Origin of the sequence: Streptomyces sp. NPDC005962 (genome assembly GCF_040629205.1) — a bacterium.
GTDB lineage: Bacteria > Actinomycetota > Actinomycetes > Streptomycetales > Streptomycetaceae > Streptomyces.
In genome coordinates, this window is sequence record NZ_JBEXVE010000014.1 from 57672 (window position 1) to 115342 (window position 57671).

General features: G+C 73.8%; 25 protein-coding genes (2 of these 25 cut by a window edge). 9 read left to right on the forward strand and 16 right to left on the reverse strand.

Going from position 1 to position 57671, the window contains the following annotated elements; translation table 11 throughout:
- The 5 genes from ABZ370_RS23580 to ABZ370_RS23600 all read right to left on the reverse strand — a co-directional run.
- Positions 1-11437, reverse strand: partial view of a non-ribosomal peptide synthase/polyketide synthase gene (locus ABZ370_RS23580; protein WP_358624211.1) — the 5' portion only. It extends 8552 nt beyond the left edge of the window; 11437 of the gene's 19989 nt are visible here — the first part of the coding sequence; the start codon lies at positions 11435-11437; its stop codon lies beyond the left edge, outside the window.
- An 11-nt stretch (positions 11438-11448) separates the two neighbouring features.
- Positions 11449-30156 carry a non-ribosomal peptide synthase/polyketide synthase gene (locus tag ABZ370_RS23585; protein ID WP_358624214.1) on the reverse strand — a complete coding sequence of 6236 codons (18708 nt, stop codon included), beginning with the start codon at positions 30154-30156 and terminating at the stop codon, positions 11449-11451.
- A gap of 125 nt (positions 30157-30281) precedes the next feature.
- Positions 30282-31634, reverse strand: a complete 1353-nt coding sequence (locus ABZ370_RS23590; protein ID WP_358624217.1) for a serine hydrolase domain-containing protein — start codon at positions 31632-31634, stop codon at positions 30282-30284.
- Positions 31635-31719: 85 nt separating this feature from the next.
- Positions 31720-32919, reverse strand: coding sequence for a copper amine oxidase (locus tag ABZ370_RS23595; RefSeq protein ID WP_358624219.1), 1200 nt, complete (start codon positions 32917-32919; stop codon positions 31720-31722).
- Positions 32920-32933: 14 nt separating this feature from the next.
- Positions 32934-33749, reverse strand: a complete 816-nt coding sequence (locus ABZ370_RS23600) for a hypothetical protein (RefSeq protein WP_358624222.1) — start codon at positions 33747-33749, stop codon at positions 32934-32936.
- Positions 33750-34238: 489 nt separating this feature from the next.
- On the opposite strand from ABZ370_RS23600, the gene ABZ370_RS23605 reads away from it, so the two are divergent.
- The 3 genes from ABZ370_RS23605 to ABZ370_RS23615 all read left to right on the forward strand — a co-directional run bounded on the left by ABZ370_RS23605 (position 34239) and on the right by ABZ370_RS23615 (position 35669).
- On the forward strand, positions 34239-34556 hold the full coding sequence (locus ABZ370_RS23605; protein ID WP_358624515.1) for a helix-hairpin-helix domain-containing protein: 318 nt from the start codon (positions 34239-34241) through the stop codon (positions 34554-34556).
- A gap of 195 nt (positions 34557-34751) precedes the next feature.
- Positions 34752-35030: a hypothetical protein gene (locus ABZ370_RS23610; RefSeq protein ID WP_358624225.1), complete on the forward strand. Its 279-nt coding sequence runs from the start codon at positions 34752-34754 to the stop codon at positions 35028-35030.
- A 9-nt stretch (positions 35031-35039) separates the two neighbouring features.
- Positions 35040-35669: a YigZ family protein gene (locus tag ABZ370_RS23615; RefSeq protein WP_358624228.1), complete on the forward strand. Its 630-nt coding sequence runs from the start codon at positions 35040-35042 to the stop codon at positions 35667-35669.
- A 6-nt stretch (positions 35670-35675) separates the two neighbouring features.
- Here the strand turns inward: ABZ370_RS23615 and ABZ370_RS23620 are convergent, their stop codons facing one another.
- Positions 35676-37175, reverse strand: a complete 1500-nt coding sequence (locus tag ABZ370_RS23620) for a HAMP domain-containing sensor histidine kinase (RefSeq protein ID WP_358624230.1) — start codon at positions 37173-37175, stop codon at positions 35676-35678.
- A complete protein-coding gene (locus ABZ370_RS23625) occupies positions 37172-37966 on the reverse strand; it encodes a response regulator transcription factor (RefSeq protein WP_358624233.1) in 795 nt (264 codons plus the stop codon). The genes ABZ370_RS23620 and ABZ370_RS23625 overlap by 4 nt, the downstream gene beginning before the upstream one ends.
- Positions 37967-38141: 175 nt before the next feature.
- On the opposite strand from ABZ370_RS23625, the gene ABZ370_RS23630 reads away from it, so the two are divergent.
- The 4 genes from ABZ370_RS23630 to ABZ370_RS23645 all read left to right on the forward strand — a co-directional run bounded on the left by ABZ370_RS23630 (position 38142) and on the right by ABZ370_RS23645 (position 46018).
- On the forward strand, positions 38142-38744 hold the full coding sequence (locus ABZ370_RS23630; protein ID WP_358624236.1) for a carbonic anhydrase: 603 nt from the start codon (positions 38142-38144) through the stop codon (positions 38742-38744).
- A gap of 206 nt (positions 38745-38950) precedes the next feature.
- Complete coding sequence (locus ABZ370_RS23635; RefSeq protein ID WP_358624238.1) at positions 38951-40771, forward strand: SulP family inorganic anion transporter; 1821 nt, start codon at positions 38951-38953, stop codon at positions 40769-40771.
- A gap of 160 nt (positions 40772-40931) precedes the next feature.
- Complete coding sequence (locus tag ABZ370_RS23640) at positions 40932-42092, forward strand: exonuclease SbcCD subunit D (RefSeq protein ID WP_358624240.1); 1161 nt, start codon at positions 40932-40934, stop codon at positions 42090-42092.
- The gene (locus tag ABZ370_RS23645) at positions 42089-46018 is read left to right on the forward strand and encodes an AAA family ATPase (RefSeq protein WP_358624242.1); all 3930 of its coding nucleotides are present in this window, start codon (positions 42089-42091) and stop codon (positions 46016-46018) included. The genes ABZ370_RS23640 and ABZ370_RS23645 overlap by 4 nt, the downstream gene beginning before the upstream one ends.
- Positions 46019-46024: 6 nt before the next feature.
- On the opposite strand, the gene ABZ370_RS23650 is transcribed toward ABZ370_RS23645, so the two are convergent.
- The 8 genes from ABZ370_RS23650 to ABZ370_RS23685 all read right to left on the reverse strand — a co-directional run bounded on the left by ABZ370_RS23650 (position 46025) and on the right by ABZ370_RS23685 (position 54637).
- Positions 46025-46555 (reverse strand): GNAT family N-acetyltransferase, encoded by a 531-nt coding sequence (locus tag ABZ370_RS23650; protein WP_358624244.1) that lies wholly within the window; start codon positions 46553-46555, stop codon positions 46025-46027.
- A gap of 286 nt (positions 46556-46841) precedes the next feature.
- Positions 46842-48524 carry a DUF885 domain-containing protein gene (locus tag ABZ370_RS23655; RefSeq protein ID WP_358624247.1) on the reverse strand — a complete coding sequence of 561 codons (1683 nt, stop codon included), beginning with the start codon at positions 48522-48524 and terminating at the stop codon, positions 46842-46844.
- Positions 48525-48621: 97 nt separating this feature from the next.
- Complete coding sequence (locus tag ABZ370_RS23660) at positions 48622-49896, reverse strand: GNAT family N-acetyltransferase (protein WP_358624249.1); 1275 nt, start codon at positions 49894-49896, stop codon at positions 48622-48624.
- A 166-nt stretch (positions 49897-50062) separates the two neighbouring features.
- Complete coding sequence (locus ABZ370_RS23665; RefSeq protein ID WP_358624251.1) at positions 50063-50584, reverse strand: DUF1990 domain-containing protein; 522 nt, start codon at positions 50582-50584, stop codon at positions 50063-50065.
- 33 nt (positions 50585-50617) lie between these two features.
- Positions 50618-50971 carry a hypothetical protein gene (locus tag ABZ370_RS23670; protein ID WP_358624252.1) on the reverse strand — a complete coding sequence of 118 codons (354 nt, stop codon included), beginning with the start codon at positions 50969-50971 and terminating at the stop codon, positions 50618-50620.
- Positions 50972-51042: 71 nt separating this feature from the next.
- Positions 51043-52485 (reverse strand): CoA transferase, encoded by a 1443-nt coding sequence (locus ABZ370_RS23675; protein WP_358624254.1) that lies wholly within the window; start codon positions 52483-52485, stop codon positions 51043-51045.
- A gap of 107 nt (positions 52486-52592) precedes the next feature.
- Entirely contained in the window at positions 52593-53588 is a 996-nt protein-coding gene (locus ABZ370_RS23680) for an MDR family oxidoreductase (protein ID WP_358624257.1), read from the reverse strand.
- A gap of 197 nt (positions 53589-53785) precedes the next feature.
- The gene (locus ABZ370_RS23685) at positions 53786-54637 is read right to left on the reverse strand and encodes a LysR family transcriptional regulator (RefSeq protein WP_358624259.1); all 852 of its coding nucleotides are present in this window, start codon (positions 54635-54637) and stop codon (positions 53786-53788) included.
- Positions 54638-54853: 216 nt separating this feature from the next.
- Here ABZ370_RS23685 and ABZ370_RS23690 point away from each other — a divergent pair, with 216 nt between their 5' ends.
- Both ABZ370_RS23690 and ABZ370_RS23695 read left to right on the forward strand, forming a co-directional pair.
- On the forward strand, positions 54854-55951 hold the full coding sequence (locus ABZ370_RS23690; protein ID WP_358624518.1) for a YbfB/YjiJ family MFS transporter: 1098 nt from the start codon (positions 54854-54856) through the stop codon (positions 55949-55951).
- A gap of 22 nt (positions 55952-55973) precedes the next feature.
- A complete protein-coding gene (locus tag ABZ370_RS23695) occupies positions 55974-56540 on the forward strand; it encodes an acylphosphatase (RefSeq protein WP_358624262.1) in 567 nt (188 codons plus the stop codon).
- A 100-nt stretch (positions 56541-56640) separates the two neighbouring features.
- On the opposite strand, the gene ABZ370_RS23700 is transcribed toward ABZ370_RS23695, so the two are convergent.
- Positions 56641-57671, reverse strand: the 3' portion of a protein-coding gene (locus ABZ370_RS23700) for an alkaline phosphatase D family protein (RefSeq protein WP_358624264.1). Its footprint extends 553 nt past the window's final position; the window shows 1031 of its 1584 coding nt (coding positions 554-1584); the start codon falls outside the window, past its right edge — the gene reads right to left on this strand; it ends in the stop codon at positions 56641-56643.

Consider the following 57671-nt stretch of genomic DNA (forward strand, 5'->3'; position numbering starts at 1 on the left):
CCAGATGGTGCACGGTGATCAGCAACTCGGGCGCCTGCTGCGGACCGTGGGTGAACAGCAGCGCGCGCAGCACCGTGCCCTCGGCGATGTCCAGCCCGGTCTGGGCCGCCACCGTGGCCTCCCGTACGGCGCGCGACCGGGCCTCGTCGCCGAGCCCGGACAGATCGTGCCGTGCGAGCAGCGGTCCGGGCGCGGTGGCCAGGACCTCCTGCCGCCACTGACCGTCGATGACGAGGAACCGGGTGCGCAGCGCCGCGTGGTGCGCCACCAGCGCGTCCAGGGCCCGGCCGAGGGCGGCCTCGTCGAGGTCGTCGGCGAGCCGCAGCCGGTGGGTCATGGTGAAGTGGTGCGGATCGCCGGGCCGCCGCCCCTCCAGGTACCAGTGCTGGATCGGGGTCAGCGGCGCCGGGCCCGCCGGCGGACCGGCCGGGGTGTCGTCCGGCGCCGGGGCGGAGCCGACGCTCACCGAGAGTTCCGCGATGGTTTGGTGGCGGAAGATGTCCTTGGAGGTGATCCGCAGTCCGGCCTGCCGGGCGCGGGAGACGATCTGGATGCTGAGGATCGAGTCGCCGCCCAGGGCGAAGAAGTTGTCCTCCACCCCGATCCGCGGGGCGCCCAGCACCTCCGACCACACGCGCGCGAGCAGGGTTTCCGTCTCGGTGCGGGGTGCCAGATACGCGGTCTCGGCGTCCGGCTGCGCGGGCGGTGCGGGCAGGGCCCGCCGGTCGACCTTTCCGGCGTCCGTGCGAGGCACCCGGTCCAGCGTCACGAAGGCCGCCGGGACCATGTAGTCGGGCAGGGTCCGCTTGAGCCGGGCGCGCAGTTCCACCGCGCCGGGCGCCGCGTCCGCCCCCGTGGCCACGAGGTAGCACACCAGCCGCCGGTGGCCGGTGTCCTCCCGGGCCACCACCACGGCGTCCTCGACCGCCGGATGGTCCAGCAGGGCGGCCTCGATCTCACCGGGCTCGATGCGGAAGCCACGGATCTTGACCTGTTCGTCGGCGCGGCCGAGGAATTCGAGCGTCCCGTCCGCCGTCCAGCGGGCCCGGTCGCCGGTGCGGTACATCCGGGAGCCGGGCGGGCCGTACGGGTCGGCGGTGAAGTGGCGCGCGGTCAGCCCCGGCCTGCCGAGGTAGCCGCGCACCACCTGGGCACCGGCCAGATGCAGTTCGCCGGGCACCCCGGGCGGCACCGGCCGCAGCGCCTCGTCCAGGACGTACGCCCGCAGGTTGTGCCCGGGGCGCCCGATGAGCGGACGGTCCCCGAGGTCGGCGAGGCGCCCGTACACCGCGTCGACGGCGCATTCGGTGGGCCCGTAGAAGTTGTACGCCGCCACCCCGGGCACCGCGCGCAGCTCCCGCCACAGCGCCGACCCCAGCGCCTCGCCGCCCACCATGACGATCCGCGGCCGGTGCCCGCCGTTGAACATCCCCCCGCCGAACAGCCCCGCGGCCATCAGCTCGTGGAGATACGACGGGGTCAGGTCGAGGAAGTCCAGCTCCCGGGAGCGGACCAGCCCGACCAGGGCGTCGGGGTCGAGCCGTACCGCGTCGTCGATCAGATGCACCTCCTGGCCCGCGGCCAGGAACACGGCGCCCTCCCAGGAGGTATCGAAGGAGAACGCGGCGGTCAGCGCGGCGCGCAGCGGACGGCCCGCCTCGGCGGCGTGCGGCGCGATGAGCCCGGCCAGGTGGTCGTGGCAGAGGTTGACCAGCTGGCGGTGCTCGACGGCGACGCCCTTGGGGCGGCCGGTGGAACCCGAGGTGTAGTTGACGTAGGCCGTGTTCGCGGGGCGCAGCGGGGAGCGCCGGTCCCGGTCGGTCGGGTCGGTGGCGGGCAGGTCGCCGAGGGGTGCGTCGCGCAGCGCCTCGGGGGTGAGGACGGTCTCGGGGCCCGAGTCCGCCAGCAGGAACCGGACGCGCTCGGCGGGCAGTTCCGGATCGACGTACAGATAGGTGCCGCCCGCCTTGAGGACCGCGAGCTGGGCCACCATCAGCTCGGCGGTGCGCGGCAGCCTGACCGCGACCACCTTCTCGGGACCGGCCCCGAGGGCGATGAGGTGGTGGGCCAGCCGGTTGGCTCGGGCGTTCAGCTCCGCGAAGTCGTAACGGGTGTCCCCGGCCACCAGCGCCGTGGCGTGCGGGGTGCGGGCCGCCCGCTCCTCGAAGAGGCGCGGGAAGGTGGTGTCCGGCACCGGCAGCGCGGTGGCGTTCCACTCCTCCAGCACGGTGTGGCGCTCCCGCGCGGTCAGCAGCGGGAGTTCACCCACCGGACGGCCGGGGTCCTCCGTCACCGCCTCCAGCAGCAGCCGCAGCTGACGGGTCATCCGCCGCACGGTCTCCGCGTCGAACAGATCGGTGTTGTACTCCACGAAGCCCGTCAGCGCGCCCTGGTGTTCCACGAAGTCGAAGCCCAGGTCGAAGGCGGCGGTCCGGCTCGGAATGCGGACGGGCTCCACGGTGAGCCCGGGCAGGCTCGGCACCTCGCTGCCCAGATTGTGCAGCGCCACCGTCACCTGGAACAGCGGGGTGCGGCTGGTGTCCCGCTCCGGCTGGAGCGTGTCCACGATCCGCTCGAACGGCACGTCCTGGTGGGCGAAGGCGTCCAGGACGGTGTCGCGCACCTCCCGGAGCAGTTCGCCGAACGGGCGCTCCGCGCGCACCCGGCCGCGCAGCACGAGGGTGTTGACGAACATCCCGACCAGGCGCTCCAGCTCGGGCCGCTCCCGGCCGGAGGTCACGGTGCCCACCGCGATGTCCTCCTGCCCCGACCAGCGCGCCAGCAGCACCTGGCAGGTGGCGAGCAGAGTCATGAAGAGCGTGCCGTCGCCGCTCCGCCCCGTCTCCCGGAGCCGGTCCACCAGCTCCGCGTCCAGGGTGAAGTCCAGCAGCGCGCCGTTCTTGGTCTGCACGGCCGGGCGCGGCCGGTCGGTCGGCAGCTCCAGCGGGGCCAGGTCGGCCAGTGTCTTCCGCCAGTGGTCCAGCTGCGGTTCCACCGCGGCGGCGCCGCCGTCCGGATCGCGCTGCCAGGCCGCGTAGTCGGCGTAACCCAGCGGCAGCGGGGGCAGTTCGGGGCTCCGCCCGGCCACCGCCGCCGTGTACAGCTCACTCAGATCGTCGCTGATGACGGCAGTGGACCAGCCGTCCGTGACGATGTGATGCATCGTCAGCGTGAGGACGAGCTCCTCGTCGTCCAGCCGGATCAGGGACGCCCGCAGGAGGGGACCGGTGCTCAGATCGAAGGCGGTGGCACCCTCCCTTGCGAGCAGCCGCTCCAGCTCCCGTTCGCGCTCGGCGGCGGGGAACGCGGTGAGGTCGTGGCACGGCAGCTCGACCCGGTACGGGGCGTTGATCCGCTGCACCCCGCGGCCGTCCACCTCGGCGAATGTGGTGCGCAGCGGCTCGTGCCGGGCTACGAGTCCGTCGAGGGCGGTGTGCAGGGCGCCGGTGTCCAGCCGCCCGCGCAGCCGCAGCGCGAACGGGGTCACATACTCGGTGTCGCGGTCGTCGAAGCCGTCCAGGAACCACAGGCGCTGTTGGGCGTGCGACAGCGGCAGGTCCCCGCCCCGCTCCACGGCCGGGATCACCTCGCGCGGCGCGGCGCCGCTGTCCGGTGCGCTCAGCGCGGCGGCGAGGGCGGCGACGGTGGCATGGGTGAACAGGGACCGTGGCGAGACGTCCGTGCCGAAGGCGGTACGCAGCCGGGAGGCCACCCGGATGGCGAGGATCGAATCGCCGCCCAGGGCGAAGAAGTTGTCCTCCGCCCCGGCCTCCTCGACCCCCAGCACCTCGGCCCACACCCGGGCCACCGTGGCTTCCGCGTCGGTGCGCGGGGCGATCCGCTCGGCGCCCGTCGCGAAACCGTCCGCGCCCGGGGCGGGCAGCGCCGCCCGGTCCAGCTTGCCGTTGGCGGTCAGCGGCAGGGCGTCCAGAGCGACGTAGGCGGCCGGAACCATGTGCTCGGGCAGGGCGCGCCCGAGGAACTCCCGCAGCTCTGCGGCGGACGGCGGCGCGCCCTGACCGGTGGCCACCGTGCGCGTGGCCACGGTGTAGGCCACCAGCCGCCGCACCCCGGGCCGGTCCTCCCGCGCGGTCACCACGGCGTGTGCCACGCCCGGATGCGCGGTCAGGGCGGCCTCGATCTCACCTGGTTCGATCCGGAAACCGCGGATCTTCACCTGGTCGTCGGCGCGGCCCAGATACTCCAGCTCGCCGTCCGCGCTCCACCGGGCCCGGTCGCCGGTGCGGTACATCCGGCTGCCCGCCGTGCCGAACGGGTCGGCGACGAAACGGGACGCGGTCAGCCCCGGCCGTCGCAGATAGCCACGGGCCAGCCCCGCGCCCGCCACGTACAGCTCGCCCACCGCACCCGGCGGCACCGGCTGGAGAGCGGCGTCGAGGACGTAGATCCGCAGGTCGGGGATGCCGGTGCCGATGCCGCTGCCGGTGGCGCGGGCGGCGGTGGCGCGGTCGAGGGCGGTGTGGGTGACGTGCACGGTGGTCTCGGTGATCCCGTACATGTTGACCAGCACCGGCGCGGTGCCGGTGTTCGCGTGTTGCGCGTACCAGCTCTCCAGGCGGCGCGGATCGAGCGCCTCACCGCCGAAGACGACCCGGCGCAGCGAAAGCCGCGCCCCGGGATTCTCCTCATCGGCGCGCATCAGGGCGTAGAACGCCGACGGCGTCTGGTTGAGCACCGTCACCCGCTCGTCCGCCAGCAGCCGCAGGAACTCCTCCGGGGAGCGCGAGACCGCGTACGGGACGACCACGAGCCGACCGCCGTGCAGCAGCGGCCCCCAGATCTCCCACACGGAGAAGTCGAAGGCGTAGCTGTGGAACAGCGTCCACACATCGCTCTCGTCGAACGAGAACCACTGCCGGGTCTGCGAGAACAGCCGGACCACATTGGCGTGCGGGACGACCACGCCCTTGGGCAGACCGGTCGATCCCGAGGTGTAGATGGCGTAGGCCGGACTGTCCGGCAGCGGCCGGGCGGTGGCCGGTACGGAGGCCGGGCGCTGCCGCAGATCGGCGGCCACCGCCGGGTCGTCCAGGCACAGCCGGGGCACGGCGGCGTCGGCCGCGATCCGCTCGTCGACGGCGGTCGTGGTCAGCAGCAGCACGGGCTCGGTGTCGGCGAGCATATGGGCGATCCGCCCGGACGGCTGGTCCGGATCGATCGGCAGATACGCCGCCCCGGTCTTCAGCACGGCCACGATCGCCACGATCATGTCGAGCGAGCGGGGCAGGGCCAGCGCCACATACCGCTCCCGCGCCGCGCCCTGGGCGGCGAGCCGATGGGCCAACTGCCCCGCACGGCAGTCGAGTTCGGCGTACGACAGGGACTCCGCGCCGCAGGTGACGGCGGTCGCGTCCGGGGTGCGGGCGGCCTGCTCCTCGAACAGGTCCACCACGGTCCGCTCCGGCGACCCCTGGGCCGAGCCGTTCCACTCCACCAGGACGCGCTGCCGCTCCTCGTCCGTCATCCACGGCAGAGCCCGCAGCGGGCGGTCCGGGTCCGCCGCGATCCCCGTGAGCAACTGGCACAGCCGGTCGGCGAGGGCGGCCGCGGTCCCGGCGTCGAACAGCTCCGGGTCATAGCCGAGGTCGAAGCCGAGCCGGTCGGAGAGATGGGCCCGCAGGCTCAGCGGGAAGTTCGTGGCATCGGTCGACTCGACGTCGAGGATGCGCAGCCCCGCCTCGCGCGCCGAGGAGTCGTCGAAGGGGTAGTTCTCGAACGCCACCATGCTGTCGAAGAGCGGCGTACCGGCCGGGACCTCGCTCCAGGCCGCCAGCTGGGCCAGCGACACGGATTCGAAGCCCCGGGACCCCGCCTGCGCCATCTGGAGTTCCCGCAGCCACTCGGCGGTGTTCCGGGCGCCGTCGACCCGTACCCGGGTGGGCAGGGTGTTGATGAACATGCCCACCATGGACTCGACCCCGGCCAGCTCCGCCGGGCGGCCCGAGACGGTGGTGCCGAAGACCACGTCCGGCTCGCCGCTGTACCGGGACAGCAGCAGCGCCCAGGCGCCCTGCACGATCGTGTTGACGGTCAGGCCGCGGCGCCGGGCCGCCTCGCGCAGCTCCGCCGAGACCCCGGCCCCGAGCGCCACCGCCACGGTCGCCGACGACCCGGCCCGGTGCGACTCCAGGGGCTTGCGGTCGTACGGCAGCGGCGTGGGCGCGGTGACCCCCGCCAGCAGCGCCCGCCAGTGCTCCTCGGCCTCCCGCCCGTCCTGGCCCTCCAGCCAGTGCAGATAGTCGCGGAACGGCCGCCGGGCGGTCAGTGCCGGGCGGTCCCCCCGGGCCGCCGCGGCGTACCGCTCGCACACCTCGGTGAAGACCTGGGCCAGGCTCCAGCCGTCCAGGATCAGATGGTGCGAGGTCCAGATCAGCGCCACCTGGTCATCGGGGAGCCGTACGATCGTCAGCCGCATCAGCGGCGGCGCCGTCAGATCCAGGCCGAGTGCCAGATCCTCGGCGCGCAGCCGGTCCAGCTCGGCCGCCCGCCGCTCCTCCGGCAGTTCACGCCCGTCGACATGGGTGACGGGCACGGCGGCCCGGCGGCGTACGAACTGCACGGGCCGTTCGACGTCCTCCCACACCACGCCGCTGCGCAGCACGGGGGTGCGGTCGACCGTCTGCTGCCAGGCGAGGGCGAACGCGTGCGGATCGCCCACCCCGGCCAGCGTCAGGGTGGCCTGGTCCAGATACACGTCCTGCCCGTCGCCCACCAGACGGTGGAAGAGCATGCCCTCCTGGAGCGGGGTCAGCGGATAGACGTCCTCGGTCCCGCGCCCGTCCCCGACGAGGCGGTCCACACCCGCCTGGTCCAGCCGGGCGAGCGGGAAGTCCGACGGCGTACGGCCCCCGGCGTCCGGTTCGGCGCAGTGGCCGACGATCTCCCGCAGCGCCGCCAGCATCGCGTCCGCGAGCCGCCGGATGGTGGCCTCGTCGTGGACGCGGTCGGAGTAGAGCCAGCTCAGCTCCAGTTCACCGGCGGACACCACACCCGACACATCGAGCGGATAGGTCGAGGGCTCATCGGGGTCGAGATCCTGCCCCCACGTCTCGCCGGTGAGGGTGAACGCGTCGTCGCCCGGTACGGAGTCCCACTGGCCGTGGTAGTTGAAGCAGACGCCCGGCAGCGGGGCGTCGCGCAGTGCGCGGGCGGGGGCGCCCGGGGCGCTCAGGTGGGCCAGTGCCTCGTAGCTCAGGCCCCGGCGGGGCAGCGCCCGCAGCTGCTCCTTCACGGACTTCAGCACCGCGCCCCAGCCGCCGCCGGGCACGGTGAGCGCCACCGGGTACTGGGTGGTGAACCAGCCGACGGTCCGGGACAGTTCGACGGTGTCGTCGATCTCCTCCCGGCCGTGGCCCTCCATGGCCACCAGCACCCGGTCGGTGCGTGTCCAGTCGGCGAGCACCCGGCCGAGCGCGCTCATCAGCACGTCGTTGACCTGCGTCCGGTACACCCCCGGCACCCGGCGCAGCAGCGCGTCGGTGGTGTCCTGGTCGAGCCGTACCCGGACCGTGCGGGTGGTCCCGGCGGTGGCGCGGCCGGGGTGGTCGACGGGCAGCTCCGCGCCGCCCGTCCGTGCCACGTCCTCCCAGTACGGCAGGTCACCGTCCAGCTCCCCGGCCAGGACGTGTTCGCTCAGCCGGTGGGCCCAGTGGGTGAACGGGGTGGAGACCGGGTCGAGCCGCACCGGGTCCCCGGCCACGGCCTGCCGGTACCCGCTCTCCAGATCGCCGAGCAGGATGCGCCACGAGACGCTGTCCACGGCCAGGTGGTGCACGGTCAGGAACAGCCGCGGCCGGGCGCCCGCGCCGCGCAGGATCAGCGCGGCGCGCAGCAACACGCCCGTGGCGAGGTCGAGTTCGGCGCGGGCGGCCTCGGCGGCCGCCTCGGCGGCGGTGTGCGCGGCGTCCCCCTCGAGACCCGACAGGTCGTGGCGGCGGATCAGCGGGCCCGCCACCGGGCCGTCGGCGTGCTGGCGCCACTCTCCGTCGGCTTGGACGAACCGGGTCCGCAGCGCCGGGTGGTGGGCGGCCACCGCCTCCAGGGCGGTGTTCAGCGCGGACTCGTCCACGTCGTACGGCAGGTCCACGACCATCGACATGGTGAAGTGGCGCAGCGGGCCGTGGGTGGCGAAGAACCAGTGCTGGATCGGGGTCAGCGGCGCCGGGCCCGTCGGCGTCTCGGCGGCGGTGACGGTGCCGGTATCCGCACCGGGTGCGGTGCGCGGGGCGATGGCGGCGGCCAGGTCGGCGATGGTCTGGTGCAGGAAGATGTCCCGGGAGCTGAGCCGCAGTCCGGCCTGGCGCGCCCGGGAGACGGCCTGGATGCTGAGGATCGAGTCGCCGCCGAGTTCGAAGAAGTTGTCCGTCACCCCGACCTGTTCGGCGCCCAGCACCTCGGCCCAGATCCGCGCGAGCTCCTCCTCCGCCGGGGTGCGCGGAGCGGTGTAGGCGTTCTCGCGCCGGTCGGTGTCGGGCCGTGGGGCGGGCAGCGCCCGCCGGTCGAGCTTGCCGCTCGTGGTGAGCGGCATGGCGTCGAGGGCGAGGAAGGCACCCGGAATCATGTGGCCCGGCAGTGTGCGCCCGAGGGCCGCCCGCAGCTCCTGCGTGGTGGGCGGCGTGGCGGCCGCGGCCGGTACGTAGTAGGCGGCGAGCCGCGCGTGGTCCCGCTCGTCGGTCACGGCGACCACGGCCGCCTCGGCGACGGACGGCAGATCGAGCAGCACGGCCTCGATCTCGCCCGGTTCGACCCGGTGGCCCCGGATCTTCACCTGGTCGTCGGCGCGGCCGAGGTAGTCCAGCTCCCCGGCGGCGGTCCAGCGGGCCACGTCGCCGGTGCGGTACATCCGGGCTCCGGCGGGCCCGAACGGGTCGGCCACGAAGCGCGCGGCGGTGAGCCCGGGGCGGTGCGGATAGCCGCGCGCCAGCTGGTCCCCGGCGAGATACAGCTCGCCCGCCACCCCGGCGGGCACCGGCCGGAGCCGGGCGTCGAGTACGTAGGCGCGCAGATTGCCCAGCGGCCGCCCCACCACCGGACGCCCGGTGCCGCCGATCCGGGCGGCGAGCGCGTCGATGGTGCACTCGGTCGGACCGTAGAAGTTGTACGCCGTGGTGCCGGGGGCCTCCGCCAGCTGCCGCCACAGCGTCTGGCCGATGGCCTCGCCGCCCAGCATCAGCACCCGGGGGCGGTGCCGGGGGTCGGTGAGCAGCCCGGCCGGGAGGAGCTGCCGCAGATACGACGGGGTGAGGTCGAGGAAGTCGATCCGGTGCCCGGCGATGTGGTCGACGAGCGCGGCCGGGTCGAGCCGGGTGGTCTCGTCGATCAGGTGCAGCTCATGGCCGTCCGCCAGCAGCAGCAGCCCCTCCAGCGAGGTGTCGAAGGAGAACGACGCGGTCAGCGCGGCGCGCAGCGGACCGCCGCCCGCCTCGGCCACGAAGCCGTGACGGTGGCCCACCAGCAGGTTCACCATGGCCCGGTGGGTCACGGCCACGCCCTTGGGGCGGCCGGTGGAGCCGGAGGTGTAGATGACATACGCCGCGCCGTCCGGGTGCAGCGCGCCGGTCCGGTCGGCGTCGGTGGGATCGGACGCGGGCAGCGTGGCGTGGACGGCACGCAGCGCCGCCTCGTCCAGCACCAGCATCGGCCGGGCGTCGGACAGCAGGAACGCGACGCGCTCCTCGGGGAGTTCGGGGTCGATCGGCAGATACACGCCGCCCGCCTTGAGCACGGCGAGGATCGCCACGACCATGTCGGCGGTGCGCGGCAGCTTCACCCCGACGGTCCGTTCGGGGCCGACGCCCTGCCCGATCAGCCGGTGCGCCAGCCGGTTGGCGGCCGCGTTGAGCGAGGCGAAGTCGTATACCTCCGCCCCGGCGACCAGCGCGGTCGCCGCCGGAGTACGGGCCGCCTGCGCCTCGAACACGGCGGGGAACGTCATCGCCGGGGCGGCCAGCGCGGGACCCCGCTCCCACTCCGTCACCCGCCGCCGCTCGTCCGCCGTCAGCAGCGGAAGCTCCCGCACCGGCCGGTCCGGCGCGGCGCTGGCCCCCTCCAGCAGCACCAGCAGATGCCCCGCCATGCGCTCGGCGGTCTCCGCGTCGAACAGCTCGGTGCTGTACTCCAGCAGCCCCCGCAGCTCATCTTCCTCTTCGACGAATTCCACGCTGAGGTCGAAGGTGGACGACTGCCGGGGCACATCGACGGTCTCGGCCGTCAGCCCGGCCGGCCGGGGCGCGCCCTTCGGGTTGCTGTGGAGCAGCACCATCACGTCGAACAGCGGGTTGCGCCCGGCGTCCCGGCGCGCCCCCACGGCCTCCACCAGCCGCTCGAACGGCGTCTCGTCGTGCGCGAAGGCGTCGAGGACCGTCGTACCGGCCTCGTCGATCAGCTCGCGGTACGAACGCGCGACGTCGACCCCGGAGCGCAGCACCACGGTGTTCACGAAGAACCCCACCGCGCGCTCCAGCTCGGTGCGGCCACGGCCGGAGGTGACGGTGCCCAGCGCGATGTCGTCCTGCCCCGACCAGCGGGCGAACAGCCCCTGGCACGCGGCGACCAGCACGGTGAACAGGGTGGTGCGCCGCTCCGCCGCCAGCTCCCGCAGCCGCGCCGCGACATCCCGGTCCACGGTGAACTCGTGGACCGCGCCCGCCGAGGTGCGCACCGCGGGCCGGGGCCGGTCGGTGGGCAGCTCCAGCGGGACGGTGTCCGCGAGCCGGTCCTTCCAGTGGTCGAGCTGCTTGTCCAGGGCGGCCCCCGAGAGCCGGTCGCGCTGCCACACCGCGAAGTCCGGATACTGCACCGGCACCGGCGGCAGCGGGCCCTTCTCGCCGGTGGCGGGCCCGGCGCCGTACAGCGCGCACAGCTCGTCCAGCAGGATGCCCATGGACCAGCCGTCGGTGACGATGTGGTGGGCGGTGAGGAGGAGGACGTGCTCCTCGTCGCCCAGCCGTACCAGCAGCGCCCGCAGCAGGGGCCCGGTCCGCAGGTCGAACGGGCGGGAGTACTCGGCGAGCAGCGTGTCGTCCAGCGCCCCCGGATCGCCGGTCAGGCCGGTGACCGGCAGCGGAACCGCGGTGGCCTCGCGCACCACCTGCGACGGCTGTCCGTCATCGTCCGCGAAGACGGTCCGCAGCGCCTCGTGCCGCTCCACCAGGGCATCGAGCGCCCGGGAGAGCGCGGCCACGTCCAGGGCGCCGGTCAGCCGCAGGGCGACGGCGCTGTTGTAGCCCGCCTCGTCCGGCTGGAGGGTGTGCAGGAACCACAGCCGCTGCTGGGCGAAGGACAGCGGCAGGGTCTGGGTGCGGTCCGCGCGGGGGATCGCCGCGGTGCGTTTGGCCTTGCCCGCGAGACGGCGGCGCAGGGCTTCGCGCATTTCTTCGGGCAGGGCGGAGGCGCGGCTGTTCCTCGAAGACGTCATGTTGTCTGTCCTCACCGTTCGTCGTGGTCGCTGCCGCCCGAAGCGGCGTCTTCGAGTTCGCGCAGGATGTATTCCTCGACCAGATCGGCGAGGGCGGAGACCGTGTGGGCGGTCATGATGTCCCGCGGCGTCAGATCGAGGCCGAACGCCTCACCCGCCCGGGAGGCGATCAGCAGGCTGCGGACGGAGTCGCCGCCCAGGGCGAAGAAGTCGTCCTCGGCGCCGACCGGCACCACCCCGAGCACCTCGGACCAGATCTCCGCGACGACCTCCTCGGTGGGGGTCCGCGGTGCGACATGGCCCGCGGCCGGGGCCGCGGTGGCGGGTCCTGGCGCGGGCAGCGCCGCGCGGTCCGTCTTGCCGTTCTCGGTGAGCGGGAGGCGGTCCAGGACGGCGAACGCCGACGGCACCATGTAGCCGGGCAGCGTACGGCCCAGCTCGGCGCGGAGCTCGGCGTCGGCCGGGGCGGCGGCGCCGGGGGCGGGCACGAGGTGGGCCACCAGCCTGCGGACGCCGGGCTCGTCCTCCCGGACCGTCACCACGGCCTCCGCTACCGAGGGGTGGCCGACCAGGGCGGTCTCCACCTCACCGGCCTCGATGCGGTAGCCGTGCAGCTTGATCTGGTGGTCGGTGCGGCCCAGATGGTGGATGCGGCCCTCGGCGTCGTAGCGGGCGAGGTCGCCGGTGCGGTACATCCGGCTGCCCGCGGGCCCGAAGGGGTCCGCGAGGAAGCGGGACGCGGTCAGCCCCGGGCGGCCCAGATAGCCGCGGGCCAGCGACGGGCCGCTGATCCACAGCTCGCCGGGCACCCCGGGGGGCACCGGGCGCAGCCGCGCGTCGAGCAGCCGGACCCGGGTGTTCGGCAGGGGCCGCCCGATCGGCGGCGGGGCGCCGTCCGCGACCAGCGGACCGGACCAGGTGGCTACCACGGTGGCCTCGGTCGGCCCGTATGAGTTGATCATGCGGTGGTGGGGTGCCCACCGGGTCGTCAGCTCCGGACCGCAGGCGTCCCCGCCCACGATCAGCGTGCGCAGCTCGGGCAGCTCCTTCTCGGTTCCGGCGGGCAGCGTGGCCAGCGCGGCGGGCGGGATGAGGGTGTGGGTGACGCGCTGCTCGCGCAGGACGCGCGCCAGGTGCTCGCCCAGCAGCGGCCCGGGTTCCGGCACCACCAGCGCGGCACCGTGCGGCAGCGCCATGCACAGCTCCAGGACGGAGGCGTCGAAGCTGGGCGAGGCGAACTGCAGGACCCGGTCGCCCTCCCGCACCTCGTAGTGCTCGGCCTCGGCGGCGGCGAAGTCGCCGATCCCTCGGTGGGTGACGACCACGCCCTTGGGGGTGCCGGTGGACCCGGAGGTGTAGATGACATAGGCCGGGTCGTCGGGGTCGACGGGACGAGGCCGGTCCCGGTCGGCGGGCCGGTGCGCCGCACCTTCCGCCCTGTTGAGGTCGTCCAGGCTGTCGAGGGTGAGGTGCGGCGCGGCGTCCTCCAGCATCCAGGCGATGCGCCCGGCGGGATAGCCGGGGTCGACGGGCAGATGGGCGCCGCCTGCCTTGGCCACCGCGAGCTGGGCGACGACGATCTCCACCGAACGGGGCAGCACCAGCGCGACGATCCGCCCGGGACCCACGCCCCGGGCGATGAGCCGGTGGGCGAGCCGGTTGGCCCGGGCATCCAGCTCCGCGTAGGAGAGCCGGACATCGGGGGACAGGACCGCGGGCGCGTCGGGGTGACGGTCCGCGGCGGCCTCGAACAGCTCCGCCAGGGTCGTCCGCACGGCGGGCCGGGCGGTGTCGTTCCAGTCCACCAGGAGCCGCTCGCGCATCGCGGCGGGCAGGGTGTCGATCCGGTCCAGCGGCGACTCGTCGGGTGCCGAGGCGAGGGCGCCGAGGACGTGCGTCAGCTGGGCGGCCAGCCCCTGTGCGGTGGCCTCCTCGAAGAGCCGGGGGTCGTAGCCGAGTTCGACGGACAGCTCGGAGCCGGGCGAGACGACCACGGTCAGCGGGTAGTTGGTGCTCTCCAGGGCCTGGAGTTCGCGCACCCGCAGCCCGTGTTCGGCGGCGGCGGAGCTGTTGATCGGGTAGTTCTCGAACACCACCAGGCTCTCGAAGAGGTCCGCCCCGCCCGGCACCTCGCTCCAGCCCTGGAGCCGGGCGAGCGGGACATGGCCGAAGCCGCGCGCGTCCGCCTGGTCGGCCTGGAGTCCGCGCAGCCAGTCGACGGTGGCGGCGGCGCCGGGCACGGCGAGCCGCACCGGCAGGGTGTTGATGAAGATGCCGGTGATGCTGTCGGCGCCGGGCAGTTCGGTCGGCCGTCCCGAGACGGTCGCCCCGAAGCAGACGTCCGACTCTCCGCTCAAGCGAGATACGAGCAATCCCCAAGCGCCCTGGACGATCGTATTGAGAGTGAGCCGGTGCCGCCGGGCGAAGTCCTCCAGGGCGGCGGTCTCCTGCTCACCGAGCCGCTGCGACAGCCACTCCGAGGACCGGGTGGCGGCCTCCGCCGTCGGCTTGCGGTCGTAGGGGAGGGGAGTGGGTGCGGTGAACCCGGCAAGTGTGCGGCGCCAGTGCGCTTCGGCCTGCGCGCGGTCCTGTCGGCCGAGCCAGGCGACATAGTCCGCGAACGGCCTGCGGGCCTGAAGCTGAGGCTGTTCGCCCGAGGCCAGGGCCGCGTGGGCCGCGAAGACGTCCGTCAGGACCTGGAAGACGCTCCAGCCGTCGAGCAGCACATGGTGGAAGGTCCACAGCACCTGCACCTCGGTCGCCGAGAGCCGCGCCAGGGTGACGCGGAGCAGCGGTGCCGTGGCGAGGTCGAGCCCCCGGGCGCGGTCCTGGTCGAGCAGTCGCTCCAGCGCGGTCCGGCGCCCGTCCTCCGTGAGATCGCTCCAGTCCAGCTCCTCGACGGGTACGGCCACGCTGCGGCGCACGATCTGCAGGGGCTCGGACACCTCCCGCATCACCACCTCGCTGCGCAGCACCGGGGTGCGGTCGACGACGTGCTGCCAGGCGGCGGCGAGGACCCGGGAGTCCCCGACCCCGTCCAGGATGAAGCTCGCCTGCTCCACATAGAGCCCCTGGCCGCGCTGGGCCAGCCCGTGGAAGACCAGACCGTTCTGGGTGGGCGTCAGCGGATAGATGTCGGCCACGTCGCGGCCGTCGCCCGCCAGCCGGTCGACGGTCGCCTGGTCCAGGGCGGCCAGCGGGAAGTCCGAGGGCGTGCGTCCGCCCGCCTCCGGCTCCGTGCACAGCCGCATGATGGCGCGCAGCTCGTCGAGGGTCTCCTCGGCGAGCCGGGCCACCGTGGCGTGCTGGTGCCGGTCCCGGGAGTAGGACCAGGTGAGTTCGAGCGTCTTGCGCTCCACCCGGCCGACCACGTCGAGGAGATGCGGCCGGGGCGCGTCCGGGCTCATATCGCCCTCCAGGCCGCTGCGCAGGGAGTGCAGCAGTCCGTCACCGGGCAGGTCCCAGTCGAGCTGGCCGAGGTAGTTGAAGCTGATCTGCGGCTCCGCCGTGTCCGCGAGCGGGGAGCCCGGGGCCAGATGGCGCAGCGCCCCGTAGCCCAGCCCGTTCCCGGGGATCGCCCGCAGCCCCTCCTTGACGGTCTTCAGCACCTCCTCGAGACCGGTTCCGGCTCGGCCGTCCAGGGCGACGGGGTACATGCTGGTGAACCAGCCGACGGTACGGGAGAGATCGACACCGTCGAAGATCTCCTCGCGGCCGTGCCCCTCCAGGGCGACCAGCACCCGGTCCCGGCCGGTCCAGCGGCCCAGCACCCGGCCCAGCGCGCACAGCAGCACGTCGTTGATCCGGGTCAGATAGGCGCCGGGCACCTCCTGGAGCAGGACCCGGGTCTCCTCGGCGTCGAGCCGGACCGTCACCGTCTCCTCGGTGGCGGCGGTGTTCGGTCCCTCGCCGTCCGTGGGGAGGTCCGGGCAGCCGTCCGCTTCCGTCCAGTGGCCGCGCTCCGCGTCGAAGCCCCCGGCCACGGTGTGCTCGCTCAACTGCCGCGACCACGCACGGAACGAGGTGGTCTTCCGGCCGAGGCGCCCCGGCCGCCCGTCGCCGATCAGCCGGTAGGCGGTGTCCAGATCCTCCAGCAGGATGCGCCAGGAGACCGCGTCCACCACCAGATGGTGGGCGATCAGACTGAGGACCGGGCGCTCCCCGTCGCCGAGGACGAACAGCGCGGCCTTGAACAACGGCCCCTGGCCCAGGTCGAATCCGGCACGTATCCGCGCGCCCGCCTCCCGCATCGCCTCCTCCCGCAGCGCGGGGTCGGTGGCGGACAGATCGTGGACGTCGAGCACCCGCCCGGTGCCGCCCGGCGGGACGCTGTGCTGGTGCCACCGGCCGTGCTCGGTGGGCCCGGTGTGCCCGGGGGACTCGTAGCGCAGCCGCAGCGCGTCGTGGTGGTCGACCAGGGTGTCCAGGGCGGCGCGCAGCGCGGGCTCGTCCACCGGCCCGGTCAGCTCGGCGGACACCGACTGGGTGAAGTGGCCGGGGCTGTCCGGGAGGGTGTCGAACAGCCAGTGCTGGACCGGGGTGAGCGGCACCTCGCCGACGACCGGCCCCTGTTCGGCCGCGACCGCCGTGGCCGGGACGTCCCGCGCGGCGGCGGCCAGGTCCGCGACGGTCTGGTGGACGAACAGATGGCGCGGGGTCAGCTCGATCCCCGCCCGGCGGGCCGAGGAGACGATCTGGATGCTGAGGATGGAGTCGCCGCCGAGGGTGAAGTAGTTGTCGTCGACGCCGACCCGCTCCACCCCCAGGACTTCGGCCCAGATCCCGGCGAGGGCCTTCTCGGCCTCCGTACGGGGCGGGACGTGACCGGTGGCCGGGGCGGCCCAGTCCGGGGCGGGCAGCGCCCGCCGGTCGAGCTTGCCGCTGGGGTTCAGCGGCAGCCGCTCCAGGGTGACGACGGCCGCGGGCACCATATGGTCCGGCACGCTGGTGGCGAGGAACGCGCGCATCGCGGCGGGGTCGAGCCTCCCCGTCCCGGTGGCCGGGACGACATAGCCGACCAGCCGCTTGTGGCCCGAGGTCTCGACGACGGCCGCGGCCGCCTCGGCGACCTCGGGGTGGCGTGCGAGCGCCGCTTCGACCTCGCCCAGCTCGATGCGGAATCCGCGCACCTTGACCTGGTCGTCGGTCCTGCCGAGGTACTCCAGCTGCCCGTCCGCGTCCCAGCGCACCAGGTCGCCGGTGCGGTACATCCGGCTGCCCGCGGGGCCGAAGGGATCGGCGGTGAAGCGGTCAGCGGTCAGCCCGGGGCGGCCGAAGTACCCCCGGGCCAGGCCCGGTCCGGCCAGGTACAGCTCTCCGGGCACCCCGACCGGCACCGGCCGCAGCCGCGCGTCCAGCGCGTAGGCCCGGGTGGCGGCGATGGGGGAGCCGATCGGCGGGGTGCGGCCGGGGTCGGCGGGGTCGCACGTCCAGGCGGTGGCGTAGACGGTGGCCTCGGTGGGGCCGTAGATGTTGGCCACCCGGCAGCCCGGGATGGCCGTACGGACCTCCTGCACGGTACGGGCCGCGAGACCCTCGCCCGCCAGCACCACGGCGTCGGCCGTGACGGACACGCCGCCCTTGCCGAGCACCTGCCCGAGGGCCGAGGGCACGGCGCTGATCAGGGACGCGGTCCACGGCTCGGCACGCTCGGCCAGGGTGAGCAGATCGCGGACGATCTCCAGGGAACCGCCCGCCAGCAGCGGGCAGATGATCTCGAAGACCGACACATCGAAGTTGAGCGAGGTGGACGCCACGACATGGGAGAGCCCCGCCGCGCCGAACTCCTCCGCCGCCCAAGCGGCCAGCGCGGCCACCCCCTGGTGCGTGGCCACGACACCCTTGGGCGTGCCCGTAGATCCGGAGGTGTGGATGACATACGCCGGATGGCCGGAAACCAGCGGCGCGGTGCGCTCGGCGTCGACGACGTCATGCGCGCCCAGATCGGACAGCGCCCGGCCGGACAGTGCCCGGCCGGACTCCGCGTCGTCCAGCAGGATGTGGTGGCCCGGTCCGGCCGGGATGCGGGGAGCCGTCTCCCGGGTGGTCAGGACGATGTCCGGGGCGATGTCGGCGATCAGATACGCGATGCGCTCCGCCGGGTACGCGGGGTCGACCGGAAGATATCCGGCGCCGCTCTTGAGCACCGCCAGCACGGCCACCACCAGCTCCGGCGTACGCGGCAGCGAGAGCGCCACGAAGCGCTCGGGACCGGCTCCCGCGCCGATCAGCAGCCGGGCCAGCCGGTTGGCGCGCTCGTTCAGCTCCCGGTAGGTCAGCCGCGTCTCCGCTCCCCGCACCGCCACCGCGTCCGGGGTCCGGGCCGCCTGCGCCTCGAACAGCTCCGGCAGGACCGCGCGCGGCGCCGGGGAGATGGGACCGCTGAACTCGTCCAGGATGCGGCGGGTGTCCGCCTCCCCGATCAGCGGCAGCTCCTCCAGCCGCCGGTCCGGATCGGCGGCCATCTGGGCCAGCAGCCCGTGCAGGCACCCGCCCAGCCGCTCGACCGTGGCGGCGTCGAACGCGGCGGGGTCGTAGTCCAGCGAGATCGACAGCCGCTCCTCGGGCGCCACCACGACGCTGAGCGCGTAGTTCGTCGGTTCGAGATCCCGCTCCTGATGGATACGGAGGCCGTGCGCCGCGATCGCCTCGCTGTCGAAGGGGTAGTTCTCGAAGACCACGATGCTGTCGAAGAGGCCGACCCCGCCGGGCACCTCGCTCCAGCTCTGCAACTGCGCCAGGGAGACGAACTCGAAGCGCCGGGACTCCGACTGCGCCGTCTGGAGCTCCCGCAGCCAGCTCATCAGCGGGCTCCGGCCGTCCACCCGGACCCGGGTGGGGATGGTGTTGATGAACACCCCGACCATCGCCTCGACCCCCGGCAGCGCGGCCGGGCGGCCCGAGACGGTGGTCCCGAACGCCACGTCGTCCGTTCCGCTGTAGCGGGACAGCAGCAGCCCCCAGGCGCCCTGCACCACCGTGTTCATGGTCAGCCCGTTGCGCTGGGCGACCATACGGAGCCGGGCGGATTCCTCGGCGCCCAGGGCGACCCGGTGCGTGCCCGAGGACGCGGTGCGGTGCGCCTCGGCCGCGGGCCGGTCGCGGGGCAGTTCGGTCGGGGCGGTGAAGCCCGCCAGCGCCCCGCGCCAGAACCGCTCGGCCTCCGCCGTGTCCTGCTCGCCGAGCCAGCCCAGGTACTCCCGGAACGGACGCCGGCCGGGCACGACGGCACCGCGCCCGGTGGTGAGCGCCGCGTACCGCTCGCAGACCTCGTCGAAGACCTGCGCCGCGCTCCAGCCGTCTAGCAGCACATGGTGGAACGTCCAGATCAGCCGCACCTCGTCCGGCGACAGCCGGATCAGGGCCAGCCGGGTCAGCGGTGCGCTGCCCAGGTCGATGCCCTCGGCCCGGTCGTCGGCGAGCAGCCTGCTCAGTTCGGCCTCGCGCCACCCCTCGGACCGTCCGGTCCAGTCGTGGTGGGCGATCCGCAGGGTGGCCCGCCGCCGTACGACCTGGAGGGGTTCGGGGGTGTCCGCCCAGACCAGGTGGGTGCGCAGGATCGGGTTGGCGTCCGCGGTCCGCTGCCACGCCGTGGCCAGCGCCCGCGGGTCGCTCACCCCGGTGAGCCGCAACTGCACCTGGTTGAAGTAGGCGTCGGACGCCGGGTCCACGAGGCTGTGGAACAGCATCCCCGCCTGCATCGGGGTCAGCGGGTAGAGGTCCTCCACCGACCGCCCGTCGGCGGCCACCCGGTCCACCGCGGCCTGGTCCAGCCGGGCCAGCGGGAAGTCCGACGGGGTACGGCCGCCCGCGCCGGGTGCGGCGCAGTGGGCGACGATGTCCTCCAGGGCGCGCAGCATCTCCCCGGCCAGCCGGGAGACCGTCTCCTCGGAGTGGGTCCCGGAGCCGTAGTACCAGGTGATCTCCAGGCACCGCCGCTCGACCCGGCCCACGATGTCGAGCAGATGCGCCCGGGGCGAGTCCGGCGCGGCGTCTCCGCCCAGGCCGCCCCGCACGGTGCGGACCAGGGCGTCGTCGCCGGTGGTCCCGCCCGTGTCCGACCAGTCGAACTGGCCGAGGTAGTTGAAGCTGATCCGTGGCTCGGCGGCGTCCGCGAGCGGCGAATCGGCGGCCAGATGACGCAGCGCGCCGTAGCCGATGCCCTGGGCGGGCACCGCCCGCAGCTGCTCCTTGACGGACTTGAGCGTCTCGCCCCAGCCGCCACCGGGAACGTCGCCGGGGATGTTCAGGGCGACCGGGAACATGGTGGTGAACCAGCCGACGGTACGGGACAGGTCCACGCCGTCGAGGAGGTGTTCCTCGCGGCCGTGCCCCTCCAGGTCGACGGCGATCCGCCGCCGCCCGGTCCACTCGGCCAGCACCCGGCCCAGCGCCGAGAGCAGTACGTCGTCCACGCGGGTGCGGTAGACCTCGGGCACCTGCTGGAGCAGGGCGGTGGTCCGCTCCCGGTCCAGCGTGACGGTGACCGACCGCATGGCCGCGACGGTGTTGCCGCCCTCGCTGTCCACCGGAATCCCGGCGGCGCAGTCGGCGGCCACCGCCTGCCAGTGGGGGAGTTCGGCGTCGAAGCCACCGGCCGTGGTGTGCTCGGCCAGCCGCCGGGACCAGTCCCGTACGGAGGTGGTGCGCGCGCCGAGGTCGGCGGGGTCGCCGCCGAGCACCTGGCGGTAGGCGGTTTCCAGGTCCTCCAGCAGCACGCGCCAGGAGACACCGTCGACCACCAGGTGGTGCACGGTCAGGAAGAGCGACGGCCGCGACTCGGGGCCCGGGTGCAGCAGCCGGGCGGCCAGCAGCGGCCCGCGGTCCAGGACGAAACCGGCGTTCGCCTCGGCGATGGCCGCCTCCTCGGCGGCCTGCCGCTCGTCCTCCCCGAGCCCCGACAGGTCCACCTCCCGCAGCGGGTCCGGGCCGCTCTCGTCCGGCGGCGGGCAGTACTGCCGTACCGTGCCGTCCGCCCGGCGCGTGAAGCGCGTCCGGAGCGCGTCGTGGTGGACCAGCAGCGCCCGCAGGGCCGCGCGCAGCGCCCGGGGGTCGGGGTCGCGGTCGAGTTCGACCAGGACGGACTGGTTGAAGTGCTCGGGCCGGGGGCTGTCCGTGCCGAGGAACCAGTGCTGGATCGGGGTGAGCGGCAGCTCGCCGCTGACCGGCCCCGCGTCGGCGGCGGGCCGGGCGGTGGCGGTGGCCGTGGCGACGGCGGCGAGCGCGGCGATGGTGGGGTGCTTGAAGAGTTCCCTGGGCGTCACCGACAGGCCCGCCTGCCGGGCGCGCGAGGCGACCTGGATGCTGAGGATCGAGTCGCCGCCGAGCATGAAGAAGTTGTCCTCGACGCCGACCCGCTCCCGGCCCAGCAGCGGGCCCATGATCTCCGCGAGGACGCGCTCGGCGTCGGTGCGGGGCGCCACGTACTCCGCGCCCGCCGTGGCCGCCGCCCAGTCGGGCTCGGGCAGCCGTCGGCGGTCCACCTTGCCGTTGCCGGTGAGCGGAAGCTCGTCCAGGGCGAGGAAGACCGCGGGCACCATGTAGTCGGGCAGCGCCTGGCCCAGCAGGGACCGCAGCTCCTCCGGCTCCGGCACCGCGGCGCCGTGCACCGGGACCAGATAGGCGGCCAGGAGCTTGCGCTCCCCGTCCCGCGCGAGCGCCACGACCGCCTCGGCGATCTCCGGGTGGCGGGTGAGCGCGGCCTCGATCTCGCCCGGTTCGATGCGGAAGCCCCGCACCTTCATCTGGTCGTCCGACCGGCCCACGAAGGCGAGTTCGCCGTCGGCGGTCCAGGACACCAGGTCCCCGGTGCGGTACATCCGGGAGCCGGGCGGACCGAACGGGTCGGCGACATAGCGCTCGGCCGTCGGGCCGGGCCGGTCGCGGTAGCCACGGGCGAGCCCGGCGCCCGCCACGTACAACTCGCCAGGAATGCCCGGCGGTTGCGGCTGGAGCGCGCCGTCCAGGACGTAGACGCGGGTGTTGTCCATCGGCCGTCCGATGGGCAGCGTCCCGGGCAGCTCCTCACCGGCGCGGAAGGGGCGCCGGGTGGCGAAGGTCGTGGTCTCGGTGGGCCCGTAGCCGTCGACCACCGTCAGGTCCGGGCAGGCGTCGAGCACCCGGCGGACCGCCGCGGGCGGCACCGCCTCGCCGCCGGTCCACACCTCCCGGGCGCCGCGCAGGCAGTCCGGCGCCTCCTGCGCCAGCAGCCGGAACAGACCGGCGGTCAGCCACAGGCAGCTCACCCCGTGGCCGGTGATCGCGTGGCGCACGGTGTCCGCGTCCACGTCGCCGACCGGCGCCAGGACGGCCGTACCGCCGCGCAGCAGCGGCACCCACACCTCGTAGGTGGAGGCGTCGAACGCCTGCGGGGAGTGCACCAGCACCCGGTCGTGTCCGGCGAAGATCCGGTCGTGGGCGAGGGCGGTCACATCGCGGTGCCGGACCGCGACGCCCTTGGGCCGCCCGGTGGAGCCCGAAGTGAACATCAGATACGCCGTGTTGTCGGCGAAGATCTCCACCGCGGGCGGTCCCGGCGGCCCGTCACCACTTGCGGCGCCGGGCTCCAGCAGCAGCGTCCGCCCGCCGTGCCCGAGGTCCGCCGCGGTCCGCTCCCAGGCGCGGTCGGTCAGCAGGACGTCCGCCGCCGCCTCGGCCAGCACCACCCGGAGCCGGTCCTCGGGCGCCCGGGTGTCCAGCGGTACGTACACCCCGCCCGCCTTGACGATCGCCAGCTGGGCGACCACCAGTTCCACGGACCGGTCCATCAGCACGGCCACCGGCCGCTCCGGCCCGACTCCGAGCCCGGCGAGCCGGTGGGCCAGCCGGTTGGCGCGCGCGTCCAGCTCCCGGTAGGTCACCGGGCCGCCGTCGCCGTCCAGCGCGGGCGCGTCCGGCGTACGACGCACCTGTTCGGCGAAGAGACCGGCCACCGAGCCCTCGGGCAGCGGGGCCGTGGTGTCGTTCCACTCCCCGAGCACCTGGGCGCGCCGGGCGTCGCTGAGCACCGGGAGGCGTGCGGGCGCCCGGTCCGGGCCGGTGGCCATGTTCGTCAGCAGCACCGACAGGTACTCGGCCATGCGCTCAACCGTCGCGGCGTCGAACAGGGCCGGGTCGTAGCCGAGCCGCAGCGCCATCTCCTCGCCGGGGTAGACGACCAGGCTCAGCGGGTAGTTCGTCGTCTCGACGCCTTCGAGGTCCCGCAGGGCCAGCCCGTGGGCGGCGGCGAGGTCCCCGCCGACGGGATAGTTCTCGAACACCACGATGCTGTCGAAGAGGTTCACCCGCTCGGCGAGCCCGGTCATGGACCGCAGCCGGGTGAGCGGTACGAAGTCGAACCGCCGGTCATCGGTCTGCCGCTCCTGCACCTCCCGCAGCCACGACAGCAGGGTCCCGTCGGTGGGCACCTCCAGCCGGGTCGGCACGGTGGTGATGAAGAGACCGGTCATGGCTTCGACACCCGGCAGCTCCGGCGGACGGCCCGACACCGTGGTCCCGAAGACGACGTCCGGGCGGCCGGTGTAGCGGGCGAGCAGCAGCGTCCAGGCGCCCTGGAGCAGGGTGTTCATGGTGAGCCCCGCGCCCCTGGCCAGCTCCGCCAGACGGCCGGACGCGGCCGCGGGCAGCGTGACCCGCACCTCGCCGGTGGACTCCGCGTGATGGGTCTCGGTGGGCTCCCGGTCGAAGGGCAGCGGGGTGGGCTCCGCCAGATCGCCGAGCCGGGAGCGCCAGTGCTCCTCGGCCTCCGCCCAGTCGCGGTCCCGCAGCCAGGCCACATAGTCGCGGAACGGGCGGCGGCTGGGCAGCGCGGCCCCCGCCCCGGCCGCATGGCAGGCGAAGACGTCGGACAGCACCTGGAACAGGCTCCAGCCGTCCAGGATCAGATGGTGGAACGTCCACACCACCTGGACCTCGGTGTCCGACAGCCGGGCCAGCGCCAGCCGCATCAGCGGCGCGGCGGCCAGGTCGAGACCCCGCTCCCGGTCCTCGGCGAGGAACCGCCGCGACTCCTCCCGGCGCTCGGACGCGGACAGAGCGCGCCAGTCGAGATGGATCACCGGCACCCGCACCCCGCGCTCCACCACCTGCAGCGGCTCGGGCACCCCGTCCCACTCGGCGCGGCTGCGCAGCACCGGCGTACGGTCGGCGACCCGCTGCCAGGCCGCGGCGAGCCGCCGCGGGTCGGACACCCCGTCGAGGACGAACGTGAGCTGCTGGAAGTAGGCGCGCCGGTCGTCCTGGGACAGCCCGTGGAACAGCATGCCCGCCTGGGTGGGGGTCAGCGGGTAGATCTCCTCCACCCCGCTGCCGTCGCCCACCAGCCGGTCCACCGTGCCCTGGTCGAGGGAGACGAGCGGGAAGTCGGAGGGGGTGCGGCCGCCCGCGCCGGGCGTGGCGGCGTGCCGGGCGATGGCGCGCAGCGCCCGCTGGAACTCCCCGGCCAGCCGCCCGACGGTCTCCTCCGTGTGCAGATTCGCGGAGTAGAACCAGGTGAACGCGAGCCGCTGGTCCTCGACCAGGCCGACGACCTCCAGCGGATGCGGCCGCAGCGCCTCCGTGTCGGCGTCCAGGGCCAGTTCGCGGTGGAGGCCGCGGAAGAGCCCGTCGCCGTCGCCCGGCAGCTCGAACTGGCCGAGGTAGTTGAAGCTGATCCCGGCCGCGGGACCGGCCGGAATCCCCTCGGTACGGGCGAGATGGGCGAGCGCCCCGTAGCCCAGGCCGCGCTGCGGCACGGCCCGCAGCTGCTCCTTGACGGACTTGAGGACGTCCCCCCAGTCACCTTCGGGAAGGTCGAGCGCGACGGGGAAGCGGGTGGTGAACCAGCCGACCGTACGGGAGAGATCCACCTCCTCGAAGATCTCCTCGCGGCCGTGGCCCTCCAGGTCCACCGGCACGCTCCGGCGCCCGGTCCACCGGCCCAGTACCTGGGCCAGCGCGCTCAGCAGCACATCGTTGACCTGCGTCCGGTAGACCTCGGGCAGTGTCTGGAGCAGGGCGGTGGTCTCGTCCCGGTCGAGCGTGACGGTGACCGACCGGGCCGAGGCGTAGGTGTTCGCCCCGGCCGTCCCCGCCAGGTCCAGCGGCAGCGACGGATCGCTGTCCCGGACCAGGCGCGTCCAGTACGCGGCCTCGGCGTCGAAACCCCCGGCCCGCGCGTGGTCGTTCAGCCGACGGGCCCAGCGGCGCAGCGGGGAGGACGGGGCGGGCAGCTCGGCCGCCGCGCCCCGGGCCAGTGCGCGGTAGGCGGTGTCCAGGTCCTCCAGCAGGATGCGCCATGAGACCCCGTCCACCACGGCGTGGTGCACGGTGAGGTGGAGCACCGGCCGCCGCTGGGGGCCGGCGTCCTCCTCCAGCACCGCGCGCAGCAGCGGTCCGGCCGTCACGTCGAAGGAGCCGAGGTGGGGCTCGCCGCCACCGGTGTGGCGGTGCGGGAGGTCGCTCAGGTCCGCCGCCGCGTCGTCGATCCGCTGGTAGCGGCCGTCGCCGCCGTCCTTCTGGGGGAAGCGGGAGCGCAGGGCGTCGTGGTGGCGCACGACGGCCTCCAGGGCGCCGCGCAGCGCGTCCTCGTCCACCTCTTCGGGCAGGACGAGGGAGATCGTCTGGTTGAAGTGTCCGGCCCGCTCGGGGTCGGCCTCGAACAGCCAGTGCTGGATGGGCGTCAGCGGCAGCTCCCCGGTGGCCGTCTCCGCGACGGCGCCGGGCTTCGGCTGGGCGGCCGCGGAGTCCAGGTGCAGGGCGAGGGCGGCGATCGTCTGGTGGCGGTAGACATCGCGCGAGGTGACAGAGAGCCCGGCCTGCCGTGCCTGGGAGACGACCTGGATGCTGAGGATCGAATCGCCGCCGAGGGAGAAGAAGTTGTCCTCCACCCCGATGCGTTCCACATGGAGGATCTGGGCCCAGACCGCCGCGAGGGTCCGCTCGGTCGCGGTGCGCGGCGCCACATAGCCGGGCGCCGCCGCCTGCCCCCAGTCCGGATCGGGGAGGCGGCTGCGGTCCAGCTTGCCGTTGGGGTTGAGCGGCATCCGCTCCATGACCAGGACCGACGCGGGCACCATGTAGTCGGGCAGGCTGCCCTGGAGGAACGTGCGCAGCGCGGCCGGGTCCGGCGCGGCGCCCGGCGCGGGCACGACATAGGCGACGAGCCGCTTGTGGCCGCCGGCCTCCTTCGCGACGGCGGCGGCCTCGGCGACGCCGGGGTGGCGCAGCAACGCCGTCTCGACCTCGCCGAGTTCGATGCGGAAGCCGCGGATCTTCACCTGGTCGTCGGCGCGGCCCATGTACTCCAGCTGGCCGTCGCCGCCCCAGCGCACCAGGTCGCCGGTGCGGTACATCCGGTCGCCCGGCGTCCCGAAGGGGTCGGCGAGAAAGCGGTCGGCGGTCAGCGAGGGCCGGTTGAGGTAGCCCCGGGCGAGGCCCCGGCCGCCGAGGTACAGCTCGCCGGTCACCCCGGGCGGCACCAGCCGCAGCGTCCGGTCCAGGACATAGGCGCGGGTGTCGGCGACGGGCCTGCCGATCGGCGGCGCCTCCCGGGGGGTGCCGCCCGAGGAGAACCAGGCGGTGGCGTACACGGTCGCCTCGGTCGGCCCGTACATGTTGACGATGCGGCAGGAGGGCAACGCTGCCCGGATGTCCCGTACGGTCTGCGCGGGAAGCGCCTCGCCCGCCAGGACGACGGTCGCCGCGTCGATGCGTCCGGCCTCGATGTATCCGGCGTCGGTCTGCCCCGCGTCCCCGCTCAGCAGCCGGGCGAACACCGACGGGACGCCGCTGATCAGCCCGGTCGCGCGCGGCCGGTTGGCGGGGTCGGCGAGGGCCAGCAGATCCTGGACGATCTCGATGCTGCCCCCGGCCAGCAGCGGGCACAGGATCTCGAACACGGACACGTCGAAGTTGAGCGAGGTGGAGGCCACCACCCCGGTCAGCCGCTCCCGTCCCAGCTCGGCCCCGGCCCAGGCGGCCAGGCCCGCCACGCTCTGGTGGGTGACCACCACGCCCTTGGGCGTGCCGGTGGACCCGGAGGTGTAGATGACGTAGGCGGGGTGGGCCCGGTCCAGCGGTCCGGTGCGCTCGTCGTCGGCGATGTCGCCGTCCGCCCGCCGGGCCAGCTCGGCGCCCACCCCGGCGTCGTCCAGCACCAGCGGTTCGACGCCCGCGGGCAGGCAGCCCGCGGTGTCGGTGGTGGCGAGGACGGTGGAGGGCGCGGCGTCGTCCAGCATGAACGCGATGCGCTCGGCGGGATAGCCGGGGTCCACCGGCAGATATCCGGCGCCCGCCTTGAGGACCGCCAGCAGGACGACGACGAGGTCGGCCGAGCGCGGCAGCGCCAGCGCCACCAGCCGCTCGGGGCCGACGCCCCGGTCGATCAGCAGCCGGGCGAGCCGGTTGGCGCGCCGGTTCACCTCGTCGTAGGAGAGCCGGACGTCCCCGCAGGTCACGGCGGTCGCCCGCGGCTGCCGTGCCGCCTGCGCGGCGAAGAGTTCGGGCAGTGTCGCGTCGGTGGCGGCCTGGCCCGGACCGTTCCAGGAGTCGAGCAGCTTGTGCCACTCGGCGTCGCTCAGCATCTGCAGCTCGATCAGGGTGCTGCCGGGGTCGGCCACCATCCGGGTCAGCAGCCGGTACAGATGCCCGGCCATCTGTTCCATCGTCCGGGCGTCGAAGAGATCGGAGTTGTATTCGACGGTGAGCCCCAGCGAGCCGTCGTCCCGGGGCAGGAACTCCAGCACCAGGTCGAACCGCGCGGCGGGGCGGGGCAGGGAGTGTTCGGCGATCGTCATGCCCCCGGCCTCCCGGGCGGGGACCATGGCGTTCTGCTGGACGACCAGCGCCTGCACCAGCGGGTTGCGGCTGGCGTCGCGCTTGACGGCCAGCTCCTCGACGACCCGCTCGAACGGCAGCCGGTCGTGGCTGAACGCGTCGAGCACGGTCTCACGCATCGCGTCCACGAACTGCTCGACGGTGCTGTCCCCGTCGACGTCGGCGCGCAGCACCAGCGTATTGACGAAGAACCCGGCGACCGACTCCAGCTCCTTGCGGTGGCGTCCGCTGGTGACGGTGCCGAAGACGACGTCCCGCTGGCCCGAGTAGCGGGAGAACAGGACCGCGACGGACGACGCGAGGAGGGTGAACAGCGTGGTGTTCCGCTCCCGGCCGAGCCTGCCGAGCGCGGCCACCAGATCGGCGGGCAGCTCGCGCCGGTGCACCGCCCCGGCGGTGGTGCGCACCGGGGGGCGGGGGCGGTCGGTGGGCAGCTCCAGGGTCTGCATCCCGGCGAGCTTGGTCCGCCAGTACTTCAGGTCCGTCTCCTGCCCGGGCGGGGCGGGGCGGTTCTCCTCCCAGACGGCGAAGTCCGGGTATTGCAGCGTGGGCCGGGGCAGTGCGGGGTCGGTGCCGGTGACCTCCGCCTCGTACAGGGCGGCCAGTTCGCGGACCAGGACGCCGACCGACCAGCCGTCGGTGACGATGTGGTGCTGGGCCAGCAGCAGGACATGGTCGTCGTCGGCGAGCCGGATGAGCAGCGCTCTGGTCAGCGGGCCCTCGGCGAGGTCGTAGGGGCGGTTCAGCTCGTCGGTCAGCAGCCGTTCGACGGCCGCGTCCCGCTCGGCGGCGGGCCGTACCTCCAGGTCGGCGTGGTCCAGCGGTACGGTCCCCTGCCCGGCGATCCGCTGCACGCCGTGTCCGTCCACGGTGACGAAGGTCGTGCGCAGCGCGTCGTGCCGGGCGGCCAGGGTGCCGAGCGCGCGGCGCAGGGCGCCGGTGTCGAGCGGGCCGCTCAGCCGCAGCCCGGCCCCGGTGTTGTACTCGGTGCCGCCGGAGGTCAGGTCGTCCAGGAACCACAGCCGCCGCTGGGCGGCCGACAGCGGCAGCGGCCGGTCGCGCGGGGCGGGCGGGATCGGCGCCTCCGGCGCGCCGGCGGGCTCCTCCGGCAGCCGGGCGGCCAGCCGGGCCACGGTCCGGGCGTCGAGCAGCTCCCGGAGCGTCAGTTCCACGCCCAGCTCCGCCCGGAGCCGGGACAGCAGCCGGACGCCGAGGATGGAGTCGCCGCCCAGCCCCAGGAAGTCGTCCTCGACGCCCACGGTGTCCACCGGGAGCACCTCGGTCCAGACGCGGACGAGGGCGGCCTCGGCGGGGGTGCGCGGGGCGATGTGGCGGGAGTGCCCTTCCGCGGTGGCGGCCGGGGCGGGCAGCGCCTGCCGGTCGATCTTGCGGTGCGGGGTGAGCGGGAACGCGTCCAGCACGACGTAGGCGGACGGCACCATGTGGGCGGGCAGCAGCCGGCCCGCCGCGGCCCGCAGCTCCGGGCCCTGCGGGCGCTTCTCGCCGCCGGCGGGCACCACATAGGCGACCAGCCGCTTGAGCCCGGGCTCGTCCTCCCGCACGGTGACGACGGCGGCCTGGACGCCGGGGTGGCGGGCGAGCGCGGCCTCCACCTCGCCCAGTTCGATGCGGAAGCCGCGCACCTTGACCTGGTGGTCGGTCCGGCCGAGGAACTCCACCTCACCGTCGGTGTTCCAGCGGGCCAGGTCACCGGTGCGGTACATCCGGGCGCCGGGCGGCCCGAACGGGACCGCGACGAAGCGCTCCGCGGTCAGCCCCGGCCGGTCGAGATAGCCCCGGGCCACTCCCGCGCCGCTGATGTACAGCTCCCCGGTGGCGCCCACCGGCACCGGCCGCATCGACTCGTCCAGCACGAACACCCGGGTATTGGGCAGCGGGCGGCCGATCGGCGGGTTGCCGGAGCCCGCCTCCAGGGCGTCCGTCCAGGTGGCGACGACGGTGGCCTCGGTCGGGCCGTAGGAGTTGACCATCCGCCGGCCCGGTGCCCACAGGTCCACCAGACCGGCGGGGCACGCCTCCGCGCCCACGATCAGGGTGCGGAACTCGGGCAGGCCCTCGCGGACCTCCTCTACAGGCACCGTCGCCAGCGCCGCCGGGGGGATCAGGGCGTGGGTCACCCGGTGTTCCCGCAGCACGGCGGCGAGTTCGGCGCCGAGCAGCGGCCCCTCCGGGGGCACCACCAGCGAGGCCCCGGCGAGCAGCGAGGAGCACAGCTCCAGTACGGAGGCGTCGAAGCTCGGCGAGGAGAACTGCAGCACCCGGTCGCCCGGCCGGACGCGGTAGTGGTCGGCGGTCGCGGCCGAGAAGTTGCCCAGCCCGGCGTGCGGCACCATCACGCCCTTGGGCACACCGGTGGAGCCGGAGGTGTAGATGACGTACGCCGGGTGCTCCGGCAGCAGTGGGGTGAGCAGATCGGCGTCGCCGGGCGTGTGCTCGGGGCCGGTCACGGCCCGGATGTGCTCCGGATCGTCGAGCACCACCACCGGCCGGGCGTCGGCCAGCATCATGGCCCGGCGCTCCTCGGGGTGCGCGGGGTCCACCGGCAGGAACGCGGCCCCGGCCTTGGCGACCGCCAGCTCGGCCACCACCAGTTCCGCCGAGCGCGGCAGGACCAGTGCCACCACGCGCTCGGGCCCCACACCGCGCCCGATGAGGTGGTGGGCCAGCCGGTTCGCCCAGGCGTCGACCTCACCGAACGACCACGTCCGGTCCCCGGCCACCAGCGCCGCGGCCCCGGGGGTACGGGCCGCCCAGGACGCGAACAGCTCACCCAGCGGTGCGCGGGAGACGGCGCGGGACGTGGCGTTCCACGCCGCGGGAGGCAGGCCCGGGGGGTCCTGGGGTGCGGACGCCGAACCAGATGCGTTGTCGTAGTGGTCCATCATGTCGGTGCGGCCCTTCAGAGCGGTTGAAAGGGTGGAACACGGGTGATGAGGCGCCGCACACGGCCGTGGCATTGGGGGAGACGGCCGTGGTGGGGAGTGCGGTGGGGAACCTCGGACCTCGAACCTCAGACGAGGGCGCTCTTACGGGCCATCCGGCCCGAGAGCTGAATGCGGTCGACCGCGCCGGTGTGCGGGTCGCGTACGAAACGGCCACCGGGAATCCGGCGCCCCGAGGACGGGTCCACCAGGTCGCAGGTCAGATCCTCGTGGCAGACCAGTGGCGCGGGGACGTCACCGTCCACGGACAGGGCGAGGGTGCCGCTGTCGCTCATCGTCACCTCGTACTCGACATCGCCGTTGAGATAGGTCCCGGTGCACTGTGCCGTCGACGCCATGGGGGTGGCCGCCGGTCGTGGCCGGGCCGGGGCACCGGGTACCCGGATTCCGGTCAACTCCTCCAGTTCGCCCGAGAGTTCGTGCCACATGTCGGCGCCGCTGTTGGAGTTGCTGGTGAAGGCGACCACGGTGCCGGTACCCGGATCGGCCCGCAGATAGCAGGAGGTGCCCTGGGCGTTGCCGTCGTGGCCGAACCAGGTGTTCCCGTCCCGCCCGAAGAGCGCGAAGCCCAGCCCCCAGCCGTCGGCGAGGACACCGGGGTCGGCGCCGGGCACCGGCCGCCGCATCTCCTCGGCCAGCTCCGGCGGCAGCAACCCGTCCGAACTGCCGGGGACATGGGCCAGGGCCAGCGCCACCAAATCCAGGGCGCTTCCCCTCAGGGCACCGGCCGCGGCCTCCGCCGGGGCGAGGTTCTGCCGGACCGGCCGGGTCCGGCCCGACGCCTTGTTGGCCGAGTGGCCGCGGGCGGCCTGCCGCCCCGGCGCACCGGGCGCGCCGATGAACGACGGCACGGTGCCCAGCGGGTCCAGGAGGATGGACCGTACGGCGTCCTGCCAGTTCATCCCGGTGACCGTCTCGATCAGCCGGCCCGCCGCGACATAGCCCGCGTTGGAGTAGGAGAAGTCGGTTCCCGGCTCCATCACCAGCTGGCGGCCGTTGCAGTGGGCCTGCAGATAGCGCGCGGTGGTCAGCGCGGCCACATGGTCGGAGTCGGGCCCGGACGCGAGTCCGGCGGTGTGGCTGAGCACCTGCCGTACCGTGCACGGCGGCCCGGCCCGGCGCAGCTCCGGCACATGGTCGCCGAGCTGGTCGTCCAGCTCCACATCGCCGTCGGCGACCAGGAGCATGACGACGGTGGCGGTGTAGCACTTGGTGAGGGAGCCGATGGGCACCGCCGTATCGGCGGTGAACGGCTCCCCGGTTATGGAGTCCAGCACCCCGGTGTGCAGGGCGCGGGTGGTTCCGCCGCTGTGGACGGCGAGCTGGGCCCCGGGCACCTGATGGGCACGCGCCAGGGCGTGGAGGCGGTCCTCGAGGCGGTGGCGCGCCGTGGGGCGCCGCTCGTCTCGGGACGTAACCATGGGCCGGTGTAACACTGTGCACTCCTTGCCGCGGATGGAAGGGAAGAAAGGGCGGGAACGAGGGCGACGCGACCGCCCGGTCCGGTCACGGCAGCCGGCTCATGGCCGTGACGTCCCGGGGGACGATCCGGAAGCTCTGCCAGTGCGTGGGCATCGGGTCCTCGTCCTCGTCCCGGGGCACGTGGTGGTAGTCGACGCTGACCCAGGCGACCGGGTCCGTGACCTTCTCTCCGTTGGTGTACTTGTCCACCGAGGCGGCGCAGTCCGGCGCGGTGTTGCCGTACGCCAGCTGCTCGCACTCCCGGTACTGCGAGAAGTACACGTCGTGCTGCGTGAACTTCTCGGTGTCGGCCGGGCCCCGGTACTGGTCGCTGTCGCCGTTGTCGATCTCCCAGGACATGGGGTGGCCGTCGTCGTTCTCGGCGGCCGGGTTCATCACCCGCCAGAAGCGGGCGGGCGCCAGATCCGCCCCCGTCTCCTTGGACAGCACCGTGCGCTTCGTACTGCGCTTGGCCGTGCCGTTGCCTTCGAAGTCGTACTGCTCGACGACGTTCTGCGACTGGCCGTTCACATCGAAGTCCAGCCGCCAGAAGATGTTGTGCGAGTGGTTCTCGCTGAACCGGGTGGAGCCCACGCCCGTCGGCCAGCCGCTGGTGGTGTCGGAGAACGCGAACGGCGAGAGGGAACCGGTCGCGCCCGAGCGCGGGGTGATGGCACCGTCGTCGGAGAAGTGCCACTCCATGATGTAGTCGTACCAGCCGATCTCGGACACCGAGAACACGGTCAGATCGGTCCCGTGCCGCACGGACTTCTCCACCGCGCTCTTGTACGCGAACGGCCGCGGCTGCTCCTGACTGCACATCACGGGCGCCTTCTGGTAGTTCCAGAGCTTGCCGGTGGGACAGTCGTCCTTGGAGAGCTTGGTGAGGGTTCCCTCGCCGAGGTCGCCGAGGCCGATGGACGACACGTCGTAGAAGCGCGGCTGGCCGCTGTCGTAGGGCACATGCACCTCCGCGATCGACGCGCTCTTCAGGACACGGGTCGGGGTACCACGGTTGGGGGTGTACGTCACATCGCTCAGCACCACACCGGTCTGGCGGTCGATGTTCCAGCACATCTGCCAGCGGGCGCCGTTCTTGAGCGTCTGGTCGATGCGGTCGGCCTCGGGGCAGGACGGCTCCGCCGCGGCCTTACGGGGAGCGGCGGACGCCGGGCCCGGCACCCACAGCGTCAGCAGACCCACCACGGCCATCAGCACACGGGCACGCCGAAACGAACTGAACACGAGCTGAGCTCCCCTCACAGGCCGATGACGGCGGTGCGCCCGGCCGAGAGATCGATGACGATCCTGCTGGTGTCGATCCACTTGCCGCCCGGAATGCGTACGAAGAGCTGTACGCACCGGTGGGCGCCGCACTGCGACACCTGCTCGGCGCCCTTGACGCCCTCGGCACGGGACCCGAGGAACGACATGCCCTGGATCAGCAGCTGGGAGGGCGAGGTCAGCGGCTTCTTCGTCTCCGCCTTGTAGGAGGCGCGCATCCCCTCGCCGAGACGGCGGTCGGCCAGGATGACCTTCACCGCCTGCCGGGCCTCGGCCAGCGTGGGCGGCGGCTGGACCTCGTGCTGACGGGCCGAGCGGAGGACCTTCCCGGAGCGCAGGTCGACGAGCCGGGTGATCAGGCTGTCGGACGCGTAGTCGTAGAGCTGGACCTCGGCCTCACTGTCCGGGACGGAGACGGCGGCCGACTTGGCGCGCGGCGGACGGCGGGTGTCCAGCACCTCGGCGCCGGAGCCGCCCGCGGCGTTCTTCTCGGCCTTGTTGTCCTTGGTGTTCTGCTTCTCGCCCTGGGGGGTGGGCCGTTGCCCGGTGGCGGTGCCGGTGGCGATCCGGGACGCCTCCCGGGTCTCCTCCGACGTCAGCGGCCCGGTGTGCGAGGCGATGTTCGCCGCCGGTTCCGAGCCGCCGGGCGCGGGTGATCCGGTGGCCTGCAGCGCCACCAGCCCCCCGCCGGTCAGCACCGCCGCCAGGCCCACGGCCGCGGATATGCGCCATCCCCGTTTCCGAGGGCCTTCGTCGTCGGCCGTACCGTCCCCACTGGCGTTGATCGTCATCACCCAGCCGTTCCCGTTGTCGGTCAAGTGAGCCCGGGGCAGGGCTCCGTGACAGCACCCGGCAGGCATCAAGGGGTGTGACCGCTGGGGCGTGCCGCCGACTCATCGGCGTGAATCGAGACGCTTCTTCTCTTCACACGTCTACGCCCAGCGCGCGCATCCCCCCGAACTCTGCGCTGTCCACTGTGGGCTCACGTTTTCACCCCTCCGGGCGCTGTAACAGTCGCATTTGTAATGAAGACACCGTGAGAAATGCATGTGCCGGTGTGCAGCATTTCGCCGAGTACCACGGTTTCAGGGGTGCGACGCACTGCTTCCAGGGAATGCTGTGGGGGTCCGGGAGGCTGCAAAGTGACCACGTGCAAAGCCGGTTGGCGGCGGGTCTGCCATCATGCTCACATGAGCCATTTGATCACCATTCGATGTGACATCTGTGGCGCCACTTGTACATCCGACGCGGCCGACAGCGTGAGCGCGGCACGCGCGGCGATGGTCCCGCTGAGCTGGGCCAGGAGACTCCGGGATGGCCAGGTGATCGATGTGTGCTCCGCATGCCGGGTAGGGGGAAAAGGGCCGGGAACGCCGGACCGGGAGGCCGGTTGCTCATGTGAGGGCGGCGAACTCTTCGACGTTCTGGGACACGACAGATTCGGGCATCGGCTGGCCAACACGTTGCTGCGGGCCGGTGTCGACAGTGTCGAACGGTTGTCCAGTCTTTCCGCCCGGCAGCTGCGCGATCTGGAGGGAATCGGAGCCGAGAGCGCGCGGCGCGCCCTCAGTTGTCTCCGCTCGGAACCGGGCGGTTAGCGACTCCCTCGAACATTTCATCGGAACTGGAGTTCGGGGAGTGAGAAATCGGCCAAACGATCGATCCATGCCCGTACCCATGGCCCGTACACCGATGGCCCGTACACCCATGACTCGTACACCAATGACCCGTACACCGACTGCCGAGAGGTGAACGTGAACCCCTTACCCGCCACCGCACCCTCCAGTACCCCCATGTACACCAGCCGCCGGCACCGCGCCCTCTGGGTCGTGGGCGTGGTGTTCTCCGCCGGGCTGCTGGCGCCCCTGCTGTTCCTCGGTGCCGCCAGGAAGGGGATCGTGCGGAACGCCGTCCCCGTCATATACGCGGCGGTCATCTACCCGGTCGCGCTGGGCAGGCAGTGGCTGCCCAACCCGGGCGACTGGATCTCCTGGGTGCTCGCCGCGGTGGTGCTCACCGCGGCGGCCCACGCCGCACTCCTCGCCACCGCTCGCGAAGGAGCCGCGGCGTAGGGTGGCCGGATGCAGGAGCAGTACCGGACGGTCGCGCGCGAGGGCGTGCACGAGGTCGAGATCAACAAGTCCCGCTTCCTCTGCACGCTCGCGCCCGCCGCGACCGAGCGGGAGGCCCAGGAGGTCATTCAGCGAGTCCGCAAGGAACACCCCACCGCCAACCACAACTGCTTCGCCTACGTCATCGGCGCCGACGGCGACGTACAGAAGGCGGGCGACGACGGGGAGCCGGGCGGCACCGCGGGCGCGCCGATGCTGCAGATGCTGCTGCGCCGGGAGACCCGGTACGTGGTGGCGGTGGTCACCCGCTACTTCGGCGGCGTGAAGCTCGGCGCGGGCGGGCTGATCCGCGCGTACGGCGGCGCGGTCGGGGAGGCGCTGGACGCGCTGGGCACCGTCACCCGCCGCCGGTTCCGGCTGGCCACCGTCACCGTCGACCACCAGCGGGCCGGGAAGCTGGAGAACGATCTGCGCGCGACCGGCCGGGTGGTACGGGACGTCCGGTACACGGAGGCGGTGACCATCGAGGTGGGGCTGCCCGAGGCCGACGTGGAGGCCTTCCGCGGCTGGCTGGCGGACGCCACCGCCGGGTCGGCCGGACTGGAACTCGGCGGCGAGGCATACGAAGAGGCCCCCTGACGGAGGCTAGACCGGGGCCCGGGCGGTGGGCTCCGGCTCCGGGACGGGTTTGCGGCGCAAGTGCATTCTGGCCGGGCGTCCCGGGCCGCCGGACTTGACCGGGGACCGCAGCCGGACCGTGGCGTCCAGCCCGCTGCCGGGGGCCGCGTTCAGCGTGGCCTCGCCGCCGCTGGCGTGGGCCAGCCGCTGGACCAGCGAGAGACCCAGGCCGGTGCCGCCCTTGGGGGAGTCGGGGGCCCGCCAGAAGCGGTCGAAGGCGCGGCGGCGCTGTTCGGCGGTCATGCCGGGGCCCTGGTCGATGACGTGGACCTCGATCCAGGTGGGGCGGCCGTCCCGGTGCAGATGACGGCGGTCCGGCGCGGGGTGGCGCAGAGCCAGGGTGACGGTGCCGCCCAGCGGCGACGAACGCAGCGCGTTGGAGAGCAGGTTGTCCAGGATCTGCTCGACGGCCCCGGGCACCGCGAGGGCCCGGCCGACCGGGGCGCCGCGCAGGACGAGCCGGGCATGGTGCTTCTCGAACAGCGGGGTCCAGGTGTGCAGCCGCTCCGTGCACAGCTCGTCCAGGTCGACCAGCTCCGGCGTCACGGCGCCCTCCTCCATCCGGGCCATCGCCAGCAGCCCCCCGACCATCCGGGCCAGCCGCTCCGTCTCGGTCGTCGCGGCGGTGAGCTGGGGGCGGGCGTGCTCGGGGAGATCGGGTTCCAGATTGTCCAGGCGCAGCCGCAGCGCCGCGAGCGGCGTCTTCAGCTGGTGGGACGCCTCGGCCGCGAACGCGCGCTGCGCCTCCAGCAGATGGGCCAGCCGCGCGGCGGTCTGGTTGAAGGTGGCGGCCAGACTGCGCACCTCCGGCGGCCCGGAGGTCACGGGGGCGGGCGTGGGGGCCTTGCCGTCGGCCAGCCGGTGCGCGAAGCGCTCCAGCTCCACGATGGGAGCGCTGGTCCAGCGGGCGAAGATCAGCGCCACCACGGCGGCCCCGGTCAGGATCGCGAGCCCCGCCAGGGCCAGCAGCAGCCACGCCCGGTGCACCTTGGAGTGCACCGCGTCGGTGGGGACGATGAGCCGGACCGCGCCCTGGAGCTGGTTTCCGTGGGTGACGGGAAGGGCGACGGAGAGATAGCTGACCCCGCCGATGGTGGAGGTCCGTACGTCGATCGCGTCATGGCCCCCCAGCGCCGCGGCGATCTCGGGCCGGGACGTGATGTCCCGCGCCTGGTCCGCGGGGAGCGGATGGGAGGCGGCGAGCACACCGCCGCCCGCGCCCACGATGAGCACCTCGCCGCCGATGCGCTCGGCGCAGTGCAGGACCCGCGCCGGAAGTTCGCGCTCCTCGCGGCCCGCCATGATGGACAGGGAGGCGAACGCGGACACCGACTCGGCCTCGTCCTCGGCCGCGGAGATGACCCGCTCCTTCTCGGAACGGCTGTAGACGTAGCCGAGCGGGATCTCGAAACACAGCAGTACCAGGACGGCGAGGCTCAGATAGCCGAGCAGCAGACGACGGGTCACGGCCGGGCGGCCTCCGGAACTCCGGTGTGCACGGCGAGACGGAAGCCGACGCCGCGCAGGGTCTGTATCCACGCCGGATCGCCGAGTTTGCGGCGCAGGGTGGCGACGTGCACGTCGAGGGTCTTGGTCGGGCCGTGGAAGTGCGGGTCCCACACCCGGTCGAGGATCTGCTGACGCGAGTACACCGCCCCGGGGTCCTCGGTGAGCAGGGCCAGCAGCTCGAACTCCTTGGGCGTGAGGGCGACCGGGGTGCCGCCCACCCACACCTGCCGGGTCCTGCGGTCCACGATCAGCGGCTCCTGGCCCTCCAGCGTCTGGTGCTGGACCGGCGCGGGTGCCGGAGCCCGGGCGGGGGCCGGTTCCGGTTCGAAGAACGGCGGGGGAGGAGCGGTGGTGTGCGGGACGGCCGCGGGCATGGCGGACGCGGCCTCGGTGCGCTGGGTGCGGCGGGTCACGGCGCGGATGCGGGCGATCAGCTCACGCATGCTGAATGGTTTCGCCAAGTAGTCGTCCGCCCCCAGTTCCAGCCCGAGTACCCGGTCGGCCTCCTCACCGCGCGCGGTGAGCATGATGATGGGTACGTCGGAGACCTGGCGGATGCCGCGGCATACATCGATGCCGTCCATGTCCGGCAGTCCCAGGTCGAGCAGAACGATGTCCCCGTACGGCCCTTCCAGCCCGGCGGTACCCGTGCTGACATGACTGGCCGTCAGCCCGTATCGCCGTAACCCCTCGACAAGGGGTTCGGCGATCGTCTCGTCATCCTCGATCAGCAGTGCTCGTACGGTCATGGGGTCCTGTCTACCGCAGCGCCGGATGCGCGTCCCGGTTTTTGTAATGTTGCGAGTGCGCTCCCGAATATTGGGGAAGAACTTGCAATGCTCTAGTGTTCGTTTAGCCATCGTCTGACCTGCGTCTCCCTACGGTGAATGGCATCTGGTGACAATCACCCGTCAGGGAGGCACGATGCAGACTCTGCTCGAACACGCCCGCTCGTTCCGGCGCCGGGCCGATTTCGACAGCGGCGAATTCCGGAAACTCGCCGACGGGCAATCTCCACAGGCCTTGTTCATCACCTGCTCGGATTCCCGCGTCATTCCGGCACTCATCACGGGGGCCCGGCCCGGTGAGATTTTCGAGCTGCGCAACGCGGGAAACATCGTTCCGCCGCACGGTATGCACCTGGTCTCCGGCGAGGTCGCCACCATCGAATACGCGCTGGAGGTGCTGGGCGTCCGGGACATCGTCGTCTGCGGTCATTCGCATTGCGGCGCGATGGGGGCGCTGGCCTCCGGGGCGGATCTGTCGCAGCTGCCCGGCGTCGGCGCCTGGCTCGACCTCGCCCGGCCGGGACTGAGCCAGAAGCTCGGCTCCGCCGAAGAGGACCCGTGCACGCGGGAATTGGCCCAGCTGAATGTCCGTAATCAGCTCGACACGCTCAAGGAATATCCGGGAGCCCGACGCCGGCTGGAGAACGGCCAATTGCGGCTGCACGGCTGGTTCTACCAAGTCGACAGCGCCGAGTTGTGGGAACTCGAAGCGGACGGCGACTTCCGGGTGCACCCATGACAACCGGACGCCATGCCCGGGGAAGGGCGCCAACGGGAGCGGCCGGACCGCCGCTCTATGCCGACGACTGGCCCACCCGAACCGATCTTCAAACCGGCGCCCATACCGGAACTCACACCGCCGACTACGCCCGGGCCCATGCCCCCGCATACGCCCCGGACGACCGGAGCGGGCCGGTAACGGAAAGGTTCGAGACCTTAAAAGGGATGGTTAAGACACCCGGTGGCGGGGCCGGTGCTGGCCCCGCCACCGGGGTGGAACCCGGCGCCCGCGCGGGCGCCGGTCTGGAGGGCGGAGCCGGGCGCGCCCCCAAGGGAGGCGACCCCAAGGGCGGCACGACCGCCGGGATCAACTGGGGCACCGAGATCAGCGCCTCGCTCGTCGTCTTCCTGGTGGCCCTGCCCCTGTGCATCGGCGTCGCCGTCGCCTCGGGCGCCCCCGCCGAACTCGGCATCATCACCGGTGTGATCGGCGGCCTCGTCGTCGGTATGACCCCGGGCAGCACCCTCCAGGTGAGCGGGCCCGCCGCCGGTCTCGCCGCGCTCGTCGCCGAGACGGTGGAGGCGGAGGGCATCGCCGCGCTCGGCGTGATCGTGCTGGGCTCGGGAATCCTGCAGATCGTGCTGGGGCTGGTCCGTCTCGGCCGGTTGTTCCAGGCCACCTCCGTCGCCGTCGTGCAGGGCATGCTCGCCGGAATCGGCCTGCCGCTGATGTTCAGCCAGGCGTATCCGCTGGCCGACAACGCGGCCCCCGGCGTGGCCATCGAGAACATGCTCGGCGTCCCCACGCTCATCGCCGACACCCTGGCGAACCCGCAGGCGGCCATCGCCGCCGGACTCGGCATCGCCACGGTCGTGCTCAGCTTCGTCTGGAAGAAGGTGCCGGGGCCCCTCAACAAGCTCCCCGCCGCGCTGGTCGCCGTCGGCATCGGCATCGCCATCGCCGCGCTCCCCGGCGTCGAGGTGAAGACGCTCCAGGTCGGCAATCTGCTGGCCGCCATCCAGGTCCCGGGCCCCGAACAGTTCGCCGGGCTCGCCGACCCCGCGATCCTCACCGCCATCGTCACCTTCACCGTCATCGCCTCGGCGGAGAGCCTGTTCACGGCCGCCGCCGTCGACCGGATGCACGACGGCAAGCGCACCCAGTACAACAAGGAGCTGATCGCCCAGGGCGCGGGCAACACCCTCTGCGGCATCCTCGGCTCGCTCCCCATGACCGCCGTCGTCGCCCGCAGCTCGGCGAACGTCCAGTCCGGCGCCAAGACCCGGATCTCCCGCACGCTGCACGGCCTGTGGCTGCTGGCCTTCGCGCTGCTGCTGCCCAGTGTCCTCGCGCTGATCCCGATCTCGGTGCTGGCCGGTGTCCTCGTCCACAGCGGCTGGAAGCTGCTCGCCCCCGAGCAGTTCCCGAAGATGTGGCACCAGGACCGCGGCGAGTTCTTCGTGATGCTCGCCACCACCCTCGCCATCGTCGCCACCGCACTGCTCGAAGGGGTGCTGATCGGGCTCGCGGCCGGGATCGTGCTGGCCGCGCTGCGGATGTCGCAGACCTCCGTCGAGACGTCCGTCGAGGGCGACACCGCCAAGGTCGTCATGAAGGGCAACGCCACCTTCCTGCGGCTGCCGAACCTCATCGACGCGCTCGAAGCCGTCGGCACCTCCGGGAAGGAGCGCATCCGGCTCGATCTGATGGGCGTCACCCATCTTGATCACGCCTGCCGCAACCAGGTCGAGGAGTTCGTCGCCCAGAAGCGGGCCACCCCCGGGGTACGGGTGGAACTGCTGATGCCGAACGAGCTGAACGCGCCGAAGGCGGCCAAGGCCGCCAAGGAGCCGGACCCCGGGCCGGAGGCGATGGCCGATCCGGCCGCCGGTCCCGGACCCACCGCCGAGTGGTACTACCTCGACCCCCGCCCCCTGGACGACCACCACGACGTCCATCACGCCTACGGAACGGGCTACGGCACCGGCTACCCCGAGGGCGTCGACCTCTTCGACGACCACCGGTGGGGCGAGACCCGCAGGTAAGCGGAGAACACAGGTACACACGGGTACAAAAGCGAGGTCCGTGCGGACCCGGGCACCGATCGCGGTTAACGTGGTCGGTGCCCGTATCGCTGATCCGGTACGGGCGCGTTGCTGAACACCGGGGTGGAGGAAGGACAAGCGTGCGGGTCGGAGTCGATCGTTGAGAATTCTGCACACCTCCGACTGGCATCTCGGGCGGTCCTTCCACCGGGTCAGCATGCTCGCGGCACAGCGGGACTTCCTCGACCACCTCGTCGCGACCGTGCGGGAGCGGCAGGTGGACGCCGTCCTCGTCGCGGGGGACGTCTACGACCGGGCCGTACCGCCGCTGGCCGCCGTCGAACTCTTCGACGACGCCCTGCACCGGCTCGCCGGCCTCGGCGTGCCGACCGTCATGATCTCCGGCAACCATGACTCGCCGCGGCGGCTGGGCGTCGGCGCCGGGCTCATCGAACGGGCCGGTATCCATCTGCGCACCGACCCCGCCGGGTGCGGCACCCCCGTCGTCCTCGCCGACCGCCACGGCGATGTGGCCTTCTATGGTCTGCCGTACCTCGAACCCCGCCTGGTGCGGGAGACGTTGGACGCGCCCGCCGCCGGACACCCGGCCGTCCTCGGCGCCGCCATGGACCGGGTGCGCGCCGACCTCGCCGCTCGGCCGCCCGGCACCCGGTCCGTCGTCCTCGCGCACGCCTTCGTCACGGGTGGCGCGGTCAGCGACAGCGAACGGGACATCACGGTCGGCGGAGTCGCCTCCGTCCCCGCCGAGGTCTTCGACGGCGTCGACTACGTGGCCCTTGGGCATCTGCACGGCTGTCAGACCCTCACCGAGCGCGTCCGCTACTCGGGCTCGCCGCTCGCGTATTCCTTCTCCGAGGCCGCGCACCGCAAGTCCATGTGGCTCGTGGACCTGGATGCCGAGGGCGCGATCGGCGCCGCCGAGCGCGTCGACTGCCCCGTACCGCGCCCGCTGGCCCGCCTCCGGGGGCGCCTCGACGACCTGCTCGCCGACCCCGGCCTCGCCCGGCACGAGGCGGCGTGGGTCGAGGCGACGCTGACCGACCCGGTGCGGCCGCATGAGCCGATGGCCCGGCTCGCGGAGCGCTTCCCGCACGTCCTCACCCTCGTCTTCGACCCGGAACGGCCCCCCGAGGACCCCCTCGCCTCCTACGCGCAGCGGCTGCGCGGCCGCACCGACCGGGAGATCGCCGAGGACTTCGTGGCCCACGTACGGGGCGGGCGGGGCCCGGACGCGGGGGAGTCCGTCCTGCTCGGCGACGCCCTCGAAGCCGTCCGGACGGAAGGGGAGGACCCGCGATGAGGCTCCACCGGCTGACCGTCACCGCCTTCGGCCCCTTCGGCGCCACCCAGCGGGTCGACTTCGACGAACTCTCCTCCGCCGGGCTCTTCCTGCTCCACGGGCCCACCGGCGCGGGCAAGACCTCCGTCCTCGACGCCGTCTGCTACGGGCTCTACGGGCAGGTGCCCGGCGCCCGGCAGGGCAGCGGACTCTCGCTGCGCAGCGACCACGCCGAGCCGCTGACCCCCACCGAGGTCGTCCTCGAACTCACCGTCGGCGGACGGCGTTTGGAGATCACCCGGCGGCCCGAGCAGCCCCGGCCCAAGAAGCGCGGCACCGGCGTGACCCGCGAGAAGGCGCAGAGCCTGCTGCGCGTCTACGACGCCGACTCCCGCACCTGGAAGGCGCTCAGCCGCTCGCACCAGGAGATCGGCGCGGAGATCGAACAGCTGCTGGGCATGAACCGGGATCAGTTCTGCCAGGTCGTGCTGTTGCCGCAGGGCGACTTCGCCCGCTTCCTCCGCGCGGACGAACCGGCCCGGGCCAAGCTGCTGGGCAGGCTCTTCGACACCGGCCGCTTCGCCGCCGTCGAGGAGCGCCTCGCCGAGCTGCGGCGAGCCGCCGAGAAGCGCGTCCTCGGCGGGGACGAACGGCTCCTCGCGCTCGCCCACCGCATGGCCCAGGCCGCGGGCCGCTCCGCCGAACTGGACGCCCACCCGCTGCCGGAGGCCGCCGCCGGGGAACCGGGCCTGACCGGCGCCGTCCTGGAGTGGGCCGCCCTCGCCCGCGCGGGCGCGCGCGAGCGGCGCGACATCGCGCTGTCCGCGCTGCGCGGCGCCGAGTCCCTGCACGAGGCCGCCCGCCGTGCGGCCGACGCGGAGAGCGAACGCGACGCGTCGCAGCGCCGCCACGCCGCCGCGCGGCACCGCGCGGACGACCTGGAGCTGCGCCGCGCCGAACGCGACCGGCTGCACGCCCTGTTGGACCGCGCCCGCGCCGCCGACGCCGTGGCCCCCGCCCTGGACCTGCGCACCACCGCCGCCCACGCCCACCACCGCGCGTCCGCCGCGGAACACACAGCCCGCGCCCACCTGGCCACCCTGGCACCCTTCCCGGTCCCGCCCCAGCGCCCGTCCGCCGAGCCGGACGCCCACGAGCCGTCGACCCCGCCCCGGCCAGGTGACGCGCCCGGGCCCCCAGCCACGGTGCCGCCCGCCCGCGGCACCAGCCCGTCGGGCCTGCCTGACGCGGACCGCCGTACGACGATGGGCCAAGCCACTCCGCCCGAGACCCCCGGGCCGGGCCCCTCCAGCCCGCACGAGCATGCCGCGGGACAGGGCGAGCCGGACCCCAGCGACGCCGGGCCGATGAGGCCGGAGCCTGCCGAGGTGGGCGGTGCGGTGCCGCAGGGGCGTGGCGGTCAGCGGTTGGGTGAGTCGCGTGCCCGTAGGGGCGCGGTCCCGGCCCCTGGCGGGGAGGGCGCCGCGCGCGGGTACGTCGCCGAGCGCGAGGGCGGGGACGGCCCGCCTGCCGAGGCGGGGACCGTGCCGCCGGAGCCGGGTGCTGCGGAACTGCCGTCGAGGACGTCCGCCGACGGCCCGTCGGTGGGACCCGCCGCCCCGGGGACCGGTGTTGGGCAGGCGGGGCCGGAGGCTGCTGACGCGTCCGGGGACGCCGCGCCGGGCGACCGGGCTGCCGCGTGGGACGGGCGACGGGCTGGAACGCCGCAGGTGTCCGGCGATCGGCCGTCCGTCGGACCCGCCACTGGGCAACGGGGCGACCCTGCGGAGGCGGGTGGTGCGGTGCCGCATGCGCGCGGCGCCGTGGCGCCCGGTGACGCCGCTCCGGACGACCGGCCCGCCGGGTCGGTGGGGTCGCGAGCTGACGAGGTGGGTGGCGCGGTGGCCTACGGGGGGTCGAGTGCTCGCGGGGGCGCGGTCCTGGCGCCCGGTGGGGGAAGCGCAACCGGATCGCACGAGCACGACGGGACCGCTCCGGGCCACGGCGGGTCGCTTGCCGGGGCCGGGGGCGCGTGGTTGGCGATGGTGGAGGGGCGGGTTCGGGGGGAGCTGGGGGCGTTGGGGGCGGCCCGGCGGGGTGAGGCGCGGGCCCGGGCCGTGGTTACGGAGATCGCGGAGCTGGACCGCGAGGCGCGGGCCGATGACGAGGCCGTCGAGGAGGCCGCCGAATGGCTCGGCGGGTGGGAGTCGGCCCGGCTCGCGCACCAGGCGCGCATCGAGGCCGCGCACGAGGCCGCCACCCGCGCCGAGCAGCTCGGCGCGCGGATCGAGCCCGCCGAGCGGCGGCTCGACGCCGCCCGCGAGCGCGACCGCCTCGCCGCGCTGGGGCAGCGGGCGGAGGAGGAGCTGATGCGGTGCCGTGAGCGGGCGGGCGCCGCCCGGGAGAGCTGGCTGGACCTCAAGGACCGGCGGCTGCGCGGAATCGCCGCCGAGCTGGCGGCCGGGCTGCGCCCGGGCGAGCCGTGCGCGGTGTGCGGGGGCCGCGAGCACCCGGACCCGGCGCGCCCCGGGGCCGGGCATGTGGACCGTACGGCGGAGGAAGCCGCGCTGGAGGAGTACCAGCGGGCCGAGGCGGAGCGGGACGAGGCCGAGCGCCGGGCGCAGCGGCTGAAGGAGGCCCTGGCGGGCGCGGAGGCTGGGGCGGACGGCGGCGCGGTGGAGGCGCTGGACCGCGCCCTTGCCGAGCTGCGCACCGCGTACGCCGAGGCCCGCGCCGCGGCCGCCGACGGGCGCGACGCCCGCGCGGCCCTCGACCGGGCCGAGGGCGAGCACGCCCGGCGGCTGGCCCAGCGGCAGGAGGCCGAGCGGCGATCGGCGGCCCGTACGTCGCACCGCGAGGCGCTGGCCCGGGAGCGGGCCGCGCTGCTCGCCGAGCTGGAGGAGGCCCGCGGCGGGGACGCCACGGTCGCCGAGCGCGCGGCGCGGCTGGAGCGGCAGGCCGGGCTGCTGGCGCGGACGGCCGAGGCGGTACGTGACGCCGAGGCCGCCGCGCGGCGGCTGAAGGAGGCCGGCGCGCAGCTCGCCGACGCCGCGTACCGCGCGGGCTTCGACACGCCGGAGGCGGCGGCCGACGCCGTACTCTCCGCGGACCGGCGGCGCGAGGCGCAGCGCCGCCTGGACGAGTGGCAGACGGAGGCGGCGGCCGTCGCGGCCGAGCTGTCCGATCCGCGGCTCGCCGCCGCGGCGCAGTCGCCGCCCGCCGACCTCGCCGCGGCCCGGGCCGCCGCCGCCGCGGCGACCCGGGCCCTGCGCGACGCCTCGGCGGCCGACGCGGCGGCCCGTACCCGCTGCCAGGACCTGGACGGGCTCTCCGCGCAGGCCGTCGAGGACGCCCGCCGCCTCGCCCCGCTGCGTGAGGAGTACGACCGCGTCGCCCGCCTCGCCACCCTCGCCGCCGGTACCTCCGCCGACAACGAGCGGCGGATGCGGCTGGAGGCGTACGTACTGGCCGCGCGGCTGGAGCAGGTCGCGGCCGCGGCCAGCGCGCGGCTGCGGCACATGTCGTCCGGGCGCTACACCCTGGTGCACTCCGACGCCCGCGCGGGCGGCCGCGGCCGCTCCGGGCTCGGGCTGCACGTCATCGACGCCTGGACCGGCCGGGAGCGCGACACCGCGACCCTCTCCGGCGGCGAGACGTTCTTCGCCTCACTGGCGCTCGCGCTCGGGCTCGCCGACGTCGTCACGGACGAGGCGGGCGGGGTCCGGCTGGACACGCTCTTCATCGACGAGGGGTTCGGCAGCCTGGACGAACAGACCCTCGACGAGGTGCTGGACGTCCTGGACTCGCTGCGCGAACGGGACCGCACGGTCGGCATCGTCAGCCACGTCGCGGATCTGCGCCAGCGGATTCCGGCCCGGCTGGAGGTGGTGAAGGGGCGCGAGGGCTCGGCGGTGCGCCACCGCACCGCCACCGCGGCCCCGGGGTGAGAGCGCTCAGTCCCGCGTGGCGCCGCGCTCGTAGACGTACAGGTCGCCGCGGTCGGCGGTGCGCGTGAAGTCGGCGCGGAGCAGCACCCGCTGGGAGGGGATGTTCCACGGCTCGGTGGTCGCGATGACGGTGTGGATCTCCGACTGCTCCGCGGCCCACTCCATCAGCAGCCCCAGCGCACCGGTCGCCCAGCCCGCGCCGCGCGCCGAGTGGGACAGGTCGTAGCCGACCTCCACCTCGCCCTCGCCGGGGGCGGGCGGGCCGTGGAAGCCGATGCTGCCGACGGCGACGTCGTCCTCGGCGCGCAGGATGGCGTAGAACCCCCAGGGGGAGCGGTAGCACCCCGCCGCCGCGGCGCGCGCGGTCATCGCGGCGGCGCCGATCGACGCGTCGCCGGGGACGCCGTCGATCCAGTCCAGATCGCCGGGCTTGCCGTCGGCGACCACGGCCGCGTCCCCGGGCGTGTGCTCGCGCAGCGTCATCCGGTCGTTCCACAGCACGAACCGACCGTTCTCGTGCGCCTGCTGGTACGCCACGTGGGGCCCTCTCTCGCCGGGGCGCGGCGCGGATGCGCGCGGCCCAGCGAGACTGTACTCGGCCCGGCGCCGAGGCGCCGCCCGTCAGCGATGTGCCGGAACAGCAGACCGCTGACCTGGGCGTCTCCCGTCTCCACCACCGCCGGGCCCGCCCCGCCGAGCCGCCGGGCGCCGCGCGGGGTGAGCGGGGCGAACGGGACGCGGGGAACGGACCCTGAAAGCGGGGCGGCCGGGGCACAACGCGATCGCGGATACCGTCCGGCCGCCCCTCGAAGATCCGTGAGAATCAGAGCGCGGACAGCTCCGCCACCAGGTCGTCCAGCCCCAGCGACCCCTGGGACAGCGCCGCCATGTGCCACTTCTTGGCGTCGAAGGCGTCGCCGTGCGCCTTGCGGGCCGCTTCCCGCCCGGTCAGCCAGGCCCGCTCGCCCAGCTTGTAGCCGATGGCCTGACCCGGCATGCCCAGGTAACGCACCAGCTCGCTGTCGAGGAAGTCCGCGGGGCGGCCGCAGTGCAGCCCGAAGAACTCCCGCGCCAGCTCCGGCGTCCAGCGCTCACCGGGGTGGAAGGGCGAGTGGCCGGGGATCTCCAGCTGCAAGTGCATGCCGATGTCGACGATCACCCGCAGCGCCCGCATCATCTGCGCGTCGAGGTAGCCGAGCCGCCGCTCCGGGTCGGTCAGATAGCCCAGCTCGTCCATCAGCCGCTCCGCGTACAGCGCCCAGCCCTCGGCGTTGGCGCTGACCATGCCGACCGTGGCCTGGTAGCGGGAGAGCCGGTCGGCGACGTGAGCCCACTGGGCGAGCTGCAGATGGTGGCCCGGGACACCCTCGTGGTACCAGGTCGAGACCAGGTCGTAGACGGGGAAGCGGGTCTCGCCCATGGTGGGCAGCCAGGTCCGGCCGGGGCGGGAGAAGTCCACCGACGGCTGGGTGTAGTACGGGGCGGCCGCGCTCCCGGGCGGGGCGATCATCGACTCGACCCGCTTGACCCGCTCGGCCAGGTCGAAGTGGGTGCCGTCCAGCTGCTCGATGGCCTCGTCCATCAGCCCCTGGAGCCAGACCCGGGTCTCCTCGACGCCCTCGATGTGCACACCGTGCTCATCGAGGTGGCGCAGCGCCTCCCACGGGGTGGCGCCGGGCAGGATCTTCTCCGCCTCGGCGCGCATCTCGGCGTGGATGCGGTGGTATTCGGCCCAGCCGTACGCGTACGCCTCGTCCAGGTCCAGGTCGGTGCCGTTCCACATCCGGGACCAGCGCTGGTAGCGCTCGCGCCCCACCACCTCCGGGGCGCCCTCGACGCCCGGGCCGTAGACGTCGCGCAGCCAGTCGCGGAGGGCGGCCAGCGCCCCGGTGGCCGCGGCCGCGGCCTCGTCCAGCTCGCCGCGCAGCGCGTCCGGTCCCTCGGCGGTGAAGTCGGCGAACCAGCCGCGGTCGGTGCCGATCCACTCGTCCAGCTGGCCGAGGACCGTGGCCACCTGCCGCGGCCCTGCGGGCAGCTCGCGCCGCAGCCCCTCGGCGAGCGAGGCGCGGTAGCCCTCCAGCGCGCCGGGGACGGTGCGCAGCCGGGCCGCGATCGCCGACCAGTCCTCGTCGGTGGCGGTCGGCATCACGGTGAAGACGCTGCGCACCGAGTGCAGCGGGGAGTGGAGGTTGCTGATCGCGCGCAGCGGCTCATGGGCCTCGTGCACGGCGAGTTCGGCGGTCAGCCGCTCCCGCAGCAGCCGCCCGCAGCGCCGCTCGGCGTCGCTGTCCGCACCGGGCCGCGCCTCGGCCTCGGTCAGCCGGTCCAGGGTGGTGCGTGCCAGCTCGGCGACGGCGTCGGCGCCCGCGGGGGAGAAGTCGGGCAGTCGGCGTGCGCTCTCGGGAACGCCCAGGAAGGTGCCGGTGATCGGATCGAGTTCGATGAGGGCGTCGACGTAGGTGTCGGCGACCTGTCGGGGCAGCGGAGCGTTCTTGGAATCGGACATGGGGCCATCCTCGTACGGCCGGGGGCGCGGCGTCATCAGCGTATCCATGTCATGCGCCTGTATGGCCGGGACCCGCGCCCGGGCCCCGGCCGACCGCTCAGCTGCCGGTCCGCGGGGCCGGGGCCGGGGCGGGCGCGGGCACCTGTGCGGGGGTGAGCTGGGCGGTGACCACGAGCGTGCCCTGCTCGATCTGGTAGTCCAGCGGCAGCCCGAGGGCGCGCATCGCCGCGACCATCCCGGTGTTGGCCGACTGGGTGACCGCGTACACGCATCCGCTGCCCGTCTCGGCGGCCATCGCGATCAGCCGCCGCAGCAGCTCGCCGCCGATGCCGCGGCGCTGCCACGCGTCCTCGACGATCAGCGCGACCTCGGTCTCGTCCCCGTCCCACAGCAGATGGCCGAGGGCGACCAGCCGTCCGGAGGCGGTGTACGCGGCGAGGGTGCGGCCGAAGCGCGGGCTGAGCAGATGGTCCAGATAGCGGTCGGCGTCGCCGACCGGGCCGTGGTAGCGCCGCCCGAGCGTGGTGGGCGAGCACCGCTGGTGCATCGCGCGGGCCTCGGCCAGGTCCCGGGTGTCGGCCCGGCGCACGGTGACCTCGTTGCCCTCGGGCAGCGTCAGCACATCGCGGCGGTGCGGCAGCCGCGGCCCGAGCCGGGCGTCCAGGTCGACCAGCGCGCGGGCGCGCGCGAACTCGGTCGGGGTGAACGGCAGATGCGGCCGCTCGATCGTGAGCGCCCCGCCGGACGGGTCCCGCAGCCGCATCACCGTCTCCTCCAGCACCCCCTCGACGGGCGGCGCGTCCTCCAGCGGACGGCCGCCGAGCGAGGTGGCCGGAAGCGAGTGGATGGTGCAGCGGCCGAGCAACTGGCGCAGCGCGAGCGGCAGTTCGGCGCCGTCCAGCGCGGTACGGGTCGCCAGCGTCAGCACCCGGGTCGGCGCGTCCACCAGGTCGTGGGTGTCGGCGCGCTCGATCCAGGTGTCGCTGCCGCCCCCGGCGGCGATCGAGCGCTTCAGCTCGTCGGCGGGTACGGCGGCGGGGGCGCGCAGCAGGAACTCGTCCACGGTCCCGTCGGCCAGCGGATGGGTCTGCAGCGACAGGATGTCGACGCGGTGACCGGCCAGCGCGCCGCACAGCGCGGCCAGGGTGCCCGGCTCGTCCCGTACGGTCGTCCGTATCCGCCACAGCGTGGTGGGGGTGTCCTCCGGGGCGCCCGCGGCCTCGGCCGCGTCGGTCCGCACGTCGTCCGCGGGCGCCGGTGAGGATTCCGGTACCGGCGGGGCGTGGCCGTGTAGTCGGCGCCACCAGGTGGGCAGCCGCCAGCGGTCGCGGGGCCGGGCGGAGTGGTGGTCGGGTGTCGCTCGAGGAGTCATGGGAAACAGCCTCGCGCAACGGTGTTGCGTGATCACAAACGCTCTGTGACCTATGGGTTAAGTGTGCATCTGATCAGAGAAGCTCGTTTTGTCCGACATTAAATGGTCGCGAGATCAACGGGCGCTGAGATCAACGGGCGACGAGATCAAACGGTGCAGGATCAACCTACCCCGCCGCCAGCCGCCGCAGCACCCGCCCGCAGCGGCGCGCGTACGCCCGCTGGAAGAACGGCACCAGCGGCGCCACCGCCCGGGTCAGCCGCATCGCCGGACGGCTGAACGCCGTGACCGTCAGCCACACCGAGCCGTCCCGCTCCAGGCTCACCACGAATGACTCCTCGCCGCGCTCCGGGTGGCCGGGCAGTGTCCCGTACGCGAAGCCGGTCCGGCTCCCGTCCGCCACGGTCCACACCACCTCGCACGGCGCGCGCAGCCGCAGCGGTCCGGCCCCCAGCCCCACCACGACCGTCCGCCCCTCGGCGGCGGGTCCGTCGGCGCGGATCGTGACCCCGACCGCCCGGTGCATCCGCCAGTCCAGGACGGCTTGCCCCGCCGCCCCGAACACCTGCGGGCCCGCCCCGATCCGGGTCCGCACCCGCAGATGGCCGTATCCGGCGGGCAGCGGCCGGTGCCGGGTGGCGCCCACCTCCGGATAGGTGAGGCGGGAGGGCAGATCGGTGGAGGCCATGGCGGTACGGTACGCGGCCCCGCCGACGGGCCGTCATTTGTTGAAAAACTTCCGGATCTTACGCACGAACCTGACGGCGCTCCAGACGAGGAGGCCGCCCACGACGAGCAGGAAAAGGATCGCCCCCCACAGGGGCATCTTCTTTCCGGTGGACACGCCGTCGCCGCCGTGGGTGCTGCGGGAGGAGTGGCCGCCGCTTCGCGACTTCTTCTTGCTGACGCCACCACCGCTCTTGCTGACGCCACCGCTAGTGCTGCTGCTACCGCCTCGCTTCGACGACGACAGCGCGACGTGCGAGACGGAGTGAGGCGCCGGCGCCGCCTGGGCCGTGGCGGGTGCCACCCCGAGCAAGGCGCCGGTCAGGAGGAGGGCGGTTGCCGAACGCATGAGAAATCCCCGTGATGGTGGGTCGGAAAGATAATCGCGCCAGGGCGCGGCATTCGCACCCAAGATCGAGGCTAACCCGGCAGCCACGCCGGCCGCGAACTGCCCAGCCTCGGCGTCGTCCCCGACCAGCGGGGCGCCGTCTCCGACATGCGGATGACGGGGCCGAGGCTCTTCAGATCGCCGTAGGCGGTGGCGTCGTCGGCCACCGCGCAGCGCTCGAACTCCGTGGGCTCCAACTGGCCCGCCGCGTCGTCGAAGCCGCTGATCAGTCCCTGCCGCTGGAGAAGCATCGCGGACTGGCAGAGGGAGACGCTGACGCGGTACGTACCGCCTTCGCGGGCGCGGCGCGCGAGGGCGAGCATCGCGCCGTAGCTGCCCAGGAAGCCCGTGAGGAAGTCGCAGAGGAAGACCGGCGTGAGCTGCGGGCGGCCCGCTCCCGTCGCGTGTCCCTGGATGTCGCAGACGCCGGTCACGGCCTGCGCCACTTGGTCCCATCCGGCGCGGCCCCCGAACGGGCCGCCCGAGCCGAAGCAGTTGACGCTGACGTACACCATTCCCGGCCGTACGGCCGCGAGGTCGGCCGGGCCGAAGCCGTGCGCCTCCAGCCGGTGCGGACGGTATCCCTCGATGAACACGTCCGCTTCGGAGGCGAGTTCGCGCAGGCGAGCGGCCTGGTCGGGGCGGGTGAAGTCCAGGTAGGCGCTGCGCTTGCCATGGCTGGTGTCGCGGACGAACGGCGGTACCTGGGGGAGGTGCGGCGCGGTGACCATGAGGACGTCGGCCCCGTGCTCGGCCATGCTGAGGGCGGCGGTGGGCCCCGCGAGAATGCGGGTGAGATCGAGTACGCGGAGGCCGGCGAGCGGTTCGGCGCCGGCGGGCAGGGGCTCGGGGGCGCTGTCACCGATCTTGGTGATCTCCACGACCGGGCGCCCGGCGAGATAGGCGCCCTGCGGGTGGTCCAGCCACTCCCGCGCGGTACGGACGACTCCGCCGCACGCGTCGGCGGCGGCGATCGCTTCTTCCAGGTCGTCCGCCTTCCACTCGCGGACCGCGGCCTCCACCGAGGCGGGCGTGGCCTCGCAGCCCAGCACGTCCAGCACGCGCTGTTCGAGGTGCGGAAGGTTGAAGTGCGGTACGAACCAGCGGTCGTCGGCGGTCCGCCAGGGCTGGGTGAGCGACGCCATGTGCTCGACGTCGGGCGATACCGGGATGGGCCGGTACGTGCCCGACGCGTCGCGGACGAGGGTCATGTCCTCGCCGCCGAGGGCCGTGGCGGCCGCGGCCCGTACGTCGACCTCGATCCGCTGCCGGCGGCCCGTCCGCATCTCCCACAGGTCGTTCGCGGCGACGGCACGGGCCGCGAGGGCGTCGGCGAGGGTCCGGCCGACGCGGAACGGCGAGGCGAACAGCGGGTCGGACCCCGTCGTCGTCACCTCGCCGGGCGCCGGCCGCTCGCCGCCCCGGAGCGTCATGAGTTCGTCGAAGGCGCGCGGCCCTTCCTCTGTGGTGGCCATGGTGTTCTCCTTTGTACGGTCCCTGCCTCGGCCGCCACGCGCGGTACCCCGTGGTGGTGTGCGGCAGGGGGCTGGTGCTTAAAGTCGTCGGTTCCCGCGCGGCCGGGTCAGCGCGCGCGGACGTCGACGACGATGCGGCCCGTTCCCTGACCGGCGAGCATGTCGGCGGCGGCGTCCTGAGCGGCCGCGAGGGGGATGGTCCGGGTCAGGCTGTCGAGCAGGGCCGGGTCGAGGTGGCGTGCGAGGAGCTGCCAGGCTGCCTCGCGACGCCCGCGCGGGGTGCGCACGGAGTCGATGCCGATCAGGCCGATGCCGCGCAGGATGAACGGCAGGACGTTCCCCGGGAATTCGGCGCTCGCGGCGAGTCCGCAGGTGGTGGCGGTGCCGGAGTGCCGCAGCCCGGCGAGCGCGCCCGCCAGGACGGGGCCGCCGACCGCGTCGACCACGCCCGCCCAGCGCTGCTTGGCGAGCGGCCTCCCCTTGGGGTCGAGTTCCGCGCGGTCGACGATGTGGGCCGCGCCGATCGCGGTGAGCCGGTCGTGCAGGATCTCCGGACGGCCGGTCGCGGCGATCACCTCGTAGCCGGCGTGGGCCAGCAGCGCGATGGCGATCGAGCCGACGCCGCCGCCCGCCCCGGTGACCAGGACCGGCCCGTGCTCGGGGGCCAGCCCTTGCCGTTCGAGGGCGAGGAGGCTGAGCGCGGCGGTGAATCCGGCGGTGCCGATGGCCGCCGCCTGGGCCGGGGTGAAGGTGGCGGGCACGGACACGAGGTCCCCGCCGTCGACGGCCGCGAACCCGGCGAGGCCGCCGTGCCGGTCCTCACCGAGCCCGGCGCCGTTCTGCGTGACCAGGTCGCCCTGGCGCCAGCGGTGGTGGCTGCTGGTGAGGACCTCTCCGGTGACGTCGATGCCCGGCACCAGGGGATGGCGGCGGACCACGCCGGGACGGCCCTGGAGGGCGAGGGCGTCTTTGTAGTTGACGCTCGAATAGTGCACACGCAGGGTGGTGTCGCGGTCCTCCAGCACGCCGCTGTCGAGTTCTTCGAGCGTGGCGCGGTGCCCGTCCGGGAGTTCGCGGGTGATCCAGCCGGTGAACGCGGTCATGGGGCGGCCCTTCTGTCGCGGGTGCGGCGGGTGGCGGCCGGCCGACCCCGGCCTCGTACGAGACCGGCCCGACGGCTGGTGCCGCGCTGACCGCCAGTCGCACCCTCGACGCTAAAGACGGGCCGGGCCGGGGGGAAATGCCTGTCGCGACACATCGATGCGCGGCGGGCATGGCGGCTGGTGACCGGCTGGGCACGTCACTCGGACGCGCTCCGCAGGGCGGCGTCCAGGAAACGCCGGATCAGCGTCCGCTGGGCGTCGGGCAGATGGACAAGACGCACCGGGCTCGGGGGCGCGTTGGTGAGAGGGATGAAGCGCAGGGCCGGATGGTGCGTACGGCGCTCCGCGACCTCGGGGACGATGCCGATGCCCCGGCCCGCGGCCACCGTCTCCAGCCATTCGTCGTAGTTCGCCGTCTCGAAGACCTGGGCCGGGCGCCGGCCGTCGGGCCACGACCCGGGGCCGGTGGTCCCGCTGACGGTGTTGACGACCAGGGCCCAGTGCGGGACGTCGGCCCACTCCAGATGGGTGAAACGGGTCAGGTCGCTCTCGCGCGAGCAGACGGCGACCCGCGGCTCGTCGTACAGGCGCACCGTCCGCATCCCCGCGGGCACCTCGGCGTCCCCCCGGACGAGGGCGATGTCGACGGTGCGCTGCCGCAGCGCCTGGACCGGGTCGTCGGTGCGGCTCAGGCTGACCGAGGCGCCGGTGTCCGCCTCGAAGCGGCTGACCGTCCGCTGCGCCCAGGGGTCGGGCAGCAGCCAGCTGAAGCCGAGCCGGAGGGCGCCGCGGTGCTGGACCACGGCCAGGGCGTCGTCCAGGGCGGCGAGGACCCGCTCGGCGTGGTCCAGGAACCGCGCGCCGGTCTCGGTCAGCTCGACGTGCCGGGAGGACCGGTCCAGGAGCAGGACGCTCAGCCTGTTCTCCAGCTGCGCGATCGTACGGCTGAGCGCCGGCTGCGTGATCAGGAGTTCCTCGGCGGCCCGTGAGAAGGAGCGGTGGCGGGCGACGCAGCTGAAGGCCCGCAGATGGCGCAGTTCGATGTCCATACCCGCAGCGGCCCTCACCGGCGTCCATGCGCGTCATGCATAGCGGCAGCCTAACGGGCATTTCTCAGGCGCGTACGGGCTGCCTAGCGTCGAAGGCGACCCCCGAACACCACCAGGAAGGTGACCACCGCTGTGCACGCGTCAACCACGCCCCCGCCGCGTACGACATCTCCGTGGACGGTCGTCGTCCAGGGAGCGGCGGCGCTCGCCGCGAGCATGGGGGTCGGCAGGTTCGTCTACACCCCCATCCTGCCGCTGATGCGCGATCAGGCCGGGCTCTCCCCGGCGCTCGGGGCGAACCTGGCCACGGCCAACTTCATCGGCTACCTCCTCGGCGCCCTCATCGGGATCGCCGCCCCCGCCGTCGTACGGTCGGCGGCGGCGCTGCGCGGATCGCTCCTCGTGCTGGTCGGCACGCTGGCGCTGATGTCGGCCACGCACGACGGCGCCGTGTGGTTCGCACTGCGGCTCGTGGCGGGCGCGGCCAGTGCGCTGACCTTCGTGATCGCCGTCAGCGCCATGCTCACCGGCCTACGGGTACACGCCCACCACCTGGTCGGCTGGGCCTTCGGCGGGGTCGGCGCCGGCATCGCCCTGTCCGGCCTGCTGGTCGTCGCCGTGCAGGCGGCGTCCACCTGGCAGGCGGCCTGGCTGACCTGCGCCGCCCTCGCCGCGGTGCTCGCCGCCCTCGCCTGGCCGCTGGCCCCCCACCGGCATGCGGGCGAACACTCCGAAACGGGCCGGCCGACCGACCGGCCGCGCACCCACCGCTGGTTCATCGCCCTGCTGGCCAGCTACACCTTCGAGGGGATCGGCTACATCATCGCCGGCACCTTCCTCGTCGCGGCCATCCAGGAAGACGTTCCGGGCCGGCTCGGCGGCGGGGCGTGGATCGTCGTCGGCCTCGCCGCCCTGCCCTCCTGCGCCGTATGGACCCGGCTGGCCCGCCGCTGGTCCCGGCCCGCCCTCCTGTTGACCGCGCTGATCATCCAGGCCGTCGGCATCGCACTGCCGGCCGTCGTCGGCGGCGCGATGCCCGCACTCGTCTCCGCGGTGCTGTTCGGTGCCACCTTCATGGGCGTCAGCACGATCGCCCTGTCGATCGGCGCCCACCTGCGCGTGCCGCGCGCCGTGGCCCTGCTGACGGCCGGGTACAGCGCGGGCCAGATCCTCGGCCCGCTGCTCGCCGCGCCGCTGCTCAACCATGGCTACAACCAGGCCCTGCTGCTGGGCAGCGTCATGGTCGCCCTGGCCGGGGCCGCGGCGGCGGCCGTCTGCGTCCGCTTCCCGCACCACCTGGCCCCGGCCGCCTGACCTCGCACCTCAAGGAGCGCTCATGAGCACACCGCTGACCGGTCTCGGCATCGACCGTCCGATCCTCGCCGCGCCGATGGCCGGCGGGCCGAGCACGCCCGCCCTGGCCGCCGCCGTCGTCGCCCGCGCGGGCGGACTGCCGACCGTCGCCACCGGCGGGGTTGCCGCCCCCACCGACGTGGCCGACGTCCTACGGGCCGGGGCGGACGCCGCCATGGTCGGCATCGCGCTGCTGCGCACCGACGAGAGCGGGGCCTCCGCACCCCAGAAGGCGGCGCTGGCGGACCCCGCCTTCGACTCTGTGCTGATCCGACGAAACGTCCACGTCCGCGGCCTCGTACAGGGCGTGTACTACCGCGACACCTGCCGCCGACTGGCCCGCGAAGCGGGTGTGAACGGATGGGTCCGCAACCTTCACAACGGCGACGTGGAAGCCGTCTTCGAGGGATCACCGGGCGGCGTACAGCGCCTGGTGAGCTGGGCCGCAGAGGGGCCGGGCGCCGCCGAGGTGACCGAGTGCGCCGTGGCCGCCGAGAACCCCGAGGGCGATCGCGACTTCCGCGTCCTGGACGACGCTCCGGCCGCGTAGCGCGCATCGCTCGCTCAGCGCGAACCGGCGCATCCGTCAGTCCATGACGGCTTGCCACGGTACGCGCCCCAGGGGCGCGTACCGCCCACGTCGGCTTCCGCTACTGGCCGACCAGCCCCGGCTTGAGCGCCTTGGTGAACAGCACCGCGCCGCCCACCTCCAGCAGCCGCACCGTCAGCTCGCCGCTGTCGCCGTCGATCTCCACCTCGCCGTAGAACTGGTAGCCCTCGGCGGGCGAGACGTTCGCCCGGTCCGGCGCCTTCACGAACGGCTGCGCCGGGCCGAAGGTGCCGTCCAGCTTCACCGCCGGGAAGGACCCCGCGTTCAGCGGGCCCGTGACGAACTCCCAGAACGGCGCGAAGTCCTTGAACGCCGCCCGCGACGGGTCGTAGTGCTGCGCCGAGGTGTAGTGGACGTCCGCCGTCAGCCACACCGTGCCGGTGATCTTCTGGTGCTTGATGTGCCGCAGCAGCTCCGCCAGCTGCAGCTCACGGCCCAGCGGGGCGCCCGGGTCGCCCTGCGCCACCGCTTCGAAGTCCTTGTCCCCGTCCGGGACCACCAGACCGAGCGGCATGTCGCAGGCGATCACCTTCCACACCGCGCGCGACCGCGACAGCTCCCGCTTCAGCCACGCCAGCTGCTCGGCGCCCAGGATGCCCTGGGCGTCGTCCGGCTGACGGCCGGGCGAGTTGGCGTCCCGGTACGTACGGCAGTCCAGCACGAAGACGTCCAGCAGCGGGCCGTGGTGCTGGACCCGGTACACCCGGCCGCTCGCGTCCGGCCGCAGCGTGCTGATCGGGAAGTACTCGGCGAACGCCTGCCGGGCGCGGGCCGCCAGCACGTCCACCTTCTTCTCGGTGTAGCGGTCGTCGGCCAGGATCTCGCCCGGGTACCAGTTGTTCAGCACCTCGTGGTCGTCCCACTGGGTGATGGTCGGCACCTCGGCGTGGAACCGGCGCAGATTGGTGTCCAGCAGGTTGTAGCGGAAGTTGCCGCGGTACTCGTCCAGGGTCTCGGCGACCTTGGACTTCTCCGGCGTCATGATGTTCCGCCAGGTCGAGCCGTCGGGCAGCTTGACGGTCTCGGTCAGCGGGCCGTCGGCGTAGATGTTGTCGCCGCTGCACAGGAAGA

Bases quoted from the DNA above. Each gene is read 5' to 3' on its own strand.
- ABZ370_RS23585 (WP_358624214.1), bottom strand. From the start codon at position 30,156: ATGATGGACCACTACGACAACGCATCTGGTTCGGCGTCCGCACCCCAG.
- ABZ370_RS23590 (WP_358624217.1), bottom strand. From the start codon at position 31,634: ATGGTTACGTCCCGAGACGAGCGGCGCCCCACGGCGCGCCACCGCCTC.
- ABZ370_RS23600 (WP_358624222.1), bottom strand. From the start codon at position 33,749: ATGACGATCAACGCCAGTGGGGACGGTACGGCCGACGACGAAGGCCCT.
- ABZ370_RS23605 (WP_358624515.1), top strand. From the start codon at position 34,239: ATGGTCCCGCTGAGCTGGGCCAGGAGACTCCGGGATGGCCAGGTGATC.
- ABZ370_RS23610 (WP_358624225.1), top strand. From the start codon at position 34,752: ATGTACACCAGCCGCCGGCACCGCGCCCTCTGGGTCGTGGGCGTGGTG.
- ABZ370_RS23615 (WP_358624228.1), top strand. From the start codon at position 35,040: ATGCAGGAGCAGTACCGGACGGTCGCGCGCGAGGGCGTGCACGAGGTC.
- ABZ370_RS23625 (WP_358624233.1), bottom strand. From the start codon at position 37,966: ATGACCGTACGAGCACTGCTGATCGAGGATGACGAGACGATCGCCGAA.
- ABZ370_RS23630 (WP_358624236.1), top strand. From the start codon at position 38,142: ATGCAGACTCTGCTCGAACACGCCCGCTCGTTCCGGCGCCGGGCCGAT.
- ABZ370_RS23635 (WP_358624238.1), top strand. From the start codon at position 38,951: ATGGTTAAGACACCCGGTGGCGGGGCCGGTGCTGGCCCCGCCACCGGG.
- ABZ370_RS23645 (WP_358624242.1), top strand. From the start codon at position 42,089: ATGAGGCTCCACCGGCTGACCGTCACCGCCTTCGGCCCCTTCGGCGCC.
- ABZ370_RS23655 (WP_358624247.1), bottom strand. From the start codon at position 48,524: ATGTCCGATTCCAAGAACGCTCCGCTGCCCCGACAGGTCGCCGACACC.
- ABZ370_RS23660 (WP_358624249.1), bottom strand. From the start codon at position 49,896: ATGACTCCTCGAGCGACACCCGACCACCACTCCGCCCGGCCCCGCGAC.
- ABZ370_RS23665 (WP_358624251.1), bottom strand. From the start codon at position 50,584: ATGGCCTCCACCGATCTGCCCTCCCGCCTCACCTATCCGGAGGTGGGC.
- ABZ370_RS23670 (WP_358624252.1), bottom strand. From the start codon at position 50,971: ATGCGTTCGGCAACCGCCCTCCTCCTGACCGGCGCCTTGCTCGGGGTG.
- ABZ370_RS23675 (WP_358624254.1), bottom strand. From the start codon at position 52,485: ATGGCCACCACAGAGGAAGGGCCGCGCGCCTTCGACGAACTCATGACG.
- ABZ370_RS23680 (WP_358624257.1), bottom strand. From the start codon at position 53,588: ATGACCGCGTTCACCGGCTGGATCACCCGCGAACTCCCGGACGGGCAC.
- ABZ370_RS23685 (WP_358624259.1), bottom strand. From the start codon at position 54,637: ATGGACATCGAACTGCGCCATCTGCGGGCCTTCAGCTGCGTCGCCCGC.
- ABZ370_RS23690 (WP_358624518.1), top strand. From the start codon at position 54,854: ATGGGGGTCGGCAGGTTCGTCTACACCCCCATCCTGCCGCTGATGCGC.
- ABZ370_RS23695 (WP_358624262.1), top strand. From the start codon at position 55,974: ATGAGCACACCGCTGACCGGTCTCGGCATCGACCGTCCGATCCTCGCC.